Genomic DNA, 47,221 nt, shown 5'->3' on the forward strand with positions numbered 1-47,221 from the left:
GGAAACATCAGCCCTCTGATGCGCAGCCCGAAAAGCTTAGTCGGAAAATGCGAGGTCGACGGGCCGCTGGACCCCTTTTTTCCTGAAGATAGCAACTGCGCAAAAACTGCCCCGTTAGCGAACCCTTATCTATGCGCGCCTGGGTTGCCAAACCAGGCTTCCCCGTCGACTATGTCACCATGTTTCGGCCGTGACATTATTCTATGCATTCATGATGACTTGTTTCCATGTTAACATGGAAACAAGGAGATAACGCCGGAAGGAGGCCCCATGATCATCTCCGCTGCGATCCCAAAGGGCGGCACTGGCAAATCGACGATGCTGCGCACCTCGCATCCGTCGCGCTGCATCGGGGTTATTCGGTCACTCTTATCGACGGCGACCGGCGGCAGAACATGAACCGCTGGTTCCAGATGCTGGGCGAAGCTGGCAATCGTCCTGACAGGCTCCAGATGGTGAGCGCGATGACCCCGCAGGAAATCCTCGACGCCGCAGCCATCCACAACGGTGAGCGCTCAGTCGTCCTGATCGATACGGAAGGCACCACAAATGACAACCTCATGGCCGGGCTCTTCGCCGCCGACATTGTCGTCGTGCCAGTCTATTTTGCGCTGGACGATGTGACCGCCGCCATCCAGATCACCGACCACTATATCCCGCTGGCGGTCGAGAGCCGGGGTAGACCGCTGCCTGCGATATTCGTGCTGACCAAACAGACCATCATCGATGGCAGGGCGCGAGCCCTGACCGAACTGCGCGCCATCATCCAGGCCAACGGCACGCCTATTGCAGAACACGTCTTGCACAATCGCGTTGCCTACCGCGACCTTCAGACCGGGCAGACCCTTTACAGCTCCGAGGTGCCTGACGCGAAGGCGGTTGCCGAGAGCGAAGGGCTCTTCGACGATCTTCTGCAAACCTTCATCGAAGCCACGAGGAACGCGGCATGAGTGAAAGAACCGCACCGAAACCCGGTGACGAAAAGAAAGCCCGCATGATGAAGGCGATTTCCACGCAGCCGCCGGCGCTGCCGAGCATGTTCATTTCATCAGCGAAAATCGAGGGGCAGAAGCTGGAGCCAAATGCCGGATCGGCCACGTCGAAGACGCCCGAGCCGGCATCGGGTGCAACGCCTGACTTTCGCAAGCTGCTGCGGCAGGGTCAGAAAAAGGACCCCATCGCCGGAAAGAAGATTCGCGAGGAGGAGATGATCCGCTGCGGTTACTACCTGACGGCTGCGGAGCAGCGGCAGTTCAAGTTGCTGGCGATCAGCAACGGGCACAGCATGACCGAACTGCTGCGAAAGGCTGTCCAGGACTATATCCGCATTCATAAGCACAAACTGCCGAAGGAATAATCGACAGTTTGGAGTCGCTATCGCATGCTGTAGGCGGGTGATGTTCGTGGCTCTTTTGCGACGCGCAAAAAAAGGGCCCGCGACGGAACACTCGGTCGCGGGCCCTAAGACGTGTTGCCTACTTGGGTTGGTTGAGGTGTTTCAGCACCTGGCCGAGGATTGTGTCTCGCACCGGACGCCCGCTGGCTGCAGCTTTGTCGTCGACCAGCTTTGCGGCCAGTTTGGGCGACAGCGGCATGAAGCCGTAGCCGTGTGCGATGGCTGCGCGGTGAAGATCCTCAAGCGTTTCGAACGCGCGATCGTGGGTGCCGAGCCAAAGACCGGGCTCGTCGGTTTCTTCGTGCGGGAACGCTTGCAGGAAGTAGGTCCGAAGCGGTGGGTCGTAGCCGATGACAGCGTCGGGATCCGAGCGGACCTGTCCGGGGACGGTGCCAGTGACAGTGATGGTGTAGCGGCTCATTGCAACCTCCTTTTGCCGGTGGGGTGCCGGCCCCCGGGGGGGCCGGCCACCGATGCCTCACTGGGGGTTGTTCCAGAGGATGACCTTCTTGTTTTCCTCGCCACCCGGGGCGGGAGCGAGATTGCCGAAGATGACGCCGATCTCGGGGGCTTCCAGCTTGACCGAGAGGTACTCCTCTCCCGAACGCTGGGAGATGCGGTGCCAGCCGGCTCCGATCTCGAAGCCCGTGCGCTTGTTGACGATCCGGTAGTCGGGGGCGTCCTCGCGCGACTTGTTGGTGTTCGGGATCAGCGTGATCGGGGCATTGACCCGGAGCGTGGCAAAGACGCCTTCCATCGAGCCGTCGGACTTGGTGGTGAGGTTTGCGATCGTGGTGGCCATGGTAGTTCTCCTTCGGTTGCATCGGGACCATTCCCGATGGCGCCAAAGGAGAGGGCCGTCCTGCTGCGGTCATCTCGGCGAAAATTCTGGAAAATTCTATTTGCCGAAAAATTGCGGGCGGGCCCTTCGCCTGCCCGCAGACAAAAACAGAAATCGAATTTTCCAGAATATTCGCCGAGTGTACCCCCAACGGGGGTTGACCGCACAAAGCAGGCGGTCGTCTACAAAGGCGACATGAAACGGGAATGGCCCCGGATGCGACCGAAGGAAAAGAACTCAGGCGCCATTGCGTGATCGCCGACGCAACGCTGCCGGATCGCAGGAGCAGGCTGCAGCCTCTCGGGTCATGTTGCCTGCATCGTCAACACCTCGAACAGCAGCATAGCGCGTGAACCGCCCTGCGTGTTCGGATATGGCGGCACTGCGATTTCGAGATCGGAGCCGACTGGCAGCGAACTTCACGCCCCTCGGTGGCGATGCCTCGCAGCCAGGATGGATGACCGCGCTAGCCAGGATGTTCGGCACGCTTGCACCCGTTTCAGAGGCGAGAAGCGATCAAGATGATCATCTGCGCACGCCCCGCGGCTCTGCGCGTGGGCCGGTTTCGAAGGGGCCGGCTCCGGCCGTTCATTCAAGTGGAGTGGGGGCGGGGCCGGATCAAGCATAACGGATCGGACCCGCCGGGCTGTCGGGGAAACCGCGCGTACATCATGCTGGCAACGCCAGACGCTCCTCCGGCATCATGCGCGCTTCGGCTTGGCGGCGAATGTCCGGACCGGCATGGCGGAGCATGGCGCACCAGTCCTCCACATTGTACGTCGTCGCCATCCGGCCCCTGGCCAGATCGTAAATGACGCACGGCTTGTTCGCGAAGGCGAGCCGAAGCACGTTGACGGCCGTACCGGGTGATGCGCCGTCCCAGACCATCATCCCAAAGTCGGCGCGCCGCGCCATCTCCCGGTCTTTGGCAGCGTGGAACCAATACCCGTGAGCGCGTTCAGGAGACGGGACATGATAGGCAGCCCAGTCGCCCAGATTGTTGCGGGGTTCCTTGCCGGCATGGAAGACGCCGACATGGTCGTAGCCGTAGCCCGCGAGCAGGCCCTGCGCCTCGGCATCGGCTCCCGACGCGTCGCCAATCAGCACGCCGTGCTCGGCAGCAACGATTGCGCCGATGCGAGCGATGGCAGGTTCCGGCAGCTCGAATATCTCGCGTGATCCACCTATGAATATCATCGACATGGTGACTTTCCCTTCTCGCCCGCGTCCCCCGCCCCGCGCCGGCCGCCCTCTCCCCTGGCCCTGCGCGAGGGATCGTCACCCGAAGGCCGAGACGGCAAAGCCGGCTCGCGAAGCGGCGGGACGCCGCGACGAGAGCCCGGCCGGCCGCAGGCCGGCGCGCCCGGATCCTGCAGCTGCCGGAGGCGCTACGCGCATCTGGCTAGTGGCGCTTCGCGCTGGAGCTAGTGGTCTTGTCGGCCAGCCAGAGGCTCCCGTCCTGGATCGAGCGCATGGCCGCGAAAAGAGAACGTCAATCCAGACGGCTGACGCGGCGGCCCTCGCTGCGCGCTTCGATAAAGGCGCCTGCGATCTTCATCATGAATGCCTTGCTGAAACGACCGAGGGGCTTACCGTCGGCTTCGATGTACCAGGAGCGTTCGGCAATATCGTAGTTGTATTCGTCAACCACTATCCAGCAGCGTTTGAGATCGGTCAGACCGGCGCGGCGGCACTCGATAGCGGAGACTTCCAAACCGACCCGATCGCTGGTCGGTGGCTGGGTGGTTATAGCCAGGAGCGCGAGATGGGTCAGGCCATCTCTTGCGCCGCCGACAGCGATGACCACGCAGGTCGGCCGGCTCTTGCGGCCTTCCGTTTCGCCGCGCTCGTATTGCCATGCCCAAAGATAAGGTAGGAGATCACCTGAACCGCTCATCATCGTATCCTTCCCCGCGCGCCAATCGGTCGATCTCGGCGGCGAAGAGTTCCGTGTGTTCCTCCGGCATCTCGGCGACATGGTATGCGCGGCGGGGATCGCCGCCGATGCGCATCCGTTCGTAGTGCTCGTAACTCATCAGCACGAACCGGGGTTTCCGGTGCTTGGTAAGAATAACGGGTTCGCGGCTGGCAACGTCGGTGACGTCGCCAACCTGCTTGTTGAGATCCCCCGTCGTGAACTGGCGCATGGCTAGACTCCTTGATCGATCTCCATATTATCTGGATTCGCCAGATTTGCAAGAAAACGGCGCTCACGCGCCGCCCTCCGCGAACCGCCACACGGGGATGCCGAGCCGACGGGCCTTGTCGGCCAGGTTGTCGGTGATCCCGGAGCCGGGAAAGACGATCAGGCCGTAGGGCACCACCGAGAGCAGCTGGTCGTTGCGGCGGAACGGAGCCGCCTTGGCGTGCCGGCTCCAATCCGGCTTGAAGGCGATCTGGGTGACCTTGCGGCTCTCGGCCCAGCAGGCGGCGATACGTTCGGCGCCGCGCGGGCTGCCGCCGTGGAGCAGGACCATGTCGGGATGCTTCTCGCGGGCCTTGTCGAGCGCGTCCCAGATCCGGTCGTGATCGTTGCAGTCAAGGCCGCCGGCGAAGGCGATCTTGGTCCCGGCTGGAACGAGCACCTCGGTTTCGGCGCGACGGCGGGCGGCGAGGAAGTCGCGGCTGTCGATCACCGCCGCTGTCATCGCCTGGTGGGAGACCTTCGAGCCGGTGCGCGGTCGCCATGCCGATCCGGTTTGTGCCTCGTAGAGATCGGCGGCTTCATCGCGCATGATTTCGAGCACGTTGCGGCGCTCGATATAGCTGATGCCTTCCGCGGTCAGCCGCTCCAGCTCGACCGACTTCACCTCCGAGCCGTCCTGCTCCTGCTGACTCGAGCGCTGCGCCTCCTCGTTGCGGTCGAGGCTGCGGGCGACACGCTCGGCGGCACGGTGGAAGACGTTTGCGAACGACCAGAGCAGGTCGTCGAGATCGGGTTCGAGCCTGGTGTCCCCGAGCATGCCGGCGAAGGTTTCTACGATCCCGGCGAGGCCGGCCCGGATCACCTCGTCGTCGGGAAGCGGCCGAGGGTCAGGTTCGTCCTGATGCGGGCGATGGCCGTACATCTGCAGTTCGAGGATGACGCGGTCGGTCGGCGAGGAGGCGTGGGAGGGCTCGTAGGCGTCGTCGAGAGGAATGTCGTAGGTCATGGCGGTGTCTCCGTCGGTTGTGGCCGCGCCTATCGCGGCCGGACAGCGCATCCCGGCCGCGCGCCGGGCGCGGCCGCACCGAAGGCCGAAGCGCGAGCGGAGGACGGCGAAGCCGTTGCGGCCGTGACTGGGGGGTGGCAGGGGTCGCCTCTCAGGCAGGCCGCGGGCGCGGCCTCTCCGGTGGACCCCCGCCATATCTGCAGGCTGTCCGACGCCGCGCCGAGCCGCGTGCCGGCCCGACCCATTCATCCGGGCGGCAGGAAGAGACGGGCATCCTCCGGGACGAGTTGATCGCGGAGCCATGCCGCGAGGTGGGCTTGGCCGAGATGACGCAGATCGTCGTTGAAGTCGCCGAGCTGCGGCCGCAGCACCAGGGCGAGAATCCCTGCCTCGCCTGCGCGCTGGCTGAGACGCTCTATGCCGTGCCGGCCGGCGGCGTCGGCATCGGCTGCGATGTAGAGGCGACGGCAGCCAGGCGGGAAGATCAGGCCGGCGAGGTGATTGGCTGAGGTGGCGGCAGCCAACGGCAGCGCCGGCATCACCGTCCGGAGCGACGCCATCGTCTCGAAGCCCTCGCCGGCGGCCATGACGGGCGCACCGGACTGTTGGCCTAGCCAGATGCCGTTGCCCAGCAGGTGACCAAGCGAGCGGCGTGGATCGGCGACCGGCGCCTTGCCGACCTTGCCACTCGGGTCCAGCCCAGAGGACAGGTAAGTGCGCTGCAGGCCGGTGATACGCCCGTCGAGGCTGGTGACAGCGGCGATCAGCGCAGGCAGGGTCCGCGTCTCGCCCGTGACGAGATCCCTGTAGTAGCAGCCAGGATGGAAGCGCAGCGCGCGCTCATGCGTCGAAAGCAAAATGCCGCGACCGGCAAGATAGCGTTCGGCCAGCGTACCGGCGATCGGATGGGACATGGCGAACAGGCGACGCGCGGCGTCAGGCGAGCCGCGTGTCGCAGCAGGCTGGCGATGCGAGCCAAGGGGCTGGGGCGGGAGCTGGGGCGGTGGCAGCGGCATGGAGAGGAAGCGACGTGCTTCATCCGCGACCTCGCGGAAGTCGACCAGACCACAGCTCTGCTCGATGACGTCAAGCAGGTCGCCATATTCCCCCGATTGCTCGTCGACCCATTTTCCGGCTGCCTTGCCGCCAACCGCCTTCAGCCGCACATGCATGGAACGGCCGCGCGCGTTGCGGACATCGCCGACCATCCAGTAATTGCCGGAGCGATGGCCGTTGGAGAGATATTCACGACACACCGCCTCGGCATGTTCGCCAAGGCGGCGTGCGAGCTCGGATGCCGAGCCGGACATGACCGCCTCCCCCTCAAACCGCTGCTGTACGGTCGGTGACGCCAACCAGCGTATGGCTGTCGATAAGCGTGGCCAGGATGGCGGACCCTTGCGCGGTCGTCGGGATGAACAGCCGCAGCTTCCAGGAGATGATCTCGGAGATCAGCCCCAGCGCCTTCAGCCGAGGGACCATCGCGTCGGTGAAGCCGATCAATTCGACACGGTAGTCGTTCATGACCCGACTGCGGCGCAGGATCAGGCCGTCGGCAAGCTGCAACCCGATCCGCCCCTCGATCAAGCCGGTCCATGCCTCGTCCGGAGCGAGGGTCGGAACATCGTCGACGCCGAGATTGCGCAACATGGTCGCGACCAGCGTCGGCGCGATGTGGCGGCCGATGATGCGTTCGCCGGCGTCGGTCTGGATCCGGTAGACCTGACAATCATGGTCCGGCAGCCGACGCCAGATCGGCAGCAGCAGACCCGTCACGATGTGAAAGGTGCTGGTGGTGAACTCCGGGACGGCGGCGACTTCTGCCTGCCACAGGTCGCAGAACAATTTTCGGTCGGCGGGCTGCCAGTGGGTTTCGGCAAGCGCGTCGAGACCGAAGCGCAGCTCGTCCGTTGGCCGCAGCAGGCGCACGCGGTGCTCTATCGTTCCGTCGTCGAGCATCAGGCTCGCCGTTGGCAGCCGGATCGCCGCGCGGTTCGACCGCGTGTTCACCAACAGAACCGATTGCGGCTCGGCCCGGACGATGGCCAGCGCGTCGACGAGACTGAGCGGCAGAATCCGGTCCTTGCGCGCGACGGTCAGCACATGCGACTGCGCGCCCGAGACCGGGTGCGCGTAGACGGTGCGGCGATCGGTGACGACGATGCTCTCCGCCGTGATCGTCTCCAGCCCCCTGTCGTAGTTGCCGGCGGCGATGGCGCCTTCGATCTTAGCCGCCATCAGCTGCTCGAACACCTCGAACAGCAGATTCTGGGTTTCGATGCGCAGCGCCAGCAGGCGATTGAGCCAGGTCGTGATCGGCGGCAGCTCGTCACGCAACCCGCCCTGGTCAGTCGTCAGCGACAGCCCGGTCACGGTCTCGAACGTCGTGAGCGAACAACCTTCGATCCTGCCCTGATGCAGCAGCATGTAGAATTGGCGAAGTGCGGCCCGCGCGTAGGGGCTTTCGAGATTGTCCTCGGCACGGAACAGCCCTGCCCCGCCGGTCTGGCGCTGGCCGCGCGTGATCGCGCCCAGCGTGTCGAGCCGTTGTGCGATCGTCGACAGGAAGCGCTTGCCCGCCTTCACATTGGCGGCCATCGGCCGGAACAAGGGCGGTTGCTTCTGATTTGTGCGGTGCGTCCGTCCGAGACCCTGGATGGCATTGTCGGCGCGCCAGCCGGCCTCGAGCAGATAGTGCTTGCGCAGCCTCTGGTTCCTGACCCCGAGATCGGCGTGGTAGGAGCGGCCGGTGCCGCCGGCGTCGGAAAAGATCAGTACGCGCTTGTGGTCATCCATAAAACTCTGGGTCTCGGCGAGATTGGCCGAGACCGGGCGGTTCTCGACGGCAAGCCGGTCGATACCGTCGCGGCCGGTCTTCTTGACGATGCGCCGCGAGCGGCCGGTCACCTCGGCGACGGTGTCGTTGCCAAAGTGATGGATGATCTGGTCAAGGGCACCGCCGACCGGCGGCAACGACGCAAGCCGCTCGACCATCTCGTCGCGCCGGCGGACGGCCTCCCGGCACTGAACCGGATTGCCATCTTCGTCGTGAACGGGCCGCGAATAGACATTGCCATCGGCGTCCGAGTATTCCTCGAACAACTGCGTCGGGAAGGAATGCATCAAATACCCGCCGACATATTCCCGCGGCGTGACGTCGACATGCAGGTCCGACCATTCCTCGGTCGGGATTTCGGCAAGTCGCCGTTCCATCAGCGCTTCGCCGGTCGAGACGATCTGCACGATCGCCGAATGGCCGTCGGCAAGATCCTGTCCGATCGCGCCGATCAGCGTCGGCGTCATCATCGAGGTGATCAAATGCGAGAAAAAGCGCTGCTTGGTGCTCTCGAAGGCCGAGCGCGCCGCCGATTTGGCATTACGGTTCAGCGTGCCGGATTCACTGGTGATGTTGGTCGCCTCGAGTGCGGCGGTCAGGTTGTTGTGGATGACCTGGAAAGCGTCGGCATAGGCGTTGTAGATGCGGATCTGTACCTCGGTCAGTGCGTGCTCGAGAAGGTCGTATTCGACACCGTCATAGGAAAGCGAGCGCGCCGTATAGAGGCCGAGCGACTTGAGATCGCGAGCGAGCACTTCCATCGCCGCGATACCGCCGTCCTCGATCGCCGCGACGAACTCGGCACGGTTGGCGAATGGAAAATCCTCGCTGCCCCAGATGCCGAGGCGCTGCGCGTAGGCGAGGTTCTCGACGGCGGTCGCGCCAGTGGCCGAGACATAGACGATGCGGGCGTCAGGCAGTGCATGCTGCAGCCGCAGTCCCGCCTTGCCTTGTTGCGAGGGCGCGACGTCGCCACGCTCGCTTTTGCCGCCAGCGGCATTGGCCATGGCGTGAGCCTCGTCGAAGACGATGACGCCATCGAAAGATTTTTTGGTCCCCGTCGGGCCTTGGTCCCCCCTCGTGTCTTGTCCGACCCAGTCGAGGATCTGGGCGATCCGGGATTTCTTGCCCTCCCGTTCCTGCGAGCGCAGCGTCGCGTAAGTCGTGAACAGGATGCCTTCGGCAAGCCGGATCGGCGTGCCCTGCCGATAGCGCGACAGCGGCTGGACGAGGAGTTTTTCCTGGCCAAGTGCCGCCCAATCGCGCTGAGCGTCCTCAAGCAATTTGTCCGACTTGGAAATCCAGATTGCACGGCGGCGGCCCTGCAGCCAACTATCAAGGATGATGCCGGCGACTTGCCGTCCCTTGCCGCAGCCGGTTCCGTCACCCAAAAACCATCCACGGCGGAAGCGGACCGCGTTGGCAGCCCCTTCTGGCGCGGCCGAGACGACATCGCAGGTCTCGTCGACCGTCCAGGTCCCGGCGAGATAGCCGCAATGGGCTTCGCCGGCATAGATGACGCTTTCGAGCTGGGCGTCCGACAGCAGGCCCCCGTCGATGATCGCATCAGGAAGAAGCGGCCGATAGGAAGGTTTTGGTGGCGCGACGGCGGCCATTGCGGCCGACTGCACGAGCGGCGTCGGATGCGGCTTTGCGCGGGGGATGTCGATCGACTGGAGCGCGTAGGGTTCGTAGATCGTGTCGGTCAGCCGGCCGCCCTCTTCCGGCATCCAGTCGCGTAGCTCATAGGCGAGGGGGACCGCCGGTGGGATGTTTGCCATGACCTGGCGGGCGGGCTTTGCCCGTGCAATCGGGGGAACCGGTTGGATGGCCTTCGGAGCAGCCGTTAAGACAGCGAGGGGTGCGGCTCTCGCCCCGGATCGGCCGCCCATGTGCATGGCGGCATTGCGCGGGATGCCGCTTGCCAATGCACCGATCGAGTCCGGAAAGCCGACCGGTAGCCGGGGCTGCAGGGCGGAGATCCAGGAGAGCAACGTCTCGACATCTATGGCCTTGCCCGGCCGGCCGGAGAAGCTGGTTGGGTCGTTAGCAGGAACTTTGTCGATGATGGTCAAGCGGGTCTCGGCCGTCGTCCCATGGCGGGCGTAGACACGGCCGGCGATCGCCGCGGTGAAGACGACTGAGCCCTGTTGTTGCAGCCGCTCGAAGGCGAGCCGCCATTTGGGGTTTTCGGGAGACAGCCCGGAGCCGGTGACGGCAACGAGGCGTCCGCCCGGACGCAGGCGTGCGAATGCGGACGAGAGGTGCCGCCATGCGGCATCGGCGACATGGCCGTCGACATAGGCGCCGACGCTGAAGGGTGGATTCATCAGCACGACGGACGGCTCGATGGCCGCGTCGAGATGATCGTCGATATGGGCAGCGTCGTACCGCGACACGGAAACCTGTGGAAACAGCAGGCCGAGGAGATCGGCCCGCGTCGCGGCAAGCTCGTTGAGGGCGATCGAGGCGCGCGCCATCTCGGCATGGACGGCAAGCAGGCCGGTGCCGGCCGAGGGTTCGAGAACGAGGTCACAAGATGCAATCGCCGCAGCGTGCGCCGTGACGAAGGCCAGCGGCAAGGGCGTGGAGAGCTGCTGCATGGCCTGGCTCTCGTCGGAGCGCCGTGTGTGGGTCGGAACGAGTTCTGCGATGCGCTTCATCATCGCCAGCGTTGCCTGCGGCGTGGTCGACCGGGAGAGGATCGCCGGGCCGAACCGGCGCAGAAACAGCACCTGGGCGACTTCGAGCGCTTCATAGGCGTCCTTCCAGACCCACAACCCTTGCGCATCGCTGCCCCCAAAACTGGTCGTCATGGCGGCGCGCAGTGCGGCGGTGGTGACAGGCTTGCCCCCATCGAGGAAAGGCAGAAGCAGCGTTGCCGCTTGATAGATTGCCTGGGCGTTGTTTATGGGGGTGGGCGTCGGCGCGCCCAGGGAAGTGGCTGTCCGGGCAACGGCCGGTGTGGTCGAAATAATGTTCATGGAGATGTCCTTCGTGAGAGGGGAGCGGCGCCCGCGCCGGCACTCTCTCCGCGCCAGCCGGGCCGCACTGCTCCCAGCTCCCCTCTGCCTCTGGCGCCGATGCACCAAGGGGGTTGCGCTCTGTGCAAACCCATGACTTGAATGCGCGCACAGGGATGCGGCGGCGACCTGGAGCTGCGGAGGTGATGCGACGGTTCAGAATTGGCAGTGCGGTCTACGAGGAGGGAGCGCCGGACCTGCAGGCGGCTCTGGCGAACGCCTATGCCCGCACCGAGCGTCCGCTATGCCTGTGCCGCGAGCCGGGCTGCCCAATGTACATTGCCCGCATCGGCGACCTTCACCTGATCAAGCGCATGCCGTTGAGCGGCGGCGGGCATGACCCATCCTGTGATTCATATGAATCGCCTTACGAAATGTCCGGCCTGGGCGCCTTGATGGGCAGCGCGATACAGCTCGATCCACAAAACGGCTTGGCGGCCCTCAAGTTAGGTTTCAGCCTGTCGAAGACAGGGAGCCGCGCAGCATCGGTGCCTGCGGGGCAAAGTTCCGCCAGCGTAACCGCCGATCCCAGGAGGATGTCGCTGCGTGGCCTGCTTCATTATCTCTGGCACGAGGCCGAACTGACGGTCTGGACATCCCGGTGGGCCGGCAAACGACATTGGTGGAATGTCCGCTGGCATCTGCTCGAGGCTGCCGGGCAAATGACGGTGAGGGGCGGTCCGCTCGTGGATATGCTGTTCGTGCCCGAGCCGTTTCGCGCCGAGAACAGACAAGCGATCGAAAATCGTCGCAACGCGGTTCTCGGCACGGCGCTCCCGCCGAAATCAGGTCCACGAAAGTTACTCGTCCTTGTCGGCGAGATGAAGGAGATGGTCCCTGCCCGCTCCGGTCAGAAACTCGTCATCAGGCATTTGCCCGGTTTTCCCTTCATGATCGACGATGCATTGCATCGCCGCTTGCAGGCGCGTTTTGAAAAAGAACTGTCGCTGTGGGGAGCGGATTCCAGCTCACATCTCATGACGATCGCGACGTTCGGACTGAACCCGGCCGGCCTCGCCATTGTCGAGGAGATCGCGTTGATGGTGGTGTCCGAGAACTGGATCCCTTATGAGACGGTCCCGGAGAAAAGGCTCGTCGAGAGCCTCGCCCGCCTTCGCGAGAAGAGTGTGAAGGGATTGCGCTTTGACCTGCAACCCGACCACCCGATCGCCAACGCTTTGCTCCAGAACAGGCAAGAACCGATTGCACTCTTTGTCGTTCCGGCCGGAGCGGACGAGAACTACGAAGCGTCGCTAAACGAAATGATCGCCGCGCGTCCCGAGATCGGCTCCTGGGTGTGGCGGGTCGGCGAAGGCGATATGCCGCCGCTACCGCCTTGAGCGTCGGCGGAATTTCCGTCGATGCTTCAGTATGCCTTAGGCCAGGCCCAGCTTCTTCTTGAGCTCGGCATTTTCCTTGCGCAGACGGTCGGCTAGCAGGTTCTTGAGGCGCTTGTTTTCTTCTTCGAGTGCGACAAGATCACGGAGATCTCCGCTGTCTGGAGAAGGTGCGACAGCCCTCTTCCAATAATAGTAGGTCTGCTCCGATATGCCGGCCTGGCCGACTGCAATCTTGCTGGTCGCGCCGCCAGCGATCGATTTCTCGATCTGGGCAAGTTTCTGCGCGCGTTCATTCTCGGAATATGTCTTGCGGGCGGTCTTCGCTGCCACCGGAGCTTCCGCGGCTTGGGGCGCAGGTTTCGCTCCGTTCTTGCGGACCGGCTTGACGAGTTCTGCCTTCGCTTTCTTTGCTCGCGGAACTTTCTTCTTCGATTCAGGCACTTCCACTTTGGCTGGCGCTACTGTCTGAACAGTCTGAGCGTCCTGAAAATCGGCCATCATATACTCCGCTTGTGGTTTATCCCCTTCTTCAGCATCAAGGGGTCTTATACTGAAGTCAATGACCTGGGGATTTGGGAGCGGAGCAGCATAGCCCGGCTGCGTCATCTCCGTGGCAATCTTGGACAGGTCGAGATCGCCCCAGATCGAATGGCTTGGCTTCTGCTTAACGCGCCTCTGTTTCAGCTCCACGATGAATGGCCGGATCTGGCGCTTCATAGTCTGTTCCTTGATGTGAGCATGACTTGCTAGCCAAGTCGCAGTTTGGGTTAGCGAGTACCCGACGTATCATATCGCTTTCGCCGTGCTTTATCGGAGAAGCCCCGCAACGAGCAAGCGGAGTGTCATGGGCCTAGGGCAATCGGCTTAATCAACGGGGGCAAACACGTCAACAGAGAGAGCTGCCTCATACACGCGATGCTCAGGCGTCTAGCGGGCGGTGTGCGATGACTGTGCACAATCCGGCTGGAGCGATTGCAATCCCAATTTTCTTGGGAACTAATCTTCTCATGGCGGCGGATGAGCTGGACGCGCTTGTTTTCGGGATGGCGGTCGACAGCGTTCGGGCGCTTTCTGTTCCTTTCGCGGAAAAAGTCGCGGAAATCGCCCACAGAAGCCTCGGGGACCTGCTTTTCAATTTGCGCATCGATGGCGACATGGAATTTCAGCGCGTTGCCGCCATCCGGTATCCAAGCTATCAGACAGCGGTTCTGGTGCTGGATAAGCAGGGCTTGTCGACCAGCCATTGCATGGTCAATGGCACTTTCTCCAGCTTTATCGCTCCGTTGGAGGAATGGAACACGCTGCCGCTCGCAACGCAGGCCAGGACGAGTATCGCCGGCTCGGCCAGCCTGTTCATCGGCGCTTTACGCAATGCCGGATACCTCCCGCGTGGCAGGCACTGAGCAGACGTTTTTCTGAGGGCCGAATGATTATCCTCGGAGCAGTTGGCCATACGGCCTCGCATGTCTCAACAGCTTGAGGTTGGGCCGTGTGCAGGTGCATCCATTGAGCGAAAGTTGGTCACCGTGATGGAGACGCATCGCCGCCGAAGCGCGGTTCTTATAGATGCCCATCGTCGCCTTCCTTCGTCAGCTCCGACGCAATCGCACTTTGGACAGGAATTCGTCGATCTCGAGATCCGACAGATCATCGAGCAGCCTGAAGGCAGCATCATGCCTTCCAGCGTTAACGAGAATCGTGCGCTTGCCACGATGTTCGGCCCACCCGGTCTCGGGGTCTGCGTTGCGCGCGGTCCCCCTGAGCTCGACAGGGATTGTGTTCCAGATTGCCTCGAGCTTTTCCGCGCGGGTCATGCTGTCGCTCGCGCCGGTCTCGTGGGCGATGATGGCGGCGCGCATCTTGTCTGGCGACTGCCGATCCGTGAGATCGCAGAAGCCATGAAACCAGCGCTCGCGACCCCAGATCCGGATCGCGAAGAATACGCTGGTGACGTTGCCGGCCTTATACTCAGACATTCCGAACATGCCGGTGCGCATGAAGAGCGGCGGCAGCAAATCGAGCGTGAAGTGATATTCTGACGCGTTGATCTCGAACCACTCGCCTGAATAGGGAGTGCCGGAAAGCGGATCGATACCGGGAGTGTCTTTGTGACGGCTGAACAGTTGGAACATCTGCTCGCGGGTGGCGACGCCGTCGAGCACCTTTCTGAACGGTGGATGTGCGGTCATGGGGTTCTCCTGAAGGCAGGTCGGCCACGCGCGGCATCGGCGCGCCATGGCAACTGCTTGCTGTGTTGTGGCTGGCGACGGGCCGAGCCTGCGGCCGGACGCGTCCATCGGCGATGATGGGGTTTGCAGGGGGTTCAGGCGGCGCGTCGTTCGGAGGAACGCGAAGTGTCTCGACCAACCCCGGTGATGGCACGGACGGCCGCGGCGAGCGCCGGGATGTCCTCGAGCATGCCGAGCGCAACGAAGTGGTTGGCCCCGCCAGTATAGTCCTTGCGGCCCTTGCAGGAGCGGATCAGGATGCCCTGACCTGAGGACAAACCGAATTGGCCGACCTGGATGTAGGCGCGGTCATGGTGCAGGGTAATTTCACCGGAAACGGCTATGCCCGCCTTGTTTGAGCGCAGGTCAAAACTTCGCTGCGGCAGGGCAAGTTCGGCGGCGAGTTTCTTCAGCCGTGAACGGGCTATCGTGTGGAAACGTCTCTTCTGCTGCTCGTCGTAGGAGCAGCTTCTGTTCCAGTCGAACATGTCGATCTCCATGAAACGAAAGCGCCCGGGGTCGCGATGGCGATCCCGGGCTCGAGAGTGAGTTGGAACTGAAAGGGCCCGGCGGGAGTGCCGGGCCCTGTGCGAGCGTGAGGTCGGTTATTCGGCGGCCTGGAGGTGGTCCGCCTCGTCGCTGTCTATGGTCACCGGCTCATCGGAGGACGGATCCGCATCGTCGGCGAGGAAGGCCGGCAGCTCCGCGGCATCGCCGTCGAGAGCCGCTTCCTCCGCCACGTCGCCGGCGGCCGCGTCGCCAGCATCGGCAGACCCTTCATCGACCTCAAGGCGCAGCGGCTCGGGCAGCCAGTTCGATCCTTCGAGAAGACGGGCGGCTTCACGGGCCATGATGTCCTTCTTCATGTGGTCGATCAGCTGCGCGGAGTCTGCGCCACGCGCTTCACGGACAGCCTGTAGAATCCGCGCCTTGGTGAGCCTCCCGAGGAACTCGACCGTGGGCGTCCAGCCCGCGTCGACCATGTCGAACTGGAGCGAGCGGCCAAGCACGTCTGCATGCTCGAGCGCCTTCGCTCGCCTGTTCCAGGGTTCGACCACCGCATTGAGGGTCAGCGAGACGCAGTGCGCGAACAGCGCCTTGCGGCTTGCTTCATCGAGGCCGAGAAGGAAGTCCCAAAGGCCATCCGCCTCATCGGGCAGATCGCGATCCCACGCTTCGTGGCGCTCGGCGATCTCCTTGGCCCAGCATGTCTCGGCAAGACCGTCCACCTGGCTGAAGCTGCCGCTCTTCAGGCTGATCTCCAGGCACGTGTCCGGCGCGAAGCGATAAAAGACCTGCAGGACGAAGGCATGGAGTGCGGCGACGATAGCGATGTCGACGTCACCGGCGAGCGCGTTGCGCAGTGCCAGCGTCCGCTGCGCGGTCAGGTCGAAGAGGAGCCGATCAGGGAGGGGCTTGATGCTATCTTCCTCGCCGTCGTCACTAGCGCTGTCGTTCACCGGCTTGCCGTTGACGACAACACCATCGCCATCGTCGTCGCCATTGGATCGGGTTCCGCCGTCGCCGCCCCCGTCCTCGCCCTCATCGACGTCGCTGGTTTCGGCCCGCGGCTCGTCCTCGGACCGCACGAAACCGGCGTCGACCTGGAGCTTGCCGTTCGCGGCAAGCGTAACGAACACACCGGCATTGGCCTTCTGGGCGGGATCGTAACTTTGAGGACGATCATCAATCGCATCGAGCTCGGCACCCAGCTGGTCGAGCTTCGCCTCGATTGCGTCGTCGGCATCCTCGGCCTGGGCATAGTCCGCATCCAGTTTGTCGTATTCGGCCTTCAGCGCGTCGTAGCGTTCGATCTCCTCGGGGCTGAGCTCCTGCGCCTCGGCGTAGATGCGCCGCATGCCGGAGGTGTGACCATAGGGAAAGCTGATCGCCGCTTCGACCCACTTCCAGCCTTCGGCGCGGATTGCCTCGGCATCCATTTTCAGCCTGTCGAAGACAAGCTGCTCGAGAAGTGCGGCATCCTGGAACCAGCCGCCGGCATCCTGCTCGAACAGGTCGCGCAGGATGACGCCGCCAGCCGCTTCATAGGCTTCGGCGCCGACATAGACGGCCCGGCGATCGTCGGCCCGGACCGTGGTCTCCGTCAGCAGGCGCCTGATGTAATAGGGTTCCTGCATGTGCGAGCTGGCAATCCGCTCCCAGACCTGCTCCTGGCGCGCGTGATCGTCCGAGATCGAAAACGCCATGATCTGTTCGAGCCGGATTTCGTCCTTCTCGTAGAGCTCGAGAAGCCTCAGTGACACCGATGCCAGTCGCAGGCGCTGCCTCACCGTCGCAGGCGATACGAAGAAGCGGGCACCGATCTCGTCGGGATCGAGGCCCTGATCGCTGAGCGTCTTGAAGGCCCGAAACTGGTCGAGCGGGTGCAGGTCGGCGCGACGCAGGTTTTCGGCAAGAGAGTCTTCTTCGGCCGAGGTTTCCTGCCCGCGGTTGACAATGCAGGGGATTGGCTCGTTCTTTGCCAGGCGCTTTTGCTTGATGAGGATGCCGAGCGCCAGATAACGCCGCCCGCCGGCGGGCACCTCGAACATGCCGGTCTCCTCGCCCTCGCCGTCGAGCACGGGACGGACGTTCAGGCTCTGGATCAGCTTTCGCCGCCCGATGTCTTCGGCCAGCTGCTCGATCGACACGCCGTCTTTGATGCGCCGAACATTCTTCTGCGACAGCATTAGCTTGTCATAGGGAATATTCTCCGCGGCGTTCATCGCGATCTTCTGAATGGCGTTCTTTGCCATGGTCAGGTTCTCCATGACGGGCGGCCCGGGGCCTCTCCCCGAACCTCCAAGCCCGTCAGCAACCCTCCCCTCCCCCCTCTGCCTCCAGGCCTCACGCCAGCGCCGCCTCCCGACTTGCAGGCTCGACATGAAGCGCTGCTGGTTTCGGCTCGCGGATCTAGGCGGCCGAGCCGCGCCCGAGGCGCCTTCAGCATGTTGGCGTCACCGCGTCCTCCCACGAAAAAAGCGCCGTCCTCTTGCTTCGAAGGACCGCGCTGGGATTGATGGAGACGCCCCGGAGGCGACGAGAGTTTTCGTTGCCGGCCTGCGCAGGATCAGGCGGCGAAGTCGAGAAGCTTCTTGGCTTTGCCCTCTATGTCCAGGCGGACATCCTGATGCGGCTTGTCGCGCGCGACCCGCGTGATGCCCTGCACGAAATCAAAGATCGATTCCGGTGCTCTGCCTTCCTCCATGAGAACAGTATCGATGATCTTCGTGGTCTCGGACTTGGAGAAGCCGCGCTTGCGCAGGAAGCCCTGGCGATCTTCGTCGTTTCTGGCAACGATCCGTTGCCGCGCCGTCTTGATGCCGTTGACGAATGGCAGGGGCGACGATTCCGCGAACTGGATCAGCGCTGGCTCGGCTTCCAAGGCGAAACGCGAGGCGGCATATTTGGAATGCCGGATGGTGATTTCTTCGAAATCTTCGACGCCCCATAAATTACGATTCTGGCATACCGCGCGTAGATAGAAGCTGGCAATCCCGAAGGTGCGGGCTCCGACTTCAGAATTCCAGCAGTAGAAGCCGCGGAAATAAAGATCCGGTTCCCCATTCGGCAGCCGCCCGGCCTCGATCGGGTTCAGGTCGTCGACGAGGAAGACAAAGACATCGCGATCTGACGCGTAGAGCGTCGTGGTGTCGCGGGAGATGTCGACGTTCGGGTTGTAGATTCCCGTTGACCAATCGAGGACTCCCGGCACCTTCCAGCGCGTGTCACCGGTACCGTTGCCGGCTATCTTCTGCACGGCGTCGACCAGTTCTGAGTCAAATATTCTGCCATAGTCCGGACCGGTTACGGCTCGCAGCTCGAGGCGTCCGTTCTCGATTTCCAGCGTCTTCACCTGCTCGGCGCGGTGGTTGAGGAGACCGTGCTGGAGATTAATCGCGGCGAGCGGGGCTGGAAGCTGCCGCAGATAGGTGGCCGGTGCGCCGACCAAAGAGGCGAGTTGGCCAAAACTCCAATGCGTGGGGGCAACAGGGGCAGGCGCATCGGGCAGCATTAGCCTCAGGCGCTCCGGATCGTCGCGGCTGGCCTCGACGCGGATCAGCTCACTTTCGACGATGCGGGTCTTGCTGCGCTCCGACCGGCTCTTCACCGCATTTCCAAGGTCGTTGAGCGACAGGTATCGCTCGTCCGCCGGCCGGTTGAACCATTCTGACGACACGCGGCCAATTCGCTGGCCGCGGCTGGGGTCGACCTTGTAACCGGCACGCTGGTTGCGCTTGGGCGCAAGAATTTCCATCTGGGTCATTGGTGTTGCTCCTTGGCGGGCGCCGGGAGACTCTCTCCCGGACCTTTATCCGCCACCGCAACCCGCCCGCCCTCTTCCTCTCTCGGCACCCGCGCACCACTAGCAGCGTCGCCATTGCCACAGCGGCCGCGTCAAGGCTGGCACCCGCCGCTTCACGTTCCGGACGCGACAGAATTCCGCTGTGCTTTCTTGCGCAACAAGGCCGGAACATAGCGGCCTGCTTGATTGGGCAACTGCCAGTTCTGCTCTGGCCCTAGTCAGAAATGTATAAATTGTCCCAACGTCATGATACGCGAAAATCGTGTCATGGTCGGAACTGAGAGTGTAATTGCATGTCGAGCAGGTTCGCGCGGCCCGTGGTGGTGCAAGTTGGCCGGCATGACCGTGAGCGCGTCATATTCGATGTGAACGACGTAGCCTCGATCCTGCTGCGGAGTTTCCCTCATCAGACGAAGAAGCGAAAACTGGCTATGGATGCATGTCTTCAGGTTTTGCGTGGAGAAGCCCAGACACCTCAGCGAGACGGGCTTTCGTTGCAGCGGCGTTAGAAGCGAAAATTCTACGCAGCGACTGAGGTCCAAATTGATCGTAGCCCTCGATGGCTTCCAAAGTGACTGGGGGAGCAGAGCTTCAGCCATCGCAGTGGTGACCGGGATTTGTGCAGCTGCCAGCAAGCAACGAGTCCTGCCGCCGGGGGGAACACCCGCCTTTCATCTGCTTGACTCGACAACCGTCAGGAGGAGAGTCGGCTTCTCGATGAGACCGAGGATCTCGCGTGCATGAACTGGCCAAATCGGATATCTACGACGTTGCAGACCCGCCTTTCCGGTAAGCAATCGAAGAACCGTCAATCTTCCACAATACGCGACCGACGTCGTCGGGCGACCCCACCAGCGCAGTACTAGACACTGCACGCCGCGCCCTGCTTAAGGGGGACCGCCTCGAAACCAAATTTGTGCTGTGGTACCCGGCGGGGGCGTGGAAATTGTTTACGATTATCCCCTCCTCATCGAGTGGAGAGCAGCGGCCGCTCGATCAGGACCGGGTCTGACCACCGGATCAATACGCGCGCAAAGTCAGGATGTAGCTGTTTACCGCAGCACGCAAAGTCTGTCGGGGAATTATTGCTTCCACCGACAACCACCACTATGAAGCAACACTTCGCCGACTATCTTTCAAGCTACCCCGGAGAGTTTTCATGGCAGAAGATGCCGACAACACAATCGACGCCCTCATCGAGCTCACCGCTGATGTGGTCTCAGCCTATGTCTCCAACAATCCGGTCCCGGTGGGCGATCTCCCTGCCCTGATAGGCCAAGTGCACGCAGCACTGAAAGGCACGGCCGGAAGCGTCTCCGCAGCAGAGCCGGAGGCTCTCAAGCCTGCAGTCCCGATCAAGAAATCGGTGACACCGGACTACATCATCTCCCTTGAGGACGGCAAGAAATTCAAGTCGCTGAAGCGCCATCTGTCGACCCAGCACGGGCTGACGCCGGATGAATATCGCGCCAAATGGGGTCTGCCGGCGGATTATCCCATGGTCGCGCCGAACTATGCTGCCACGCGCTCGGCGTTGGCCAAGACGATGGGGCTCGGCCGCAAACCGAAAGAGCCGGAAGCGCCTGAGCCGACGAAGCGGAGCCGCAAGAAGGTCTCAGCCTGATCGCCGATCGAGCTTCGCCGTCGACGTAAGTGTGCTGCGCCTTTCCCGCATCCGTTTTTTCGGACCCAAGACAGAGAGCAAGGCCAGGTATTCGGGCCAACGCACATCCAAAAGCCGGGGTTGCTAAGCCAACTCGCACCCCTTGGCAGCCATCTGTTGCCAAAGGGTGAGGTTAGCCATGTGCTATCGCTCGTATCGAACGGTCGGCCGGCCATCCCGGCCTGCGCGTCCGTCCGGCTCAGCTGAAATCAACCAGCTTTGCTGAGATTGCCCGCGGAGGACTTGCCAGTCCGGCGGTCCTGTTCAATCTCGTAGTTGATCTTCTGCCCATCAGCTAGGGTCGAGAGGCCCGCTCGTTCGACAGCGGAAATGTGGACGAAAACGTCCTGACCACCATTGTCGGGCTGGATGAATCCAAATCCCTTGGTGCTGTTGAACCACTTCACGGTGCCGGTCGCCATATCTACGTATTCCTTCGTAACAATTGCAGTGTGGCCTGGCAGTTGTGCCAGGCCGGTTCAGATCAAGGCATTGGAATTAGACGCAGCAAAGAAAAAATTGCAAGACCCGGCATTCTCGGATGGCGTCACGACCGGTCAGTTAAAGACAACACCGCGACCCTGCGCAATTGCTGGGCAGCCGTTTGCCGGGTACGTCGGCCAATGAGCGGCTATCAACCGAACATCCCGCGTGGCGGAGCTGGATTGAAAGCAGCGAGTGACTGCCGATCCGTGGTCATCGTTCCCCATGAACTCGAGTTAGGTGATCTATCTCGCCGACAGGGTGCTGGGAGAAAGGCGGCGCGGCGCGGCTTCATCACCGTTGACTTCCCGCGGCCGCGCGAGCGCAGCGAAAGCCGGTTTGTGCGCTATCGCGAGGGGAGGGATTGCGCGAGTTCGGCCTGCATTGAGCAAGCTGTCAACTCGCCAGCATTTGTCGGCTGGCAGGGCCGGAACCTAGCCAAAGGCCATCAAAACGGCACTGGCCTTCAGTCGGTGTTTACCATTCGCTTCTATCTTTCGCGCAGCGGCAAGGTTCTGAGTACCGCACATAAAGGCCTGCTCCAGACAATGGAGCGGGCCTTTTTGTGTCACTTGGGAGACGGCTCCAACAATGCCGTCTACTGGAAAAACGGTCCGCAAGGCTGTGCGGCTTGTGATCTGGCTGGGGCTGGTCGTGCAGATGGGCAGGCCGAAAGCAGGCCCCATCAGGCAACACTCTGCCCGCGTCAGGCTGGGCCTAAGCTGGGTTATGGCGTCACGGCCCGCAATTTGGCCGATTCATAGTCGAACGAAACACGATTTCGTCCACGCTGTTTCGCTTCAAAAAGGCATCGTCCGGCGGTGCGAAGGACGTCTTGAGCATCTGCATCGGGAGAGATTTCCGCGCCGCCGATGCTGACAGTCACTTTCACGCCGTCCTGTTGGCCTTTCGCCATCGGACCCGCCTCGACAAGACGGCGTATGTTTTCCGCGATGGTAGCTGCCTGCTCTTTACGCGCGCTGCGTAACAACACACCAAACTCTTCTCCGCCAAGACGACCGATCGAGTCTCCCGGGCGTGTCAGATAAACGAGCGCCTTTGCAATTCGAACCAAAGCCTCGTCACCTTTGCAATGGCCGTGTTGGTCGTTGATCAAGGAGAAGTGATCCGGATCGATCAGGAGCAGTGTGTCGCATTCACCTTCGTCACGCTTTCTGTCCATTCTTGCGATAAATTCACCGCGACTGAGAAGGCCTGTCATCGGGTCGTGGCTGGTTACGAAGGTGAGCCTGTCGTGCGCCTCTCTCAGGGCTGTGTATGATTTCTCCAACTTGTCACATGTTTCCTGAATCGTTTCCCCCTGGGTGAAGACAAAGGCGCTAACGGGCATTCCGATCAGGATGGGGATGACGGTGCATTCCACCCAACTCAGCCAGTCGATCGGCATCTGCAGGCCAAGTCTTGCCGTGAACGACAGCCCGAAAGTCGCGACGACTGCAATTATCGTCACGACTGTAGATTTGCCCAGAATCCGTTTGCTGCGCGGCGTCATATTGTTGCTATAGACAGTCCGGCTGAATGACATGTTACCAGCTTCATTAGGATTGTTCTGGACACACCGGCGAGGAGCCGAACCGGCAGGGTCCTCAAGGCCAGGTCGAGCAAATGCGCCCGCGTCCTGCCGACACTTCGCCTCGGTCGGTTCTTGGGCCCATTGTGCCGGCTGCGAGGGAAATGACATTTTGACCTGCGGTGATTTTCAGATTTCGGCTGGAAAAACCCGCCGCCTGCTGTAAACAGCGCGGGCCTGCTCACGGATAGGGGAAATCATGACGCTTGTTTCGCCCACGGAAGGTTCGACCGCAGATAGGGGAGCTGCCAGAAGCCGCCGCCTGTGGAGCCAAGCCGAAGCCCGGGCCCTCTACGAGTCTCCCTTCAACGAACTGCTGTTTCGCGCACATTGCGTCCATCGTGCGAACTTTGATCCCAACCGCGTTCAGCTCAGCCGGCTGCTGAGCATCAAGACCGGCGGCTGCCCCGAGGATTGTGGTTATTGCAGCCAGTCCGCGCACCACAATTCCGGACTGAAGGCCTCCAAGCTGATGGCGGTCGAACGCGTCATCGAGGAAGCCCGCAAGGCGCGCGATGCGGGTGCGACGCGCTATTGCATGGGCGCGGCGTGGCGCAGCCCCAAGGCGCGCGATATGGAGGTCGTGGTCGCCATGGTCGAAGGCGTCAAGGCGCTTGGCATGGAAACCTGCATGACATTAGGGATGCTCGATGTTGAGCAGGCGCAGCAGCTCAAGACAGCGGGGCTCGACTACTACAATCACAACATCGATACGTCCGAGCGCTATTACGGCGAAGTCATCACGACGCGCTCGTTCGCCGACCGGCTCGAAACATTGGACAATGTTCGCGATAGCGGCATCAAAGTCTGCTGCGGCGGCATTGTCGGCATGGGCGAGGAACCGGTCGACCGCGTGGACATGCTGGTGACGCTCGCCAATCTCCCCGAGCCGCCCGACAGCGTCCCGATCAACATGCTGATCCCGATTGAAGGCACACCGCTTGGTCATGAGCGGCCAATAGAGCCGATCGAATTCGTGCGCACCATTGCGCTTGCCCGTATCCTGATGCCGCAATCCCATGTTCGCCTGTCGGCCGGCCGCACGGCAATGAGCGAGGAAATGCAGGCACTGTGCTTCTTTGCCGGCGCCAATTCCGTCTTTGTCGGCGATATGCTGCTGACGGCGGACAACCCGAGTGAGGATAAGGACACTGCGCTCTTTCGCAAGCTCGGTATTGAACCAATGGAGCTTTCCGGCTTGTGAGCGCAGGGGGCTTGCTCGACCGCTATGAGACGACGCTGAGCGGGCTCGCGCGCAAGAACCGTTTGCGCACGTTGTCGCCGCGTGCCGGTCTCGATTTCGCCTCCAATGACTATCTGGGACTCGCAGCCTCGCCGCGCCTGGCCAAAGCCGTCGCAGCAGCACTCGCAGCCGGCACGCCGGTCGGCGCCACGGGGTCTCGCCTGTTGCGCGGCAATACGCCGGAGCACGAGACCCTCGAAGCCGAAGCGGCACGTTTCTTCGGCGCCGAACGTGCGCTTTTCTTCAGCGGGGGCTATGTCGCCAATTTCGCCGTCCTGACCACACTTCCGCAAAAGGGCGATCTCGTCGTGCTTGACGCACTCATCCATGCCAGCGCCCATGAGGGCGCGCGGGCTGGCCGGGCGGCAGTGGCGGAGGTCCCACATAATGACATCGGCGGCTTCGAAGACGCCATTTTGACCTGGCGGCGTTCGGGCGGCACGGGTCGCCCCTGGATCGTGGTCGAGAGCCTCTATTCCATGGATGGCGACCGCGCGCCCCTGGCCGATCTGGCAGCACTTGGCGACCGACACGACGCTTTCCTGCTGATCGACGAGGCGCATGCCACCGGCGTGTATGGACCCGATGGACGCGGCCTAGCGCACGACCTCGAAGGCCGCGACAATGTCGTCGTGTTGCACACTTGCGGCAAGGCGCTTGGCGCCTCCGGTGCGCTGGTCACCGGATCCACCGTCTTGTGCGACTACCTCATCAATCGTTGCCGGCCTTTCATCTATGCCACCGCCCCTTCGCCGCTGATAGCGGTGGCCGCTACCGAGGCGCTCGCCGTCCTGCATGACGAACCCGAGCGCCGCGAGCGGCTAGCAGCACTCGTCGCCTTCGCCGGCCGGGAACTCAAAGCCTGCTGCGGGGTGGCGCCGAGCGGCTCGCAGATCCTGCCGGTCATCGTCGGCGACAACGCCCGCGCCATGGCGCTCGCAAGCGCGCTGCAGGCGCGCGGTTTCGATGTGCGCGGCATCCGCCCGCCAACGGTGCCCGAGGGCACGGCTCGGCTCAGGATTTCACTGACGCTCAATGTCGAGCAGGCTGACGCCGCTGCGATGATCAAGGCATTGTCAGAGGAATGGGAGCGAATGGCGGCATGAGCCAAACCTTCGTCATCACCGGCACGGACACCGGAATCGGCAAAACGGTTATAGCGGCTGGTCTGGCCGGCCTGCTCAATGGCGCCTACTGGAAACCGGTGCAGTCGGGGCTCGACGGCGAAACCGATACCCAGACGGTGGCGAGGCTTGCTGAGCTGCCTCCAGATCGGGTCGTCCCGGAAGCCTGGCGGCTGGTCCGACCGCTCTCGCCGCATCGTGCTGCCGAACTCGATGGCGTTTTGATCGATCCCGACCGCCTCGTTCTGCCCGTAATGGCGCGTCCGCTGATCATCGAGGCCGCCGGCGGTCTCATGGTGCCGCTCACGCGCAACTTCCTGTTCATCGATGTGTTCGCCCGCTGGCGCGCGCCGGTCGTGCTTTGTGCGCGCACGGCGCTCGGCACCATCAACCACACGCTTCTATCGATCGAGGCGCTGCGCCGCCGCGACATTCCGCTTTTGGGCATAGCGTTCATTGGTGACCCTATGCCCGACACTGAATGCACGATCGCTGCGATCGGCAAGGTGCGTGTGCTTGGTCGCTTGCCTTTCCTCGATCCGCTGGCGCCCGACGCTCTCCTGTCGGCCATGGCAGCGCATTTCGACATGGTGCCTTTTCAGCAGGCCAGCGCATGAGCCGCTCGGCCGTCTGGCATCCCTTTACCCAGCACGCCGTCGAACCGGCGCTGCCGAAGGTTGTTCGGACGGAAGGCGCCTACCTGCAGACGGATGACGGAAGGCGCATTCTCGACGCGATATCCTCATGGTGGGTGGTGACCCACGGCCATCGCCATCCCGCAATCGTCGAGGCAATCCGCTCAACTGCCGAAACGCTCGATCAGATCATATTCGCCGGTCTCACCCACGCGCCAGCCGAGGAACTGGCGAGCGCGCTCATCGGCCTGGCGCCGAAGGGTCTGGACTGGGTCTTCTATTCCGACAGCGGCTCGACCAGTGTCGAAGTGGCGCTCAAAATGGCGCTTGGCTATTTCCGCAACATCGGCGCGCCGCGCTCGCGTATCGTTGTGATGGAATCGAGTTATCACGGTGACACGATCGGGACGATGAGCGTCGGGGCCCGCGGCGTCTTCAACGCCGCCTACGATCCCCTGCTCTTTGACGTCGATACCATCCCCTTCCCTGCCGCGGGCCGCGAGCAGGAAACCCTCGACGCCTTCGAGGCCTTCAGCCGTGATCGCAAGGCGGCGGCCCTGATCGTCGAACCGCTGGTCCTGGGCGCCGGCGGCATGCGGATGTATTCGCCAAGCATCCTGGCCGAATTGAAACGTATTGCCGAGGCCTCCGGGACGCTGTTCATCGCCGATGAGGTGATGACCGGCTGGCCGGACAGGCACCCTGTTTGCCTGCGAGCAGGCTGGCATTGCGCCCGACATATTGTGCACGTCGAAAGGGCTGACCGGCGGCGCGATCCCGCTTGCCGCCACGCTCGCGACCGACGCCATCTTTCTGGCGTACTATTCGCCGGATCGCAGCCGCACCTTCTTTCACTCGAGCTCCTATACCGCCAATCCGATCGCCTGCGCGGCCGCACTTGCCAACATCGCTGTCTGGCGCGATGAGCCGGTCATCGAGCGCGTCACAACACTGACGCGACTGCAAGCCGAAGGGGCTCGCCGCTTTGCCGAAGATTCCCGCTTCGCCGATGTCCGGCTGACCGGCACGATTGCCGCCTTCGAACTGGCGGTCGCCAACTCCGGCTACCTGGCTGAAATCGGCCCGAAGCTGCGCGCTTTTTTCCTTGAGCGCGATCTCCTGGTACGCCCGCTCGGCAATGTGATTTATCTCCTGCCGCCCTACTGCGTAAGCGCCAGCGAGCTTGGGCGCCTGTATGACGCAATCGACCAGGCCGCCGACCTTGTCGGGCAAGCCCGATGATCCGAGGCGCGAAAATCACCGGTTTCGGCCACCACGCGCCGGCGCGGGTCGTGCCGAATGCCGAGATCGAGGCCTCGCTTGGCCTGGAGGCCGGCTGGATCGAGAGGCGGACCGGCATCCGGTCGCGTCGCTGGGCGGAGCCCTCCGACACCTTGTCGGGCCTGGCCGGGAATGCGGGAGATATGGCGCTGGATATGGCTGGGATCGACCGGGCCGCGGTCGGCCTGCTGCTGCTGGCAACATCGACGCCCGATCATCTGCTGCCGCCAAGCGCGCCGCTGGTGGCGCACCGTCTCGGCCTTGCTCATGCCGGCGCGGTCGATCTTGCCGGCGCCTGCGCCGGTTTCGTTTACGCGCTTACCTTCGCCGACGCCTTCGTTCGCACCCACGGCAAGCCGGCGCTGGTCATCGCCGCCAATATTCTGAGCCGCCGCATCAACCCGGCCGAACGCGCCAGCGCGGTGCTGTTCGCCGACGCCGCAGGCGCGCTTTTGCTGGTCCCTTCGTCCGACCCTGATCACGGTGTCCTCGGCGCCTCGCTGGATTCCGACGGGTCCGGTTATGGCCTGATCCAGATCCCGGCAGGCGGCAGCAGCAGGCCATTCGCGGGAGATTTCGACATAGCCGAGACCCGCATGACGATCGCCGATGGACGCTCCGTGTTCGCCAAGGCAGTCGAGATGATGGCTAGGTGTTCGGCCGAGGCGCTGGAAATAGCGAACGTTGCAGCTCAGGCCGTGGATCGGTTTGTTCCACACCAGGCCAACGCCCGCATTCTCGATGCCGTGGCCGACAAACTCGATATTGGCCCTGAGAAGGTGGTGAGAAGCATTGCAGAGTTCGGCAATTCCTCTGCCGCGACAATTGCGCTGTCGCTGTCCCTCTCCCATCAGGCCAACCCGCTTGCGCCGGGCGAAAGGCTTCTGCTCGCCGCGGCCGGCGCCGGGCTTACCGGCGGCGCGCTCGTGATCGGCGTCTAGACTAAGACTAGAGGGCGGGCAGCAACTCAGGCGCCCATTGGCTGCGTGGATTGTCGCCGGCGGGCTGCACGGGATCCATCGCCAGACGCGGCAGCGCCCGGCGCTCGCGACCAGGGAGAGGAGCGAAGACGATCACGCAGCGACGGCGGCCTGCACGAAACCTCGTACCGAGCCTGGCGACCACACCTCGACATTGTCGATCAGCCGCGTCTGGCCAAGCCAGGCGGCGACGAGCAGTCGCGCCGGTCGGTTCGGGGCGGCGATGATGGCGAGGTCCTCGTCCGCGCGCAGCTCAAGATACTCGACCTGCGAAAAACCTGCAGCGAGGATTGCCTGCCGTGCTTCGTCGAGCACGCGATCGATGCAGTGGTCACGCTTCAGCCGTCGGGCTGTCTCGAACAGGATTTTGGCCAAGCGAGGTGCTGCGCTCCGTTCAGCGGCGGACAGCCGCGAGTTGCGCGACGACATCGCCAGGCCATCGTCTTCGCGCATCGTCGGGCATGCGATGATGTCGATCGGGATGTCGAGATCGCACACAAGCCGGCGCACCACATGCAGTTGCTGGAAATCCTTTTCGCCAAAGAAGGCCAGATCGGCACCGGTCTGGAGAAAAAGCTTGGTGACGACGGTCGCCACCCCGTCGAAATGACCGGGCCGGAATGCGCCGCAAAGGCCTTCGCTCAGCGCGCTCACCGAAACCGCCGTGGCAAAGCCCTGCGGATACACATCCGCCGCATCCGGCGCGTAAAGGATGTGGGCGCCGAGCGGCGCCAGTTTGACGGCATCGTCATATTCGGTGCGCGGATAGGCGATCAGATCCGCCGGGCTGTTGAACTGCTTGGGGTTGACAAAGAGCGTGACGATCACCCGATCGGCCTTTGCGAGGGCGGCACGCACAAGGCTGAGGTGACCCTCGTGGAGAGCGCCCATGGTCGGTACGACCGCCACTTTCAAACCATCCCGGCGCCACACGGCCACGATGCTGCGCAGTTCAGCAACTGTCCGAAGAATGGGAATGCCCACCTTGGATCTCCTCTTTTCAGGTCTTCGGCTCGTTGCCGAACACGTGTTCTGCCGCTGGAAAGCGGCGCTCACGAACGTCATGCGAGTAGGCCGAGACTGCCGCGGAAGCCGCCTCGCCCAGCTCGGCGTATCGCTTGACGAATTTTGGACGAAAGGCGCCGAACAGGCCCAGCATATCGTCAACGACCAGAATCTGGCCGTCGCAGGCCGGCGAGGCGCCTATGCCGATGGTCGGGATTGCGATCTCCTGCGTGATCCGCAGCGCCAGGGCTTCAGGCGTCTTCTCCAGCACGACCGCGAAGGCACCTGCTTCGGCCACCGCGACCGCATCACGCTGGATGCGGTCGGCATCGTCGCCCCGCCCCTGGACGCGGTAGCCGCCGAGTGCATTCACCGCCTGCGGCGTCAGGCCGACATGAGCCATCACCGGCACGCCACGCGCAGTAAGGAAGCGTATCGTCTCGGCCATGCTTTCGCCGCCTTCGAGCTTGACCGCCGCGCAGCCTGTTTGCGCCATCACGCGGGCGGCATTGTCAAAGGCATGCCCAGGACTTTCCTCATAGGAGCCGAACGGCATGTCGACGACCATCAGCGCCCGTTCGAGGCCCCGCCGCACCGCCTGGCCGTGCAGGATCATCATTTCGAGCGTGACGCCGAGCGTCGAAGGCAGGCCGTGAAGCACCATGCCGACGCTGTCACCGACAAGCACCACATCGCAGTGAGCATCGACCAGTTGTGCAATGGGCGTTGTATAAGCAGTCAGACAGACCAGCGGCGTCCCACCCTTGCGTGCCGCAATGTCCGGTGGGGTCAAGGCCCTGATTCCTCGCGTTGCGCTCACCGACTTCCCTCACGTGACGTCAACCCGAAGCCATCTGCCACAAATTTGTGCAGATGCGAAGAAGAAATTGCAGTGCACAATGATTTGCGGACTATTTATTCCGCACGCTGTGACGCCGCTTCGAATGAGCACGAGTGCGAAAGCTGGCTCTTAATCTAGCGCCCAGTCCACTTCCCTAGCGTCACTGCCGAGGGGCTTCGCGTTTGCGACACTCTTATGTAGACCGAAGGTCTAGGCCTTAACCGAGAGTGTGGTGTTGACAGGCTAAAGGGGCTGCTACACGCTGGTTAAATCGATTGAGAAGTTCTCACGGAACACTGCCCAACCCAGGCAACCATGGACGATCGCCCAAAAGCAACACGAAACGGTAGGGCCGCCGCAAAGGCCAAGCAAGTCGAAGCGGAGCTGATTGCCGTTGTCGTGTCCGTCAATGACGGTGAACCAGCGGTCCTCACCATCGGGGAGGCGGATTGCCTGCCCTCGGGGCCGTTCGCGCTGGAGCATCGATCGCTGCAGTCAGGTCTTAGGGCGTGGGTCGAGCAGCAGACTGGTCATCCCCTCGGCTATATTGAGCAGCTCTATACGTTCGCTGATCGCGACCGCGCCGACGGGCGCCAGCAGCGCGTCATTTCCATCAGCTATCTCGCTTTGACCCGGAAAGAACATGCCACCGGCGCATCCGCCTGCGCCTGGCGGAGCTGGTACGATTATTTTCCGTGGGAGGACCACCGCCTCGGAACACCGAAACTGATTGCGGATGTTCTGAAGCCGCGTCTGCTTGGCTGGGCGGCTGCAGTTGAGGAGGCTGCGATTGCCCGTGAACGACGGCGGCGGGCTGCCATTGCTTTCGCGTTCGAGGACCGACCCTGGAATGAAGAGCTGGCGCTTCAGCGCTATGAGCTGCTTTACGAGGCGGGTCTGGTGGCAGAGGCCACCCGCGACGAACGGTCGATCGCATCCGACTCAACAGCCGGGACAACGATGGTTGCCGACCATCGCCGCATCCTGGCCACGGGCCTTGCGCGCTTGCGCTCGAAGATCAAATACCGGCCAGTCGTCTTCGAGCTGATGGCGCCGGTGTTTACGCTGCTGCAGCTGCAACGGACCGTGGAAGCCCTGGCAGGCCGGCTGATCAACAAGCCCAACTTTCGCCGGCTCATCGAGCAGCAAGAACTGGTCGAGGAGACTGGCGAGACGTCCCTGGATACGGGCGGGCGCCCGGCCAAGCTCTATCAGTTTCGCCATGTCGTGCTGGATGAAACTGCCGTTGCGGGGACAAAATTGCCTCTGGCCCGGGGTTGACACTCTTATAGTCAACCTAGATATATACCCCTTATAGTCGAATGGATTATAAACGGGAGGCGCCGGTGAGCGGGACGATACCTTCGGCCGCGTCCCTGTATCAGCGCGTCCAGCGCATCATCCCCCCAGTGGAATGGACAGCTTTCAGCGACGACATCGAGGCTATTCTGGCGCTCAAGCGCGAGCGCAACGCTGTCATCCTGGCCCACAACTATCAAACACCCGAGATTTTCCACTGCGTCGCCGATATCGTCGGCGACAGCCTGGCGCTGGCCCGCAAGGCAATGACCGTCGATGCGGACATCATCGTGCTCGCCGGCGTGCATTTCATGGCCGAGACGGCGAAGCTTCTCAATCCGGACAAGACGGTGCTCATTCCGGATCTTGGCGCCGGCTGCTCGCTGGCGGACTCGATCACGGCGGACGACGTGCGGCTGATGCGGCAACGCTACCCTGGTGTGCCAGTCGTGACCTACGTCAACACGTCCGCTGCCGTGAAGGCCGAGTCGGACATCTGCTGCACCTCCGGCAACGCTTTGGCTGTGGTGGAGTCGCTTGGCGTTGAGCGGGTGATCATGCTGCCCGATGAATACCTGGCCAGGAACATCGCGGCACAGACTTCGGTCGAGATCATCGCCTGGAACGGTCATTGCGAAGTGCATGAGCGCTTCACGCCAGCCGACATTCGCGAGCTGCGGGATGCCTACCCTGGCGTTACCGTGCTTGCCCATCCCGAATGCCCGCCGGAAGTTGTCGCGGTTGCCGATTTCGCCGGCTCGACTGCGGCGATGTCGGATTTCGTCGGACGGCACAAGCCTGCGCGCGTCGTGTTGATGACCGAATGCTCAATGAGCGACAACGTCGCCATCGAGCACCCCGATGTCGAGTTCGTGCGCCCCTGCAATCTCTGTCCGCATATGAAGCGTATCACGCTCGCCAACATTCGCACGGCGCTGCAAGAAACCCGCCACATCGTGACCATCGATGCTCGAGTGGTTGATGGTGCTCGGCGTGCGGTCGAGCGGATGCTTGCTGTATGACGCCAGAGGTCGGCGACATCAGGGGAGCGCCCGTGATCATCGGAGCCGGCGTTGCCGGGCTGATGACCGCGCTTCATCTGGCGCCGCATCCCGTTTACCTTCTGTCCCCGACGCGGCTCGGGACCGAAACCTCCAGCACACTCGCGCAAGGCGGGCTGGCGGCAAGCCTCGGCGCTGACGACAGTCCAGACCTGCATCTTGCAGACACGCTTGCTGCAGGTGATGGCCTCTGCGACGAGAGTGTGGCCAGACGCGTTTTGAATGCGGCAGACCGAGCCATCGAGAATTTGATGGACCTGGGCGTCGCCTTCGACTGCTCGTGGGACGGGACACTGCGGCTCGGGCTCGAGGCAGCGCATTCCCGTCGGCGGATCGTCCATGCCGGGGGTGACTCTACGGGCCGCGAGCTTGTACGCGCGCTCATCATCGCTGTGAGGCGAACGCCATCGATCGCAATTCTGGAAGGCATGGAAGCCCGCCGGCTCATTGTGGAAAATGGTGCGGTCAGCGGCGTTGTGGCGGCAAAAGGTGGACAGGCGATAATATTTCCGACGCGCCGCGTGGTTCTTGCGAGCGGCGGTATCGGCGCCCTGTTCAGAGACACGACCAATCCGGCCGGCTCATTCGGGCACGGCCTGGCGCTCGCCGCATGCGCCGGTGCAGAACTCGCCGATCTGGAATTCATCCAGTTCCACCCGACAGCACTCGACGTTTCGCAGCGGCCCATGCCGTTGGTGAGCGAAGCGGTCCGCGGCGAAGGCGCAGTGCTGATCGACGAGTGCGGGCACCGCTTTCTATGCGATACGCCTGGCGGCGAGCTGGCATCGCGCGACGTCGTGGCACGGGCCGTATGGCAGCAGCTTGGCACCGGACATCGTGTTTACCTTGATGCCCGGCAGTCCCTCGGCCAGAAGTTCGCCAAGCGCTTCCCAGCTGTTGCCCAGCATTGCCGGGACGCCGGAATCGATCCGGCAGTCGAGCCCATCCCGGTGCGCCCGGCGGCACATTATCACATGGGCGGCGTGGCCGTGGATGCCGCGGGCCGCAGCACGGTGCCGGGTTTGTGGGCTTGCGGTGAGGTTGCATGTACCGGTCTGCATGGGGCGAACCGGCTTGCCAGCAACTCGCTGACCGAGGCCGTGACGACCTCGTTGTGGGTCGCGCAAAGCGTAGCTGCCGCTCCTGCGGGCTGGCAGTGGCCAAGGCTTGTCGCAAAGGCACCCCCGCGACCGGACCCCTCCTCCGTTCGCCACGCTATGTCCAATGGGCTCGGTGTTATCCGGGACGGGCAAGCACTATCCGACACCGTGGAAACGCTGCTGCCGATGGCGGTACGCAACACTGGCGCTTCCGATCCCGCCTTGATCGCGCTGATGATCGCCATTGCAGCGCTTCGGCGCGAGGAAAGCCGCGGCTCGCATTACAGGTCGGACTTCCCCACACGCAGCGCGCAGGCCCGGTCTTCGCGCTTGACCTTCGCCTCAGCAATGACGGTTGCGGCCGAACTTAGTCTGCGGCCCGCGGAACGGAGTGCCTGATGACGTCACCTCCACCCCTTCCCGGTATCGTGATCGAGCCGATCGTGCGTAGCGCTCTACTTGAGGATCTGGGCAAAGCCGGTGACCTTACCAGCGATGCGATTGTGCCTTTTGACTGCAGGGCCACCTTCGCGTTCAGAACGCGGCAGTCTGGCGTTCTCGCTGGGCTTGATCTGGTCGCCTACGCTTTCATGCTTGTTGATCCGTCGATCGACATAAATTTTGGACGCCTGGACGGCAGCAAGGTCGCGGCGGGTGAGACCATTGCAAGGGTGAGTGGACCGGCGCGTGGCATGCTTGCGGCCGAGCGCACTGCACTCAATTTTCTCTGCCATCTCAGCGGCATTGCGACGGCAACGGCCGAGATCGTCGAAGCGGTGCGCGGACAGAAAGCAAGGATCGTGTGCACGCGAAAGACAACGCCCGGCCTGCGCGCGCTGGAAAAATACGCTGTCCGCGCTGGCGGCGGCGCCAACCACCGCTTCGGGCTCGATGATGCGGTGCTCATCAAGGACAATCACATCGCCATTGCCGGCGACATCCGCACGGCCATTGAACGCGCGCGCGCTGCCGTTGGGCATATGGTCAAGGTCGAAGTTGAGGTCGACACCCTGGACCAATTGGAAATCGCGCTAGGCGCCGGGGTCGACGCCATCCTGCTGGACAATATGTCCGTTAGGCAACTCACCCGGGCGGTCGCAATGGTCGACGGCCGCGCGACCACCGAGGCCTCGGGGCGCATAACGCCGGCAACGGCGCCAGCCATCGCGGCAACGGGAGTCGATCTCATTTCTGTTGGCTGGGTTACGCATAGCGCGCCCATCCTCGACATCGGCATGGATGTGCCGGTCGAAGCATGCATCCAAAAACATCTAAACTGATGAGAGCGTGCTCAATTTCAGGAGCAATCTATGCCGGGGGGGAGACGTACGATGATCGACAAGGGACTGAAATCCGACCTGGCCAAGGCGCTTGCCTTCATCAGCGCAATGCTCAGCGAGCTGAATCAGATCGCGGGGTCTCACAGGCTGCAGTTCCTAGGATACCTTCTGGAGATGGCGTATATCGAGTCGTACGACATGGTCCGCAAAGAGCGCTCTCACCATCAAAGCAAGGCCATAGATCAGGGATAGCCCTGCTGAACTGAGCGCTGCGGCAGCTTTAAATCTGACCTCGGCACTTCTATTTCCGCAAAAAAGACGCGCAGTGCTCCAGCGTTCACGGGCGGTTGGACTGCAAAAACCAGTTGGAATATCTGACAGCGCGGCAGGATCACACTTTGCCCTCCAGTGCGCGAGCAACGACATGGATCCGATCTCCTTGTTTCGAGAAATGGTCGGACTGTTTCGCACAACTGACATCAGTTTCGGTTGAGTGGATTCGAGTGGGTCTAGTGGCCCCTCACTGAGGCCCTATGCGAAACCATAGGCCAGCGGATAATCCAAAAAAGTCGTGTGACACGCCAATTGCATCGAGGAGGATTCGCGTTGCCCTTGTACAAGCCAATGCTTCGCCACCTAAAAACGCGCGAGCTGTTCGGAGCCATTGACCGGGTGCCGGCTCTTGGCATGCTGGTAAGTGAGCGGACCTTCGAGGTACTAAATCCTTCGACCGGCGAAGTGCTGGCGGAACTGCCCGACATGGGTGTCGAGGAGACGCGCGCGGCGATTGACAAAGCTTATGTGGCGCAACCTGAATGGGCCGCACTGACCGCGCGCGAGCGCAGCGACATCCTCTGGCGTTGGCACCAACTGATCGTCGACCACACCGACGATCTTGCAGCGATTCTCACTGCGGAAATGGGCAAGCCGATAGCCGAAGCGAAGTCTGAGGTGGCGCATGCGGCCGCGTATCTGCAATGGTACGCCGAAGAGGCCAACCGCATCTACGGCGAGACGATCTCGGCGCCCTCTGCAGACCGTCGCATGCTGGTTATCAAACAGCCGATCGGCGTTGTTGGTACGATTACGCCCTGGAACTTCCCGGCCTCAATGGTTGCGCGCAAGATCTCGCCGGCTCTCGCCGCCGGCTGCACTATTGTGCTCAAACCTGCTGAACAGACGCCCCTCGTGGCAGGTGCAATGTTTGCTCTGGCCCATCTTGCCGGCTTTCCCGAAGGCGTCGTCAACCTCATCTACGCCTCCGAAGGCGATACGGTCGGCCGCGAACTCTGCTCGAACGCCAAGGTCCGCAAGATCAGTTTCACGGGCTCCACCGAAGTCGGCCGGTTGCTCATGCGCCAGTGCTCGGACCAGATAAAGAAAGTCGGTCTAGAGTTGGGTGGCAATGCGCCTTTCATTGTCTTTGATGATGCCGACGTCGATGCTGCCGTCGACGGTGCGATCCAGGCCAAGTTTCGCAATGCCGGCCAGACCTGCGTTTCCGCCAACCGGCTTTACGTCCAGTCGGGCGTCCATGACGAATTCGTCGCCAAATTCGTGGAGCGTGTCCGTGAGCTTCGGGTCGGCGACGGCTTCGATCCAGGTGTCGCCATCGGTCCGCTGATCGACGGGCATGCACTGGCCAAGATCGAACTTCACATTGCCGATGCCTTGGCCAAAGGTGGCGCGATCCGATGTGGCGGCGGCCGGATCGGCAGCGATGGCAACTTTTTCCAGCCGACGATCCTCAGCAACGTCTCAAGGGAAATGATCGTGGCGCAAGAAGAGACCTTCGGACCCTTGGCGCCGATCATTCGCTTCGAGGATGCTGATCAGGCCGTGCGTGAGGCCAACGATACGATATACGGCCTCGCCGCGTATTTCTATGCTTCAAACCTGAAGCGTGTCTGGCGTGTGGCCGAGGCGCTGGAATACGGCATGGTGGGGATCAACACAGGACGAATGTCCTCAGAAGCCGCGCCCTTCGGTGGGATAAAACAGTCCGGCATCGGGCGGGAAGGTTCCCGCCACGGCCTCGAAGACTATCTTGAAATGAAGTACCTCTGCATGGGCGGCATCTGAGGCGGCCGGCGGCGATTGCCGCGATGAAGGCCAGCGGACGGCCGGACGCCACGGAATGGACCCGTAGTTTTCAGATTCGCGGAACAATCCACACCGAGTCTGCCTCATAAAGGGCCCCGGTTTTCCGCCTATTTTTTGGTGGTCGAACGTCGTCAATTGCCTTCGTCACTGTGGCGGAACGCGGCGCGATAGCCGGTTAGCAACAAGCTTTGGGCGTCATTTCTCTCTGGCGGAATAGACCTCTTCCGACAAAAGCCTGACCTTTGCCAGTCTTCTACGAGCCAGCGTTCGCGCCAAAAGTTCAAAGCCGCGTCCGTAACATTCAACAATGAAAGCCAGCGTTATCAGGTCGAGCAGAAAGTCGTCTATCGCATGCGTGAGCGCATCAGACCTTTGTTCGAATCGAAGTAGCAAGGCGCGCGCCTCTTCGATCGCGGCCCGGCAATCGTCTGCGCCTATCAGTGAATCGATCCTGTCGAAGATCTGCAAGCGTCCTCACTCTCCCTAAGCCACACGCAGCGCATCGAACGCCGCTGTTGAATGAGTCTTCAACAAAGAACAGGGTCGCGTTTCGCGAAAAGGCATCGCTCGGCAAAGTGCGCGTTGATGAAGCCTGGTGCGTTAAGCGACAAGTGAATCCGACCTTAACAAGACATCTTCGAAGGCGAGTGAGCCGGCCCACGCCCGCGTGCCGCGACCCTCAATGCCGAGGAAAACTGTGCTGCACTCGTCGGAGGCAAACAGTTCCTCTCTATTCTTCCCGCCGCCACGGTTCAGCCTAGATTACATGGGAAGCGACAATAACGGAAAGCAAAGGTTCGCAAAATGAGCAGGGTGGCTGGATCAAACGAAGATTTGGCTGCACCAACGACCTTTGGGCCACTTCTGCAGCCCACCTTTCGCTCGATCTGGCTCGCCACGCAGGTTTCAAGCCTCGGCTGGTTGATGCAGACTGTCGCCATCAGCTGGCTGATGGCAACGATCTCGACTTCCGATCTGATGGTTGCGCTGGTGCAGGCTTCATCGAACCTGCCCGCTTTCGTCCTGTCCGTTTTTGCCGGAGCTCTCGCCGACAATTTCAGCCGGCGCCGGGTCATGTTCGCCGGTCGGTGCCTTATGGTGATTGCGTCCGCGATGCTGACCGCGTCCGTGGCGCTGGGCTTTGTCAGTCCGTGGATGATCCTCGGCTTCAGCTTCTTGATCGCAAGCGGCGGTGCTCTCAATGATCCGGCCTGGCAAGCGTCGGTTGGCGATATCGTGGATCGACGCGATGTTCCCGCTGCCGTCACCCTGCTTTCTGTTGGCTTCAACACCGTCCGGACTGTTGGCCCGGCGCTCGGCGGCATTGTGGTTGCCTCGTTTGGGCTTATGACGGCTTTCGCCGTGACTACGCTCACCTACTTGGTCCCTCTGGCCACCATATGGCGCTGCAAGTGGAAGGTTCGTTCTTCCCCTCTTCCCCGCGAGTCGATGAGGACGGCAATTTATGACGGGCTGCGCTTCACGGCGATGTCATCGGAGATCAAGGCAGCGATCGCGCGCGGAACCCTCTTTGGCCTGGCGAGCATCGCCATACTCGCGCTGCTGCCGGTGGTTGTCCGCGACCAGCTGGGAGGAGGCCCGCTTGCCTATGGCGCGCTCATGGCCGGCTTCGGGACCGGTGCCGTCTTGGCTGGCCTCTCCAACAGCCTGTTCAGACGGAGCTTGTCGCAGGAGCGGCTGATGAGGCTCTCCTGCGTGGCCTGTGCGGCGTGTTCTCTCTCCCTGGCACTGACATCTTCGATTGCCGTGGCGGCAATTGCACTTGCCTTGGGCGGCGCCGGCTGGGTGACCGCCTGGTCCGGGGTTGGTGTGAGCGTGCAGCTGGCGAGCCCGCGCTGGGTCGTGGGGCGCACCATCTCGATCTACTATGCTTTGATAGACGGCGGCATAGCGCTCGGCAGCTGGGTGTGGGGCACGGTGGCCGAAAACCATTCGTTGACCTGGGCGCTGGAGGGCTCCGCTGGAGCCCTGTTGATCGTCGCTGCAGCCGGCGTTCTCTTTCCGCTTCGAGAGCGCCGCGACTCCGAGCCCGATCCCTTGGAGGAATTCGATGCCCCAGCTGTCTCTCTCAACTTGAAGCCGAGGAGCGGCCCGATCGTGGTCAAGATCGAATATCTGATAGCCGAGAGAAATCTCGAGGCCTTCCTCGACCTCATGCGGCAGCGGCGTCATGTACACAGCCGCGTCGGTGCTCGGAACTGGACGCTCCAGCGGAACCTGCAGAAGCCTATGCATTGGACAGAAACGTTCCGCACGCCGACCTGGACGGACTACCTTCGCCTCAATCATCGTCTGACGGAAGTAGACAAGGAACTGGACGAGCGTGTCTTTCAGCTGCACGCGGCCGAGACCCCACCTCAAATGACACTTTCCATCGAGCGGCCGACAAGCTCGGCCCGCAAGCCCGAGCACTCAGCTTTTCGCCATCCCCGTCATTGAAGCCTGGCCGGCATCTCTGTCATCGATCGATTGGCTACCAGCGCGACCGGTCAGCCCCCGACCTTCAAGACCATCGACATCGAAGCGGCCGCGAGTTGCCTATAAAACATTACTGCACTCTTATTGTTTGTGACGCATGCGGGTGGTGAGCGGTTTTCAAAGGCCCGTTTCCTGCTGACAAAGTTAGCTTGGACCACTGAATTGCCGGTCAAACGCTCTCCGATACTGGTGCGAGTATGAAATCAAACACGGGCTCAGGCTGGGCAGGCTTTGGCTCCCGCGGAACAACCGGGTAAGCTACGACCGCTTGGGCATGTGCAGCGAGCGCGGCGGGTGTCATCCCGAGCGCTTCCTCAAACAGGCCGCCCGGCACTCTCACCACCTGACGAAAAAGCCATGCAGCTCTTGTCGCATGGCGCGCCGCTGCGACCCGCTTGCCCTCGCGGATCTTCACCCCGGCCGCCGCTAACAGGATCAGTCCCTTGAAGAACATGCGGTGCTGAGCGCTCAGTTTCGCAGCCTGCCAGAGAGGCTCCCAGGCTTCATGGGCTTCCCAGTAGTAGCCGTGATTGAAAAGGTCGATTCCCCATCGAAACACATCTGAGCCGAGCGCTTCGCCAACGGCGACGGTCACCGGATCTGATCGGTAACTGTGGCCCAAGGGATCGCGCACCGGATGCGGATATTTGCCGGGCAGATACGCATAGCTCGGGAAACTTTTTTCGGGCAGCAAGCGAGGGCGAAACATAGACCCACCAAACATGAAAGTGCGTTAAGGGGCAATTCATGCTGACCGCCTCGTGACACGCAAGCAGTCTTAACGGGCTTGTAAAGGGTGCCGAGATTGGCCAAAACGCGCTTTGCCAAATGATGACGTTGGGTAAGCGGCTGACGCAAGGAGAAGGTATGATTTTGCGACTGAAGGAGCGGCTCGGCAAAAGGTTTGAGGAAGAAGTCCAATTCTTCAAAGGCTGGCAGAAGGACAAGAAGGGCGTGGGAGCCCTTATTCCCACTTCGGTTTATGCGGCACGCCGGATGGCAAGCGTGGTGAACCCACGGTCAGGATTGCCGATTCTGGAGCTTGGCGCGGGAACCGGTGTCATCACAAAGGCGATCCTGGCCAGGGGAATCAAGCCGCGCCAGCTGGTTTCAGTCGAATATTCCAGGATTTTCTACGACGGCCTGGTGCAACGCTTCCCGAATGTGGACTTCAGATTGGGCGACGCATTTGCGCTGGACGAAGCGCTGGGTGAGCGCAAAGGTGAACAGTTCGATTGTGTTATAAGTGCAGTCCCGCTGTTGAGCTTTCCAATGCAACAGCGTGTCGCGCTGGTTGAGGATCTGCTTGCCCGTATTCCTGCCGGCCGGCCCGTGATTCAGATCACATACGGACCTCTGTCGCCGGTGATCAAGATGCCAGACCGTTACGTGGTTTCCCACTATGACTTCGTCGTCCGCAACATACCGCCGGCACAGCTCTGGACTTATCGTCGAGCAGTCTAGCCAAATCTGGACGGTTTTCCTTCTCTGAGGGTTCCGCTGAGTGGTGGCCTTGCACCCAAATAGGATGTGGAACAGAGCAGGGGCAGATGCCAGATTGCCAAGAAGACGACGCGGTCCTGGTTGATTTGACAGTGGCCGGGCCAAATGCGCTTGACAAAGCCGCGCCGGCCCGTTCAACCTGAGGCATTCACCAGGGGAGTCCCGGCAAGGGGCTGAGATACTGCTGGCTTTCGCGGCGCAGTGACCCGTTGAACCTGATCCAGTTCATACTGGCGTAGGGACGGTGCAAGCGCTCTGCGGGAGTTCACGCCCGAGGTCCTGTTTCGGCAGGTCCACAGAAGCGTCTTTTCATCCTTCCGGCACAGAACTGGGTCTCCAATGCATGAGCAAAGGAGCCTCAAGATGAATGCCCTCACCCCCGCCGTGTCGACAGGGCCGCTGGCTGCCTCACGGAAAATCCACAAGTCTGGCGTCCTCCATCCGCACATCAAGGTGCCGATGCGCGAAATCTCCGTCCACCCGACGGCCGGCGAGCCGCCCATCACCGTCTACGATCCGTCCGGCCCCTATACCGACCCGACTGTCGAAACCAGTATCGAAAAAGGCCTGGCCCGGCTTCGCCATGAATGGATTACGGCACGCGGCGATGTCGAAGCCTATGACGGCCGTCATGTCCAGCCGGAAGACAATGGATTTGCCACTGGCGAGCGCCTGACACCGGAATTTCCCATACGCAACCGGCCGCTCAGAGCTAAGGCCGGTAAGGCAGTGACCCAGATTGCCTATGCGCGCGCCGGCATCATCACGCCTGAAATGGAGTTCGTCGCCATCCGCGAGAATCTTGGCCGCGAGATGCTGCGCGGCCAGCTTGAGCGCGACGGCGAAGCCTTCGGCGCGGCGATTCCAGACTTCGTGACGCCGGAATTCGTGCGCGACGAGGTGGCTCGCGGACGGGCGATCATTCCCGCCAATATCAATCATCCCGAGAGTGAGCCGATGATCATCGGCCGTAATTTCCTGGTGAAGATCAACGCCAATATTGGCAACTCGGCGGTCACCTCGTCGATGGCCGAGGAAGTGGAAAAGATGGTCTGGGCCATCCGCTGGGGCGCCGACACGGTGATGGACCTCTCGACCGGCCGCAACATCCACAACATCCGCGAATGGATCGTGCGTAATGCGCCGGTGCCGATCGGCACGGTGCCGCTCTATCAGGCGCTCGAAAAGGTCGGCGGCATTGCCGAGAATCTGACCTGGGAGGTCTACCGCGACACGCTGATCGAACAGGCCGAACAGGGCGTCGACTATTTCACCATCCACGCCGGCGTGCGGCTGCATTACATCCCGCTGACCGTTGACCGGGTCACGGGCATCGTCTCGCGCGGCGGCTCGATCATGGCCAAATGGTGCCTGCACCATCACCGGGAGAGCTTCCTCTACGAGCATTTCGCCGAGATCTGCGACATCGCCAGAGCCTACGACGTCTCTTTCTCGCTCGGCGACGGCCTTCGTCCGGGCTCGATCGCCGATGCCAACGACGCGGCGCAGTTCGCCGAGCTGGAAACGCTTGGCGAGCTGACGCAGATCGCCTGGGCGAAGGATTGCCAGGTGATGATCGAGGGCCCCGGCCACGTGCCGATGCACAAGATCAAGCAGAACATGGACAAGCAGCTCGCTGTCTGCGGCGAGGCGCCGTTCTATACGCTTGGACCGCTGACGACCGACATCGCGCCGGGCTACGACCACATCACCTCAGGCATTGGCGCCGCGATGATCGGCTGGTTCGGCACCGCCATGCTCTGCTACGTCACGCCCAAGGAGCATCTCGGCCTTCCCGATCGCAGCGACGTCAAGGTCGGCGTGATCACATACAAGATAGCCGCCCACGCCGCCGACCTGGCGAAGGGCCATCCGGCAGCGAAAGTCAGGGATGATGCCCTTTCCCGCGCGCGCTTCGAGTTCCGCTGGGAGGACCAGTTCAATCTGTCGCTCGACCCGGAAACCGCGCGGTCCTTTCACGACCAGACCTTGCCCAAGGAGGCGCACAAGGTGGCGCATTTCTGCTCGATGTGCGGACCGAAATTCTGCTCCATGCGTATCTCTCACGACATCCGCGCCGAGGCACAGAAAGAGGGCATGGCGGCGATGGCGGCGAAATACCGCGAGGGCGGCGATCTCTACCTGCCGGCGGACGAGACCGGCGCACCGCTCATACCTCCGCCACGTGAGCCATCATGAAGGTCTTGGTCAAAGGGGCCGGCGTTGCCGGCCTCACCGCCGCCTTCGAATTCGCCGCACGCGGCGCGGCGGTTACCGTTGCCGAGACAAGGCCTGCCCTTGGGGGCAATGCGTCGTGGTTCGCCGGTGGCATGCTGGCGCCGTGGTGCGAGCGTGAAAGCGCCGAGCAGCCGGTGCTGGATCTCGGACGCGACGCCGCCGACTGGTGGGACGCCGCAACGCCAGGCTTGGTAGCACGACGGGGAACGCTGGTCTTGGCCGCGCCGCGCGATGCGGGCGAGCTCGACCGGTTCGCCAGCCGCACGACGGGCTATCGGCGTGTCGAGGAAGATGAAATTGCCTTGCTGGAGCCCGACTTAGCCGGCCGCTACCGCCGCGGATTGCTCTTCCCCGCTGAGGGCCATCTTGATCCGCGCCAGGCGATGGCAGCACTTCATGACAAGCTCGCGGCCATGGGTGTTGAATTCCACTTCGGCGCCGACGCCCAGCATGTTTTTGGTTTCGATCGTCAGATCGATTGCACGGGAATGGCAGCCGCCGATAGCAGGTTGCGTGGCGTTCGCGGCGAAATGCTCACCCTGCGTATCCCTGATATCTCGCTGTCGCGCCCCGTCAGGCTGCTGCATCCGCGCTTTCCACTCTATGCAGTGCCGCGCACCGACCACTGTTTCATGATTGGTGCGACGATGATTGAAAGCCAGTCCGGCGGACCGGTCACGGCGCGCTCCATGATGGAGCTGCTGGGTACCGCCTATGCCCTCCACCCGGCCTTTGGCGAGGCTGAGATCGTTGAAACCGGTGTCGGCGTCCGCCCAGCCTTTCCCGACAATTTGCCGCGCGTCGAAACCAAGGGTGAAATCATCGCGATCAACGGGCTCTATCGTCACGGTTTTCTCCTGGCTCCCGCCATGGCGCGCCAGGCTGCCGACCTGGTTTTCACTCAAGACAGAACCAAGGAACTTGCTCATGAAACTGATGGTCAACGGCGAAGCGCATGAGGTTGCCGCCACCACGCTGGAGGCGCTGCTTGCCGCGCTCGACTATGAGGGCGATTGGCTGGCGACCGCCGTCAACAACGACCTCGTGCACAAAGCCAACCGGGCGGAATTCCAATTGAACGACGGCGACCGGATCGAAATCCTCTCGCCCATGCAGGGAGGCTAGCATGTTCGAGCTTTATGAAGCCGAGCTTCCCTCCCGCCTGCTTCTCGGCACGGCTCAATATCCTTCGCCGGCCATCCTTGCTTATGCAGTCAGGGCATCGGGCACGGCGGTGGTGACCGTCTCGTTGCGCCGTGAAATGGCAGGCGGCAGGGCCGGCGAAAAATTCTGGTCGTTGATCCGCTCGCTCGGCGTCAGAATCCTGCCCAACACTGCTGGCTGCCACTCCGTCAAGGAAGCGGTCACGACCGCACAAATGGCGCGCGAAGTCTTCGGTACGAACTGGGTCAAGCTCGAAGTGATCGGCAACCATGACACCCTGCAGCCGGATGTTTTCGGTCTGGTCGAAGCCGCCCGCATCCTGTGCGAGGACGGTTTTGCTGTATTCCCCTATACCACCGACGACCTTATCGTTGCCGAGCGGCTGCTTGCGGCGGGCTGCAAGGTCTTGATGCCGTGGTGCGCGCCGATCGGTTCCGCCCTCGGACCGATCAACATCACGGCGCTGCGCTCGATGCGCGGACATTTCCCTGATGTTCCGCTGATCGTGGATGCGGGGCTCGGACGGCCGTCGCACGCGGCAACCGTCATGGAGCTCGGCTTTGATGCCGTACTCCTGAACACCGCGGTCGCCAAGGCGGCCGATTCGGTCGGCATGGCGCGTGCGTTCGGCAAGGCGGTCGAGGCCGGTCGTGAAGCGTTCAGCTCGGGAATGCTCGAACCGCGCGACGTCGCCGTGCCGTCGACACCGACCATCGGCAGGGCGGTTTTTTCATGAAGCTCGATCCGTTCTACCTGATCGTCGACAGCGCCGCCTGGATCGAACGCCTGGTGCCGCTTGGCGTCAAGCTGGTTCAGTTGCGCATCAAGGATAGGGACGAGACCACGCTGCGGACGGAAATCCGCCGCGCGAACGACGTCTGCGCGATCCATGGCTGCCAACTGATCGTCAACGACTATTGGCGCACGGCAATTGAGGAAGGCTGCGACTTCGTCCACCTCGGCCAGGAGGATTTGGCTGCGGCCGACCTGCTGGCGATTAGATACGCCGGATTGAAGCTCGGGCTCAGCACGCACGATCATCCCGAACTGGAAACGGCGATCGCTGCCGAGCCCGACTATATCGCGCTCGGCCCCATCTATCCCACCATCCTGAAGCAGATGAAATGGGGGCCGCAAGGGCTCGCGCGGATCAGCGCGTGGAAGCATCGGGTGGCGCCGATCCCATTGGTCGCCATCGGCGGCCTCAACCCCGACCGGCTCGACGGTGTCTTCGAGGCTGGTGCGGACAGCGCGGCGGTGGTCACCGACATCACGTTGAATGCCGATCCCGAAGCGCGCACGCGAGAATGGATCGAAAAGACAAAGCCATGGCGCTGAGCCGAGAACCGCATGTGCTCGTGGTCGGCGGATCAGACTCCAGCGGTGGGGCTGGAATTGCACGCGATATCGAGACGATCTCTTCCATTGGCGTGCGCACCTGCTTGGCCGTCACAGCGCTGACGGTGCAGACGCACGAAGCCGTGATGAAAATCCATCCTTCGCAGCCCGATCTTGTGGCCGATCAGATGCGCGCCGCGCTGCAGGCCAACAAGGTGGCGGCAATCAAGATCGGCATGCTCGCAACGGCCGAGATCGTCGTTGCCATCGCGGCTGTGCTACGCGAGAATCCGCGGGTGCCGGCAATACTCGACCCGGTGCTGGCCTCCACGTCAGGCCAGGCGCTGCTGGACGCAAGGGCCATCGCCGTCATGAAATGCGACCTGATGCCCCTTTGCCGCCTCGTCACGCCCAATCTCATGGAGCTGGCGCTTCTTGTTGGCTTAGAGCCAGCGGTGGATGAAGGCGGCGCAGTGTGGCAAGGCCAGGAATTGCTGGCAGTCGGGATGCAGGCCCTGCTGATCAAGGGCGGCCACGCGGCGGGACCCCGATCGACCGATATTCTGTTGCGCATGGATCAAGAGCCAATCCGCTTTGACGCGCCGCGCCTTGCCGTATCGATACGCGGGACGGGCTGCATGCTGGCCAGCGCGATTGCGGCGCATCTGGCAAAGGCGAGATCACTTGAAGGCAGCGTGCGCGAAGGCAAGCTGTTTGTTTTCGAGAAGCTTCAGAAGGCAGCCGAATGAGTGACGCTGCCTCAGTCACTCTAACGCGACGGCGCGGCGATCAAGTCCATCCAGCGGTATGCAGATAGCGCCCTGCCGGCGGGGAGAAGACCGGCAGGTGTCCCCGCGCATAGCTCGCGACCATTTGGCAGCAGGACATTGGCGGCAGGCGGTGGTTTTACAGCAGCGCGGCGCGATCGCCCATTCGTTTTGCCAAGCCGTCATTGGGACGGCGTCCGAGACAGACTGGATCCGGCGCCTCCTTCTGAAAAGCCTCGAGAATAGCGATATCGATCCTGTCGAGCGGCATTTTTCGTGAATCCTGCGAAAATCTGGCTATTTCGCGCAACGATTATCGAAACCTGACCTTTGGCGTAAGCGGATTCGCAAACACCTGCGCAGCGATTCGTGGTTCACTCCGACCATGCAGGGAGTGAGCCCAAAAGGGCCTGGATCAGGAGAAGAAAATGCGCGTCGGCTGCCCCAAGGAAATCAAGAACCACGAATATCGCGTCGGGCTCACGCCGGGCTCGGTCCGCGAATATGTCGCCCACGGCCACGAAGTGCTGGTCGAGACGGGCGCCGGGGCCGGCATTGGCGCCGATGATAACGCCTATCGCGCCGCTGGCGCCACCATTGCCAAGACGGCTGCCGACGTGTTCGCCAAGTCCGACATGATCGTCAAAGTCAAGGAGCCGCAGCCCAACGAATGGGCGCAGTTGCGCGACGGCCAGATCCTCTACACCTATCTGCACCTGGCCCCGGATCCGGAGCAGACCAAGGGCCTGCTCGCGTCCGGCGTCACCGCAATCGCCTATGAGACCGTAACCGACGACCGCGGCGGCCTGCCGCTCCTGGCGCCGATGTCGGAAGTTGCCGGCCGCCTGTCGATCCAGGCCGGCGCGACCGCGCTGCAGAAGGCCAATGGTGGCCGCGGCGT

The 47,221-nt window shown here is 62.4% G+C and carries 45 protein-coding genes, 1 pseudogene and 1 riboswitch; of the genes and pseudogenes, 26 read left to right on the forward strand and 20 right to left on the reverse strand.

Annotated features, from left to right (window positions below; genetic code table 11):
- Positions 1 to 227 precede the first annotated feature (227 nt).
- Positions 228 to 950 (forward strand): ParA family partition ATPase, encoded by a 723-nt coding sequence (locus NKI88_RS27695; RefSeq protein ID WP_352658592.1) that lies wholly within the window; start codon positions 228 to 230, stop codon positions 948 to 950.
- The gene (locus NKI88_RS27700; protein ID WP_352658594.1) at positions 947 to 1,357 is read left to right on the forward strand and encodes a hypothetical protein; all 411 of its coding nucleotides are present in this window, start codon (positions 947 to 949) and stop codon (positions 1,355 to 1,357) included. Before NKI88_RS27695 ends, NKI88_RS27700 begins: the two co-directional genes overlap by 4 nt.
- A 118-nt stretch (positions 1,358 to 1,475) precedes the next feature.
- Here NKI88_RS27700 and NKI88_RS27705 read toward each other — a convergent pair whose 3' ends face one another.
- The 8 genes from NKI88_RS27705 to NKI88_RS27740 all read right to left on the reverse strand — a co-directional run bounded on the left by NKI88_RS27705 (position 1,476) and on the right by NKI88_RS27740 (position 11,209).
- The gene (locus NKI88_RS27705) at positions 1,476 to 1,817 is read right to left on the reverse strand and encodes a hypothetical protein (protein ID WP_352658596.1); all 342 of its coding nucleotides are present in this window, start codon (positions 1,815 to 1,817) and stop codon (positions 1,476 to 1,478) included.
- A gap of 57 nt (positions 1,818 to 1,874) precedes the next feature.
- Positions 1,875 to 2,198: a DUF736 domain-containing protein gene (locus NKI88_RS27710; protein WP_006339490.1), complete on the reverse strand. Its 324-nt coding sequence runs from the start codon at positions 2,196 to 2,198 to the stop codon at positions 1,875 to 1,877.
- Between the two features lie 708 nt (positions 2,199 to 2,906).
- The gene (locus tag NKI88_RS27715) at positions 2,907 to 3,440 is read right to left on the reverse strand and encodes a hypothetical protein (protein ID WP_352658598.1); all 534 of its coding nucleotides are present in this window, start codon (positions 3,438 to 3,440) and stop codon (positions 2,907 to 2,909) included.
- Between the two features lie 289 nt (positions 3,441 to 3,729).
- Entirely contained in the window at positions 3,730 to 4,134 is a 405-nt protein-coding gene (locus NKI88_RS27720) for a hypothetical protein (RefSeq protein WP_352658600.1), read from the reverse strand.
- Positions 4,118 to 4,384 (reverse strand): type II toxin-antitoxin system prevent-host-death family antitoxin, encoded by a 267-nt coding sequence (locus NKI88_RS27725; protein WP_352658602.1) that lies wholly within the window; start codon positions 4,382 to 4,384, stop codon positions 4,118 to 4,120. Before NKI88_RS27725 ends, NKI88_RS27720 begins: the two co-directional genes overlap by 17 nt.
- Positions 4,385 to 4,447: 63 nt before the next feature.
- Positions 4,448 to 5,389: a DUF2493 domain-containing protein gene (locus NKI88_RS27730; RefSeq protein ID WP_352658604.1), complete on the reverse strand. Its 942-nt coding sequence runs from the start codon at positions 5,387 to 5,389 to the stop codon at positions 4,448 to 4,450.
- 245 nt (positions 5,390 to 5,634) lie between these two features.
- The gene (locus tag NKI88_RS27735; protein WP_352658606.1) at positions 5,635 to 6,699 is read right to left on the reverse strand and encodes a DUF7146 domain-containing protein; all 1,065 of its coding nucleotides are present in this window, start codon (positions 6,697 to 6,699) and stop codon (positions 5,635 to 5,637) included.
- A 13-nt stretch (positions 6,700 to 6,712) separates the two neighbouring features.
- Entirely contained in the window at positions 6,713 to 11,209 is a 4,497-nt protein-coding gene (locus tag NKI88_RS27740) for a strawberry notch-like NTP hydrolase domain-containing protein (RefSeq protein ID WP_352658608.1), read from the reverse strand.
- A 185-nt stretch (positions 11,210 to 11,394) separates the two neighbouring features.
- Here NKI88_RS27740 and NKI88_RS27745 point away from each other — a divergent pair, with 185 nt between their 5' ends.
- The gene (locus tag NKI88_RS27745) at positions 11,395 to 12,588 is read left to right on the forward strand and encodes a DUF1173 domain-containing protein (protein WP_352658667.1); all 1,194 of its coding nucleotides are present in this window, start codon (positions 11,395 to 11,397) and stop codon (positions 12,586 to 12,588) included.
- Between the two features lie 36 nt (positions 12,589 to 12,624).
- Here the strand turns inward: NKI88_RS27745 and NKI88_RS27750 are convergent, their stop codons facing one another.
- Entirely contained in the window at positions 12,625 to 13,305 is a 681-nt protein-coding gene (locus tag NKI88_RS27750; protein WP_352658610.1) for a transposase, read from the reverse strand.
- A 227-nt stretch (positions 13,306 to 13,532) separates the two neighbouring features.
- Here NKI88_RS27750 and NKI88_RS27755 point away from each other — a divergent pair, with 227 nt between their 5' ends.
- Positions 13,533 to 13,991 carry a hypothetical protein gene (locus NKI88_RS27755; RefSeq protein ID WP_352658612.1) on the forward strand — a complete coding sequence of 153 codons (459 nt, stop codon included), beginning with the start codon at positions 13,533 to 13,535 and terminating at the stop codon, positions 13,989 to 13,991.
- Positions 13,992 to 14,177: 186 nt separating this feature from the next.
- Here the strand turns inward: NKI88_RS27755 and NKI88_RS27760 are convergent, their stop codons facing one another.
- From NKI88_RS27760 to NKI88_RS27775, 4 genes are all read right to left on the reverse strand, one after another.
- On the reverse strand, positions 14,178 to 14,777 hold the full coding sequence (locus NKI88_RS27760; RefSeq protein WP_352658614.1) for a DUF1419 domain-containing protein: 600 nt from the start codon (positions 14,775 to 14,777) through the stop codon (positions 14,178 to 14,180).
- A gap of 134 nt (positions 14,778 to 14,911) precedes the next feature.
- Positions 14,912 to 15,304 (reverse strand): hypothetical protein, encoded by a 393-nt coding sequence (locus tag NKI88_RS27765; RefSeq protein ID WP_352658616.1) that lies wholly within the window; start codon positions 15,302 to 15,304, stop codon positions 14,912 to 14,914.
- A 117-nt stretch (positions 15,305 to 15,421) separates the two neighbouring features.
- Entirely contained in the window at positions 15,422 to 17,572 is a 2,151-nt protein-coding gene (locus tag NKI88_RS27770) for a ParB/RepB/Spo0J family partition protein (RefSeq protein ID WP_352658618.1), read from the reverse strand.
- Positions 17,573 to 17,886: 314 nt separating this feature from the next.
- Positions 17,887 to 19,083: a DUF932 domain-containing protein gene (locus NKI88_RS27775; protein ID WP_352658620.1), complete on the reverse strand. Its 1,197-nt coding sequence runs from the start codon at positions 19,081 to 19,083 to the stop codon at positions 17,887 to 17,889.
- A 1,198-nt stretch (positions 19,084 to 20,281) separates the two neighbouring features.
- Here NKI88_RS27775 and NKI88_RS27780 point away from each other — a divergent pair.
- Positions 20,282 to 20,746, forward strand: a complete 465-nt coding sequence (locus tag NKI88_RS27780) for a Ros/MucR family transcriptional regulator (RefSeq protein WP_352658621.1) — start codon at positions 20,282 to 20,284, stop codon at positions 20,744 to 20,746.
- 248 nt (positions 20,747 to 20,994) lie between these two features.
- Here NKI88_RS27780 and NKI88_RS27785 read toward each other — a convergent pair whose 3' ends face one another.
- Positions 20,995 to 21,207: a cold-shock protein gene (locus tag NKI88_RS27785; protein WP_027038889.1), complete on the reverse strand. Its 213-nt coding sequence runs from the start codon at positions 21,205 to 21,207 to the stop codon at positions 20,995 to 20,997.
- 201 nt (positions 21,208 to 21,408) lie between these two features.
- Between NKI88_RS27785 and NKI88_RS27790 the strand changes: the two genes are divergently transcribed.
- On the forward strand, positions 21,409 to 22,032 hold the full coding sequence (locus NKI88_RS27790; RefSeq protein ID WP_352658623.1) for a hypothetical protein: 624 nt from the start codon (positions 21,409 to 21,411) through the stop codon (positions 22,030 to 22,032).
- Here NKI88_RS27790 and NKI88_RS27795 read toward each other — a convergent pair.
- On the reverse strand, positions 21,996 to 22,814 hold the full coding sequence (locus tag NKI88_RS27795; RefSeq protein ID WP_352658625.1) for a GGDEF domain-containing protein: 819 nt from the start codon (positions 22,812 to 22,814) through the stop codon (positions 21,996 to 21,998). The genes NKI88_RS27790 and NKI88_RS27795 overlap by 37 nt on opposite strands.
- Before the next feature lie 244 nt (positions 22,815 to 23,058).
- Between NKI88_RS27795 and bioB the strand changes: the two genes are divergently transcribed.
- The 5 genes and pseudogenes from bioB to bioZ all read left to right on the forward strand — a co-directional run bounded on the left by bioB (position 23,059) and on the right by bioZ (position 28,083).
- On the forward strand, positions 23,059 to 24,063 hold the full coding sequence (bioB, locus tag NKI88_RS27800; protein WP_352658627.1) for a biotin synthase BioB: 1,005 nt from the start codon (positions 23,059 to 23,061) through the stop codon (positions 24,061 to 24,063).
- A complete protein-coding gene (locus NKI88_RS27805) occupies positions 24,060 to 25,208 on the forward strand; it encodes an 8-amino-7-oxononanoate synthase (RefSeq protein ID WP_352658629.1) in 1,149 nt (382 codons plus the stop codon). Before bioB ends, NKI88_RS27805 begins: the two co-directional genes overlap by 4 nt.
- Positions 25,205 to 25,843, forward strand: a complete 639-nt coding sequence (gene bioD, locus NKI88_RS27810; protein ID WP_352658631.1) for a dethiobiotin synthase — start codon at positions 25,205 to 25,207, stop codon at positions 25,841 to 25,843. Before NKI88_RS27805 ends, bioD begins: the two co-directional genes overlap by 4 nt.
- Positions 25,840 to 27,103, forward strand: a pseudogene (locus NKI88_RS27815) (adenosylmethionine--8-amino-7-oxononanoate transaminase). Before bioD ends, NKI88_RS27815 begins: the two are co-directional and overlap by 4 nt.
- On the forward strand, positions 27,100 to 28,083 hold the full coding sequence (gene bioZ / locus NKI88_RS27820) for a 3-oxopimeloyl-[acyl-carrier-protein] synthase BioZ (RefSeq protein WP_352658633.1): 984 nt from the start codon (positions 27,100 to 27,102) through the stop codon (positions 28,081 to 28,083). Before NKI88_RS27815 ends, bioZ begins: the two are co-directional and overlap by 4 nt.
- 132 nt (positions 28,084 to 28,215) lie before the next feature.
- On the opposite strand, the gene panC is transcribed toward bioZ, so the two are convergent.
- Together panC and panB are read right to left on the reverse strand one after the other, a co-directional pair.
- Positions 28,216 to 29,106, reverse strand: a complete 891-nt coding sequence (gene panC, locus NKI88_RS27825; protein WP_352658635.1) for a pantoate--beta-alanine ligase — start codon at positions 29,104 to 29,106, stop codon at positions 28,216 to 28,218.
- 16 nt (positions 29,107 to 29,122) lie between these two features.
- Positions 29,123 to 29,947, reverse strand: coding sequence for a 3-methyl-2-oxobutanoate hydroxymethyltransferase (panB, locus tag NKI88_RS27830; protein WP_352658637.1), 825 nt, complete (start codon positions 29,945 to 29,947; stop codon positions 29,123 to 29,125).
- Positions 29,948 to 30,283: 336 nt separating this feature from the next.
- Here panB and NKI88_RS27835 point away from each other — a divergent pair, with 336 nt between their 5' ends.
- From NKI88_RS27835 to NKI88_RS27860, 6 genes are all read left to right on the forward strand, one after another.
- A complete protein-coding gene (locus NKI88_RS27835; RefSeq protein ID WP_352658639.1) occupies positions 30,284 to 31,249 on the forward strand; it encodes an NUDIX hydrolase in 966 nt (321 codons plus the stop codon).
- A 65-nt stretch (positions 31,250 to 31,314) separates the two neighbouring features.
- Complete coding sequence (nadA, locus tag NKI88_RS27840; protein WP_352658641.1) at positions 31,315 to 32,289, forward strand: quinolinate synthase NadA; 975 nt, start codon at positions 31,315 to 31,317, stop codon at positions 32,287 to 32,289.
- Positions 32,286 to 33,827: an L-aspartate oxidase gene (locus tag NKI88_RS27845; protein ID WP_352658643.1), complete on the forward strand. Its 1,542-nt coding sequence runs from the start codon at positions 32,286 to 32,288 to the stop codon at positions 33,825 to 33,827. Before nadA ends, NKI88_RS27845 begins: the two co-directional genes overlap by 4 nt.
- Positions 33,827 to 34,708 (forward strand): carboxylating nicotinate-nucleotide diphosphorylase, encoded by an 882-nt coding sequence (gene nadC, locus NKI88_RS27850; protein WP_352658645.1) that lies wholly within the window; start codon positions 33,827 to 33,829, stop codon positions 34,706 to 34,708. The genes NKI88_RS27845 and nadC overlap by 1 nt, the downstream gene beginning before the upstream one ends.
- Before the next feature lie 51 nt (positions 34,709 to 34,759).
- Positions 34,760 to 34,960, forward strand: a complete 201-nt coding sequence (locus NKI88_RS27855; RefSeq protein WP_352658647.1) for a hypothetical protein — start codon at positions 34,760 to 34,762, stop codon at positions 34,958 to 34,960.
- A gap of 354 nt (positions 34,961 to 35,314) precedes the next feature.
- Positions 35,315 to 36,790: an NAD-dependent succinate-semialdehyde dehydrogenase gene (locus NKI88_RS27860; RefSeq protein WP_352658649.1), complete on the forward strand. Its 1,476-nt coding sequence runs from the start codon at positions 35,315 to 35,317 to the stop codon at positions 36,788 to 36,790.
- A 216-nt stretch (positions 36,791 to 37,006) separates the two neighbouring features.
- Here the strand turns inward: NKI88_RS27860 and NKI88_RS27865 are convergent, their stop codons facing one another.
- Positions 37,007 to 37,279 (reverse strand): hypothetical protein, encoded by a 273-nt coding sequence (locus tag NKI88_RS27865; protein WP_352658651.1) that lies wholly within the window; start codon positions 37,277 to 37,279, stop codon positions 37,007 to 37,009.
- Positions 37,280 to 37,615: 336 nt separating this feature from the next.
- Here NKI88_RS27865 and NKI88_RS27870 point away from each other — a divergent pair, with 336 nt between their 5' ends.
- Positions 37,616 to 39,271: an MFS transporter gene (locus NKI88_RS27870; RefSeq protein WP_352658653.1), complete on the forward strand. Its 1,656-nt coding sequence runs from the start codon at positions 37,616 to 37,618 to the stop codon at positions 39,269 to 39,271.
- A 208-nt stretch (positions 39,272 to 39,479) separates the two neighbouring features.
- Here the strand turns inward: NKI88_RS27870 and NKI88_RS27875 are convergent, their stop codons facing one another.
- Positions 39,480 to 40,004, reverse strand: a complete 525-nt coding sequence (locus NKI88_RS27875) for a DUF309 domain-containing protein (RefSeq protein WP_352658655.1) — start codon at positions 40,002 to 40,004, stop codon at positions 39,480 to 39,482.
- 173 nt (positions 40,005 to 40,177) lie between these two features.
- Here NKI88_RS27875 and pmtA point away from each other — a divergent pair, with 173 nt between their 5' ends.
- The 7 genes from pmtA to NKI88_RS27910 all read left to right on the forward strand — a co-directional run bounded on the left by pmtA (position 40,178) and on the right by NKI88_RS27910 (position 46,302).
- Positions 40,178 to 40,774, forward strand: a complete 597-nt coding sequence (gene pmtA, locus NKI88_RS27880) for a phospholipid N-methyltransferase PmtA (RefSeq protein ID WP_352536261.1) — start codon at positions 40,178 to 40,180, stop codon at positions 40,772 to 40,774.
- A 182-nt stretch (positions 40,775 to 40,956) separates the two neighbouring features.
- Positions 40,957 to 41,073, forward strand: a riboswitch (TPP riboswitch).
- A 103-nt stretch (positions 41,074 to 41,176) separates the two neighbouring features.
- A complete protein-coding gene (thiC, locus tag NKI88_RS27885; RefSeq protein WP_352658657.1) occupies positions 41,177 to 43,012 on the forward strand; it encodes a phosphomethylpyrimidine synthase ThiC in 1,836 nt (611 codons plus the stop codon).
- Complete coding sequence (gene thiO, locus NKI88_RS27890) at positions 43,009 to 44,010, forward strand: glycine oxidase ThiO (protein ID WP_352658659.1); 1,002 nt, start codon at positions 43,009 to 43,011, stop codon at positions 44,008 to 44,010. The genes thiC and thiO overlap by 4 nt, the downstream gene beginning before the upstream one ends.
- On the forward strand, positions 43,979 to 44,176 hold the full coding sequence (gene thiS / locus NKI88_RS27895) for a sulfur carrier protein ThiS (RefSeq protein ID WP_031253541.1): 198 nt from the start codon (positions 43,979 to 43,981) through the stop codon (positions 44,174 to 44,176). The genes thiO and thiS overlap by 32 nt, the downstream gene beginning before the upstream one ends.
- 1 nt (position 44,177) lies before the next feature.
- Positions 44,178 to 44,951 carry a thiazole synthase gene (locus NKI88_RS27900; RefSeq protein ID WP_352658661.1) on the forward strand — a complete coding sequence of 258 codons (774 nt, stop codon included), beginning with the start codon at positions 44,178 to 44,180 and terminating at the stop codon, positions 44,949 to 44,951.
- Positions 44,948 to 45,553 (forward strand): thiamine phosphate synthase, encoded by a 606-nt coding sequence (locus tag NKI88_RS27905; RefSeq protein ID WP_352658663.1) that lies wholly within the window; start codon positions 44,948 to 44,950, stop codon positions 45,551 to 45,553. The genes NKI88_RS27900 and NKI88_RS27905 overlap by 4 nt, the downstream gene beginning before the upstream one ends.
- A complete protein-coding gene (locus NKI88_RS27910) occupies positions 45,544 to 46,302 on the forward strand; it encodes a hydroxymethylpyrimidine/phosphomethylpyrimidine kinase (protein ID WP_352658669.1) in 759 nt (252 codons plus the stop codon). Before NKI88_RS27905 ends, NKI88_RS27910 begins: the two co-directional genes overlap by 10 nt.
- Positions 46,303 to 46,459: 157 nt before the next feature.
- Here NKI88_RS27910 and NKI88_RS27915 read toward each other — a convergent pair whose 3' ends face one another.
- On the reverse strand, positions 46,460 to 46,591 hold the full coding sequence (locus tag NKI88_RS27915) for a hypothetical protein (protein WP_352658665.1): 132 nt from the start codon (positions 46,589 to 46,591) through the stop codon (positions 46,460 to 46,462).
- 157 nt (positions 46,592 to 46,748) lie between these two features.
- Here NKI88_RS27915 and NKI88_RS27920 point away from each other — a divergent pair.
- Positions 46,749 to 47,221 (forward strand): alanine dehydrogenase (locus NKI88_RS27920; protein WP_502909502.1); only part of this gene is annotated, 473 nt, incomplete at its 3' end.

This window comes from Mesorhizobium sp. M0317 (assembly GCF_040321555.1).
In the GTDB taxonomy this organism is placed as follows: domain Bacteria; phylum Pseudomonadota; class Alphaproteobacteria; order Rhizobiales; family Rhizobiaceae; genus Mesorhizobium.

Bases quoted from the DNA above. Each gene is read 5' to 3' on its own strand.
- NKI88_RS27695 (WP_352658592.1), top strand. From the start codon at position 228: ATGTTAACATGGAAACAAGGAGATAACGCCGGAAGGAGGCCCCATGAT.
- NKI88_RS27700 (WP_352658594.1), top strand. From the start codon at position 947: ATGAGTGAAAGAACCGCACCGAAACCCGGTGACGAAAAGAAAGCCCGC.
- NKI88_RS27705 (WP_352658596.1), bottom strand. From the start codon at position 1,817: ATGAGCCGCTACACCATCACTGTCACTGGCACCGTCCCCGGACAGGTC.
- NKI88_RS27710 (WP_006339490.1), bottom strand. From the start codon at position 2,198: ATGGCCACCACGATCGCAAACCTCACCACCAAGTCCGACGGCTCGATG.
- NKI88_RS27715 (WP_352658598.1), bottom strand. From the start codon at position 3,440: ATGTCGATGATATTCATAGGTGGATCACGCGAGATATTCGAGCTGCCG.
- NKI88_RS27720 (WP_352658600.1), bottom strand. From the start codon at position 4,134: ATGAGCGGTTCAGGTGATCTCCTACCTTATCTTTGGGCATGGCAATAC.
- NKI88_RS27725 (WP_352658602.1), bottom strand. From the start codon at position 4,384: ATGCGCCAGTTCACGACGGGGGATCTCAACAAGCAGGTTGGCGACGTC.
- NKI88_RS27730 (WP_352658604.1), bottom strand. From the start codon at position 5,389: ATGACCTACGACATTCCTCTCGACGACGCCTACGAGCCCTCCCACGCC.
- NKI88_RS27735 (WP_352658606.1), bottom strand. From the start codon at position 6,699: ATGTCCGGCTCGGCATCCGAGCTCGCACGCCGCCTTGGCGAACATGCC.
- NKI88_RS27740 (WP_352658608.1), bottom strand. From the start codon at position 11,209: ATGAACATTATTTCGACCACACCGGCCGTTGCCCGGACAGCCACTTCC.
- NKI88_RS27745 (WP_352658667.1), top strand. From the start codon at position 11,395: ATGCGACGGTTCAGAATTGGCAGTGCGGTCTACGAGGAGGGAGCGCCG.
- NKI88_RS27750 (WP_352658610.1), bottom strand. From the start codon at position 13,305: ATGAAGCGCCAGATCCGGCCATTCATCGTGGAGCTGAAACAGAGGCGC.
- NKI88_RS27755 (WP_352658612.1), top strand. From the start codon at position 13,533: ATGACTGTGCACAATCCGGCTGGAGCGATTGCAATCCCAATTTTCTTG.
- NKI88_RS27760 (WP_352658614.1), bottom strand. From the start codon at position 14,777: ATGACCGCACATCCACCGTTCAGAAAGGTGCTCGACGGCGTCGCCACC.
- NKI88_RS27765 (WP_352658616.1), bottom strand. From the start codon at position 15,304: ATGTTCGACTGGAACAGAAGCTGCTCCTACGACGAGCAGCAGAAGAGA.
- NKI88_RS27770 (WP_352658618.1), bottom strand. From the start codon at position 17,572: ATGGCAAAGAACGCCATTCAGAAGATCGCGATGAACGCCGCGGAGAAT.
- NKI88_RS27775 (WP_352658620.1), bottom strand. From the start codon at position 19,083: ATGACCCAGATGGAAATTCTTGCGCCCAAGCGCAACCAGCGTGCCGGT.
- NKI88_RS27780 (WP_352658621.1), top strand. From the start codon at position 20,282: ATGGCAGAAGATGCCGACAACACAATCGACGCCCTCATCGAGCTCACC.
- NKI88_RS27785 (WP_027038889.1), bottom strand. From the start codon at position 21,207: ATGGCGACCGGCACCGTGAAGTGGTTCAACAGCACCAAGGGATTTGGA.
- NKI88_RS27790 (WP_352658623.1), top strand. From the start codon at position 21,409: ATGAGCGGCTATCAACCGAACATCCCGCGTGGCGGAGCTGGATTGAAA.
- NKI88_RS27795 (WP_352658625.1), bottom strand. From the start codon at position 22,814: ATGTCATTCAGCCGGACTGTCTATAGCAACAATATGACGCCGCGCAGC.
- bioB (WP_352658627.1), top strand. From the start codon at position 23,059: ATGACGCTTGTTTCGCCCACGGAAGGTTCGACCGCAGATAGGGGAGCT.
- bioD (WP_352658631.1), top strand. From the start codon at position 25,205: ATGAGCCAAACCTTCGTCATCACCGGCACGGACACCGGAATCGGCAAA.
- bioZ (WP_352658633.1), top strand. From the start codon at position 27,100: ATGATCCGAGGCGCGAAAATCACCGGTTTCGGCCACCACGCGCCGGCG.
- NKI88_RS27835 (WP_352658639.1), top strand. From the start codon at position 30,284: ATGGACGATCGCCCAAAAGCAACACGAAACGGTAGGGCCGCCGCAAAG.
- NKI88_RS27845 (WP_352658643.1), top strand. From the start codon at position 32,286: ATGACGCCAGAGGTCGGCGACATCAGGGGAGCGCCCGTGATCATCGGA.
- nadC (WP_352658645.1), top strand. From the start codon at position 33,827: ATGACGTCACCTCCACCCCTTCCCGGTATCGTGATCGAGCCGATCGTG.
- NKI88_RS27855 (WP_352658647.1), top strand. From the start codon at position 34,760: ATGATCGACAAGGGACTGAAATCCGACCTGGCCAAGGCGCTTGCCTTC.
- NKI88_RS27870 (WP_352658653.1), top strand. From the start codon at position 37,616: ATGAGCAGGGTGGCTGGATCAAACGAAGATTTGGCTGCACCAACGACC.
- pmtA (WP_352536261.1), top strand. From the start codon at position 40,178: ATGATTTTGCGACTGAAGGAGCGGCTCGGCAAAAGGTTTGAGGAAGAA.
- thiC (WP_352658657.1), top strand. From the start codon at position 41,177: ATGAATGCCCTCACCCCCGCCGTGTCGACAGGGCCGCTGGCTGCCTCA.
- thiO (WP_352658659.1), top strand. From the start codon at position 43,009: ATGAAGGTCTTGGTCAAAGGGGCCGGCGTTGCCGGCCTCACCGCCGCC.
- thiS (WP_031253541.1), top strand. From the start codon at position 43,979: ATGAAACTGATGGTCAACGGCGAAGCGCATGAGGTTGCCGCCACCACG.
- NKI88_RS27900 (WP_352658661.1), top strand. From the start codon at position 44,178: ATGTTCGAGCTTTATGAAGCCGAGCTTCCCTCCCGCCTGCTTCTCGGC.
- NKI88_RS27905 (WP_352658663.1), top strand. From the start codon at position 44,948: ATGAAGCTCGATCCGTTCTACCTGATCGTCGACAGCGCCGCCTGGATC.
- NKI88_RS27910 (WP_352658669.1), top strand. From the start codon at position 45,544: ATGGCGCTGAGCCGAGAACCGCATGTGCTCGTGGTCGGCGGATCAGAC.
- NKI88_RS27915 (WP_352658665.1), bottom strand. From the start codon at position 46,591: ATGCCGCTCGACAGGATCGATATCGCTATTCTCGAGGCTTTTCAGAAG.